Here is a 57,287-nt window from a genome sequence, read left to right on the forward strand (position 1 = left end):
TCGGCGCGCTCACCTTGCCCAGGGTAAACGATGAACTAATCGTCATATTCCTGGGCGGCGACCCGGACCATCCTCTAATCATCGGCCGCGTGCACGGGGGCAAAACGCCGCCTCCCACCTTCAGCCGCGCCAGCGTACTTCCGGGAGACAAACACCTGTCGGGAATAAAAAGCAAGGAGGCCAAGGCGTACCGCTACAACCAGTTGCGCATGGACGACACGCCGGGGCAGATCAGTGCGCAGTTGGAAAGCGAGCACGGCCACAGCCAGCTCAACCTTGGCTACCTGACGCATCCGCGGAGTAATGGCAACGCCGAGCCGCGCGGCGAGGGGGCCGAATTGCGCAGCGACCAGGCCGTGTCCATCCGCGGCGGCAATGGCGTGTTCATCAGCGCCGATGCGAGCCTTCGCGCCGCCGGCCGCCAGCTCGAGCGCGACGGGCTCAACGGCCTTGCCGAGGCGCTCACCGGCATCCAGAAGCAGCTTGCCGAACTGGCCGATGCGCACAACGCCGGCCGCACCGACGGCGAGCCATTGGCGCAGTTGGCCGGGCATTTGCGGCGGTGGGAGGATGGCAGCAACACCGATGGCGACGAACCGGCCGCTGTGGGCGGGCAACCCATCGTGGCGATCGAGGCGCCGGCAGGCTTGCTGCTCGGCAGTCAATCCAATGTTTCCATCGGCGCGCAAACCCATGTGGATGTGCTCAGCGTGGGCAACACGCAGATCTCTGCCGGACGCAAGTTGATGCTGCATGCGATGCAAAGCATCAGCCTGTTCGCCCACAAGCTCGGTGTGAAACTGATCGCAGCCAGTGGCAAGGTCGAGATTCAAGCGCATGAGGAGAATGTGGAAATCACCTCCGCCAAGCGCATCGTCCTTATTGCGTCGGAGGAGATCGTTTTTCAAGCGCCGAAGGTCACCGTGGTCACGCAAGGCGCCCAAGCGGTCTACGGCGAGGGGGCGATTTCGCACAAATGCACGGGCGGGTACACGGTCAATTCCGCCGACGTCTCGTTCGCCAGCCCCGCAGGTGGCGAAACGCCACTACTGCGCATGCCGAAGGAGGTTCCAGCCCATGAGCAGCGTGTACGCATTGTCGATCTCAACACCGGGGAACCAATGGCAAAACAACGCTTTCAAGCGACGATGGAGGACGGCCAGGTCATCGAAGGAACGACCGATGACGCGGGATTGACACAAATATTGGAGTCATCAATTCCTTTCGGCCGATTCACGATCAAGGCGATTTTCGAATGATGGCTGGCGGCGTTTCACTGTTGCATTCACACAAAGGATGAAAATGACAGACGAATACAACTTCCCGGGTTACAAGCTGCCTGTGAACCCGTACTTCGAGCAAGGTACCATCGCTTGCGGGTTTGTAACCCCCAAACAGGATCGCATTCCACAAGTGCAAAGCATTCCACCGAGGCGCGTTTTGCCGATCATCTTCATCCCCGGCATCATGGGTTCCAACTTGCGGATGAGCGCGGCGCGGCAGGCGCAGCTTGAAAAGGACAACAATATTTCGTGGAGGCCCGAGCATACGCTGGAAACGCTCGCCTCGGCCAATGATACTGCAGAGGAGCGGCAACTTCGACTCGATCCAGATGAAACGGAAGTCGATACATACGATCCGGTGCGGAACCCCACAGGCGATCCGGACGAGACGTCGGATGAGCGCAACGAGGAGGTGGAGGTCGATTTCTCGTATAAGGTCGAACCAGCCATCAATCCGCCGTTGCTTAGAAGTGACCCGCGTGGCACCAGCGGCCGCCGCACGAGCGAGCAGAAAGCGCGCGCGCGGGGCTGGGGCGAGGTGTATTTTGATAGCTACCGCGAGCTCTTGGAGATGTGCGAGGAGCGGCTCAATACAGCCTTTTACGGCGGCAAGATGGACAGTTGGTGGAAAAAAATTATCGACGTTGCTCCGGCAAAATGGGGAGCGCACGCCCAGCCGGTTCTCGCGCCGCTTGACGAGGCCACACTCCGCGCCGCTGTCAAAGGCTGCTGGTTCCCAGTTCACGCCATGGGGTACAACTGGTTAAAAGGAAATGAGGAATCGGGAACAGTCATTGCCAATCGTATTCGGGCACTTATGAAAAATTACGAGGCCCAGGGATTTCAATGTGAAAAAGTCATCCTGATTACCCATTCGATGGGGGGGCTGGTGGCACGGGCGGCGATACATCCGGCCATGGGCGGACTCAACGACAAGGTGTTGGGAATAGTTCATGGTGTCATGCCCGCGATTGGTGCGGGAGCCGCGTACAAACGCATGCGCTGTGGCTTTGAGGGCAGTGGGATTACGACCGATGTCTTGGGCAGCACGGGAGCGCATGTTACACCGGTGCTTGGAAATGCCCAAGGTGGACTCGAATTGCTACCCAGCCAGGCTTACGGCAACGACTGGTTGCGAGTGCAACATACTGGAAAAATTATCAAAAGCCTGCCGGAAAAAGGGGACCCCTACGAGGAAATATATAAGGTGAAAGGCAAGTGGTTCAACCTGCTGCAGGAGGGATGGATCAATCCGGCGCGCCAAAGGAACTCGAGCTTTGAAAATACATGTCATCTGTTGGACTTGGCAAAGAAATTTCACAGTAACATCAATGAAACATACCACGATCAAAGTTATGCACATTACGGCGCCGGTGCCGCGCACCCCGCCTGGCGGCGAGTGGTATGGGCGGTCGATGATCGGGCGCGCGTGGTTGATGTCAACCTTTTAAACCTTGTGGCCGACGACCGAAAAGGAGTCTTGACCCTTGTCGATCCGAGGTTCCCGTCGCCAGTCGGGCAACCCGGTCCCCGTTTCACAGCCACCATGTCGGTTGCGGCCGACCCCGGTGATCAAACCGTACCCTTGCACTCCGCGGAACACCAACTGAGAAGTGGCAAGTTCAAGGGGATTTTCCGGCAGCACGGGTATGAACATCAGGCCAGCTATTCAGATGAGTCGGCCCTGTTTTCCACACTCTTCAGCGTGGTGCGGATTGCCTACACGATGGGATGGTCGAAATGACGAAATACCTCGGCATTAGTTCATTCGCGCCTGCGATGACCTCGCCAGTCGTCCTGCTCATTGCTGCGCTGATTCTTTGTGCATGCGACAGCTCAGCTCAACCAACTAAAAGGCCCGACATGACAACCCTGTCCCCGCGTTTGCAAACGTTGTTCGAGAAAAAGAAAACTGTCTGCTTCGGCCGATTTGTCATGACAATCCCAGCTACCGCGACAGTCGTTTTTGGTCCTGCACAGGCAGAGTACGAGATCAACCGTTACGCGGACGCAGGCGGGGAAGTCACGCAGCGCCTAGCTGAACATCTAGCTATCGTGGAAGGCAAAAGGGAATTCCTGCACGAGGAAGATATCGCCAAATTTCCTCTGTTTGGGAAGGTTGTCGATGGAATATTGCCAGGGCAGAAAGTGGCTTTCGGCACATCCAATCGGGTTGGCTACACGATGTATTCCTTCATTCCTATCGGGAAAGATCTGTTTGTGCAGCATTCCAACAACGTGCCACCAAATGCCGACGAAATACTAATCTTTAATAGGGTGGCTAGTAATCTTCGTTTACGTTCCGAGGACGAAATTCCAGCGGAACCCGGAATCTGTATTAACGGTGGTTTCATTCCTTTGGATTTTGAATATGAGAAGGTCACGATCGGTGTGCGTCTCAAGGAATTCCCGGATGTGCACTTCTCGATCGCGGCACTGAAAAATGGAGATTTTTTGCCCGTGGAGGACCGTTTGGAGCTTAGACTCATCGGGGCGGAGGCGGCAGCGGCGCATGATGGTCTAGGTGCTGCCTATGCCCGTATCAAGATATTCCGACGTCAAGCTCGTCAAGTGGGAGCGTGGAAGGGTTTTGAGTTTGTGGCGCACAAACCCGCGTTCGGGCGTGATGCCGAGGCACACGATTTCCGATTCGAAAGTCTAGGGGCATCAAATGACCCACTGCTGCCAAGACTCGACGTCCGCTTGGATTCCGGCGTGAAAAAAAATAAGAAGGCAAGCGTCAAGCCCAGTATCACCGATGAAGAAGCGATCGAATTATGGGACAGGCTGCTGGACTCAATTCGCATACGCGAGACCGGCGGTGGCAACCCAGGCGCCGGCGAGAAGAAGAGGACGCCATTGGGAGAACGTTCCATGACTGGTGGCACATGCTCCCAGGATGGCTGGTGGCGCAGCACTGACTGCGGCGAGATTGAGGGTGGGGCGCGGCGCCACTTTGCCTTCGGCGACACGTTTCCAGATATTGTGCTCTTGTACAAGCCGAGCGTTTGGCAAAGGCTGACTGGCGAGCGACCGAGGCACAGGCTGACGACTGTATGGGAGCTTGTCGATTACGACGCAGAACCAGCGGCATCATTGCAAGTGGCGGAAAACGTTGCACCGCCGCATTTTGGCATCGCGCCGTCGCCACCGCCGCCGGATGGGGATGCGGCGAAGGACACGTCGCCCCGAATCAGCTAAATCAGCGAGGTCATATCATGGCCGCGCAGAGCCATCGCAAGCCCTCATTTTGTATGACCGTCAGCGGGACAAAGTCAGGCCCAATGCCGTTTTGAGTGGAAGTTGACTTCGGATACCATGTCGGCTACCGCTGTGAATGCCTAATTTCGTCGTTACTTTGCATTGCCCTGCGCGGCCATGCATCCAGGCCCGGAACAGGGTCAAGGGCGGGTGGCGCGAAGCGCTGCCCGGCGAAGCGAACCCTTGACGCTGTGCAGGGCCAATACGCTGGGGCATGGCCGTCGACATGGCATGCCATGGCGACGACCATGCAGACGCGTTGGACGATGTGCCTGGCCACAGCAATGACCGTAGTCTTAACTTGAGGTAGCCGCAATGAGTGTTGGTGTCGAAGCCCTGTTTACGTCCGCGCTGGGACTGAAGTCGCCGTGGGAAGTGGTCAAGGTCGACCTCGACACCGCCAAACGGAGGATCGATTTCGAGGTCGCCTGCAATGCGAAGCAGTTGTCTTGCCCTGCCTGCGGCGTCAACGGGCAAGGCATTCATGACAGGGTCAGACGCGACTGGCGGCATCTGGATTTCTTCCAGCACGAGGCGTGGCTGCACGCCGACGTGCCGCGCGTCGACTGCGGCGCTTGCGGCAAGACCACGTTGGTGGAAGCGCCGTGGGCACGCCCTGGCAGCGGCTTTACGCTGCTGTTTGAAGCGTTTGCCTTGTCGCTGTGCCAGTCCATGCCGGTTGCGCATGCTGCGGCCCTGTTGCGAGTCGATTCCAGGCAGTTGTGGCGCAGGATAGATCATTACGTCGGTGAGGCGCGCGCCCAGGAGAAAATGGACGGCGTCGCCGTGATTGGCATCGACGATTTGAGTTTCAGGCGCGGCCAGGACTATGTGACCGTGGCCCATGACTTGGAAGCGAAGCGGTTGCTGTTCATGACCGAGGGTCGAAAGCACGGCACGGTCATCGAATTCAAGGAAGATTTGATTGCGCATGGCGGCAACCCGGACGACATCAAGCACGTCTGCATGGACATGAGCGCCGCCTACACCAAGGGCGTGACCGAGATATTGCCTCAAGCCCAAATTAGCTTCGACCGGTTTGATGTGATCGCCTTGGGTAATGAGGCGATGGATGCCGTGCGGCGCGATGAAATGCGAGACCAGCCCCGAGTCGTGCGCGCGGCGATGGGAACGGACCGCAAAGCGATCAAGGGCATGTTCTGGGGCATGCGCAAAGACCATTCCGACTGGAGCGTCGATCAGATCAACACGATGTATCGGCTGCAGCGCTCGAACCTCAAGAGCGCACGCGCCTGGCGCCTGAAAGAGGGGCTGCGCTCGACTTACGCCACTGGCGTAACGAGCAATTGCCCCGTAAAAGCCGAGGCCGCCCTGATGCGCTGGATTTCGTGGGCGCGGCGCAGTCGACTTGAGCCATTCAAAAAACTCGCCACCACGCTCAAGGATCGATTGGCTGGCGTGGTACGCGGCATGCTCGATGGCCGTAGCAACGCCTATGTCGAGGCGATGAATGGCATGCTCCAGCAGGTCAAACGGGCTGCGCGTGGATTCCGAACCGTGAAGAACTTCGTCGCCATCGCCTACCTCCGCATGTCCAAGTTAAAGAATCTACCGCAGAATCCCATGCAACCAGCGGCTCCGCTGCGATCTACCATTTACCGCGCCGGTCGTCCATTTCCACACAAAACGGCATAGAGCCCAAAGTCATGCCTAACATTATCCGGTTGAACGACCCCACCATGCAGTGGTGCGGTTGCCTACACGATGGGATGGTCGAAATGACGAACTACCTTGGCATTAATGCATTCGCAGTTGCGATGACCTCGCCCGCCATCCTCCTTACCGCTGCATTGTCACTTTGTGCATGCGACAGTCCGGCTCAATCAACTAAAAGGTCCGACATGACACCTCTTTCCCCGCGATTGCAAACGCTGTTTGAAAAGACGAGAACAGTCTGCTTCGGCCGGTTCGTGATGACAATTCCTGTTACAGCGACACTCGTTTACGGCCCTGCAAATGTAGAGCACGAGATTAACCGTTATGCCGACGCAAGTGGAGAGTTGGCGCATCGCCTAGCCGAACATCTCGATATCGTGGAAGGCAAGCGGGAACTCCTGCACGAGGAAGATATTGTTAAATTTCCCTTATTTGGCAAGGTTGTCGATGGAGTGTTGCCCGGGCAGAAAGTGGCTTTCGGCTCATCAAATCGGGTCGGTTACACGATGTATTCCTTCATCCCTGTCGGAAAAGATCTGTTTGTGCAGCATTCCAACAACGTGCGACCTGACGCCGACGAAATATTGGTCTTCAATAGGGTCGCAAGTAATCTTCGTTCTCGTTCCGAGAGTGAAATTCCAGCGGAACCTGGGATCTGTATCAACGGCGGCTTCATCCCTTTAGAGGTTGAGTATGAAAAAATCACAGTCGGTGTCCGTCTCAAGGAATTCCCGGATGTGCACTTCTCTGTTGAGGTCCAAAAAAATCGCGAGCGCCTGGCCGAAACGGGGCGCTTGGAATTGATGCTCGATGAGGCTAAAGAGGAGGCGGAGCAAAGAGGACTTGGTGCAGTTTACGCTCGCATTAAGACCTTTCGACGCGGCCCGCGTCAACTAGGCGCGTGGCAGGGTTTTGAATTTGTGTCGCGCAGACCAGTGTACAAGCGCGATACCGAGGCGCACGAATTTCACTTCGAAAGTCTAGGGGCGTTGTACGACCCACTGCAGCCAAGACTCGACGTCCGCTTGGATTCAGGCGTGATAAAAAATAAGAAGGCAAGCGTCAAGCCCAGTATCACCGATGAAGAAGCGATCGAATTATGGGACAGGTTGCTGGAATCAATTCGCATACGCGGGACCAGCGGCGGCAATCCAGGCACCGGCGAGAAGGAGAGGACACCCTTGGGAAAACTCACCATCAGCGGAGGCACATGCTCACAGGATGGCCGGTGGCGCAGCAATGACAGCGGTGGGATTGAGGGCGGGGCGCGGCGCCACTTTGCCTTCTGGGCCGCGCAGGCCCATCGCCGCACGACCTCATTTGGTACGACCCACAGGGAGAAAAATCATTCCTAACATTATCCGTTTGAACGACCCCACGAGCCACGGCGGCAATGTCTCCAGTGTTTCCGGCACATATTTCACGGTCGATGGAATCGCCATCGCCCGCGTCGGGGACAAATGCACTTGCCCACTGCATGGCGATGGCACGATTACGGAGGGTGACCCGCATCACACCGTCGACGGCATCCCCGTCGCCTATGCCGGGCACAAGACGAGTTGCGGCGCGACGCTGGTTTCGACGGTCGCCAACTTCAACCGCTCATGATCTAAGCGCGCAGGCCGTCACCCAGAAAAGCAAGGATTCCAGGCGCGGTCTAATCGTACGATCGCGAATTTTGTTGAACGAGATTCGTATGGCATCCAGGGTCGACGCGCGTGAATCAAAAGGCAGTCCTCGATCATCGAGTCGGCGCCGATTGTGCTGCCCTGCGTCGACGAAAGCTCGGCGGCCCCCTTGGCGTGGATGCAAGGAACGCTTGCGGTGAGCTATTGTTCTATGGGGCCCCGCGTCCGCGAGGACGATGTTGGTTGTCTTTTTTTGGGGATCGACATCACGACTTATGGGCCGCCCCAAGCCACTGCGTGACGCACGCGTAAACATAGCCCGGCCGCGGGCCCCATCCGCGCTGTTGAACTTGGTATCATTGCTGGTTATTAAAAATCCGGAGATGATCCAATGAAGTCACGCTTGTTGATGTTGACGGCCGCGATGCTGGCCGCCGGCGGCGCGCTCGCCGCGCCGCGCGGGTTCACCGTCGAGGACCTGGTCAAAATGGAGCGCGTGGGCAGCCCCGCGCTTTCGCCCGACGCCTCCCGCGTGGTGTACACGGTGCGCTCGACCAACCTCGAGAAAAACCGCGGCAACGTCCAGTTGTGGATGCTCGACCTGCGCGCGGCCAAGCCGGCGCCGGTGCGGCTCACCCAGAGCGACGCCAGCAGCACCGATCCCGAATGGTCGCCGTCCGGCGACGCCGTCTATTTCCTGTCTGCCCGCTCGGGATCGTCGCAAGTGTGGCGCCTGCCGCTGGCCGGCGGCGAGGCCGCCAGGGTCACCGACCTGCCGGTCGATGTCGACAACTTCCGCCTGTCGCCGACGGGCGAGCGCATCGCGCTCGGCCTGGCCGTGTTCCGCGATTGCGCCGACCTCGCCTGCACCAAGGCGCGCATCGACGCCAAGGCCAAACAAAAGGCGAGCGGCGTGGTCTACGACCGCCTGTTCGTGCGCCACTGGGACACCTGGGCCGACGGCCGCAACGCGGTGCTGTACTCGGCGCCGATCGACAGCAGCGGGCGCGTCAGCGCCGCGCCGGTCAGCCTTTCCGGCGGCATCGACGGCGACGTGCCGTCCAAGCCCTTCGGCGACCGCGACGAATACCGCTTCAGCCCGGACGGCAAAAACATCGTTTTCGCCGTGCGCGTGGCCGGCAAGACCGAGGCCTGGTCGACCAACTTCGACGTCTACCAGGTGCCCGCCGCCGGCGGCGCCGCGCCGCGCAACCTGAGCGCCGACAACCTCGCGTGGGACAGCAAACCGGCCTATTCGCCGGACGGCAAGACGTTGGCCTGGCTCGCGATGGCCCGGCCCGGCTTCGAGGCCGACCGCTTCCGGCTGGTGATGATGGACGTGGCCACCGGCAGCAAGCGCACGCTGGCCGACAACTGGGACCGCTCGATCGGCGAGTTCCGCTGGAGCCCCGACGGCAAGACCGTGCTGGCGGTCGCCGACGACATCGGGCAGCACCGCCTGTTCGCCCTCAACGCCGCCAGCGGCAAGGTCACGCCGGTCAGCGGCAAAGGCTATGTCAGCGCGTTCGACATGCGCGGCGACACCATCGTGATGGCGCAGGCGCACCTTGGATCGGGCGCGCAACTGTTCAAGACCAAACTCGGCCTGGACGCCGCCGCCGCGACCCAGCTGACGCAGTTGAACGCGGCGCTGCTGCGGGACGTGCGCATGGGCGAGGCCGAGCAGTTCTCGTTCGCAGGCGCCAACGGCGCAACCGTATACGGCCATGTGATGAAGCCGTGGAACGCGGTGCCGGGCGTCAAATACCCGATCGCGTTCATCGTGCACGGCGGCCCGCAGGGCAGCTTCGGCAATTCGTGGAGCTACCGCTGGAACCCGCAAACCTACGCCGGCGCCGGCTACGCGAGCGTGTTCATCGATTTCCACGGTTCTACCGGTTACGGCCAGGCGTTCACCGATTCGATCAGCGGCGACTGGGGCGGCAAGCCGCTCGAGGACCTCAAGAAGGGCCTCGACGCGGCCGTCGCCAAATTCCCCTGGCTCGACCGTTCGCGCAGCTGCGCGCTGGGCGCGTCCTACGGCGGCTACATGATGAACTGGATCGCCGGCAACTGGTCCGACGGCTTCAAGTGCCTGGTCAACCATGACGGCGTGTTCGACACGCGCGGCATGGCCTACTCGACCGAGGAACTGTGGTTCACCGAATGGGAAAACGGCGGCACCTATCTCGAGAAACCGGCCGCGTACGAGAAGCACAATCCGGTGCTGTTCGTGAAAAACTGGAAGACGCCGATGCTCGTCATCCAGGGCGACCTGGACTTCCGGATTCCGACCGCGCAGGCGCTGGGCACCTTCACCGCGCTGCAGCGCCAAGGCGTCGAAAGCAAGTTGTTGATGTTCCCGGACGAGAACCACTGGGTGCTCAAGCCGGCCAACTCCTTGCTCTGGCATCACACGGTCAAGGGCTGGCTCGACAGCCATCTGAAACCCTAAGCGCAAGCTTTGCGAAGATCAAAAATGCCCGCCAGCCAGCGGGCATTTTTTCGTTAACGCCGCTTGTACTCGGCCAGAAACGCTAGATCGCGCGCGATTGATCTCCGCTTGGCCGAACGCGCGCGCACCTCGCTGTGGCTCAGGCACGGCCCACGCCACGCCCCCATGCTGGTGAAGGTCATCAAGGCGCGACCTCGTGCGGAATAACAATTGCCGCGAACGGCGGCTTACAACATGGAGAAAATAATGGAATGCGCAACCGAAAAAAAACGCAAGAAACGCCTGTTCGGCTGGTCGATCCCCCGCGTCGCCGGTGCCGGCCTCGCCGCGGCGGCGGTGACGGCGGGCGCGGCCGCGCCGGCGCCGGCTCCACCGGCCGGGGCCGGGCTGGACCACACCTGCGGCTGCGTGCCGACCTATCACATTGTCAACCTCGGTTCCGGCCAGCTGCCGACCATCCCACAGATCAACGCGCGCGGCCAGGTCGCCTTTTCCTTGTTTTCGCCGACGCCGCGCGCCTACTTCTACGACGGCGCCATGGTGCGCAACATCGGCGACCTCGGCGCGCCCGAGGCGTATGCCGAGGACCTCAACGAATGGGGCCAGGTGACCGGGTATGCCGCCTACGGCAACGGCCTCAACGTGCACGCCTTCGTGTGGAGCGCGGCGGCCGGCATGGTCGATTTGCGCACATTGGGCAACGCCGTGTACTCGCAGGGCAGGGCGATCAACAACCTGGGCCAGGTGGCCGGTTATTCGCAATGGATCGGACCGGCGCTCGACCCGTACCACGCGTTCCGCTGGTCGTTCGCGTCCGGCATGATGGACCTCGGCACGGTGGCCGGACTCGGGTCGGTCGGCACCGTAATCAACGATGCCGGCATGGTCGTCGGGTTCTCCAACGCGGCCAGCGGCAACGCCCACGCGTTCGCCTGGCGGCACGGGACCGGCATGGTCGACCTGGGCGCGCTCGGCGGCGACAATTCCTACGCCGAGGATGTCAACGAATCGGGACAGGTGGCGGGCTCCGCGCTCGTGTCGATGATCGATTTCAACTACCACGCCGTGTTCTGGAACAGCGCAGGCGCCATGTTCGACCTCGGCACGCTCGGCGGCCCCGGTTCGGGCGTGTGGGACATGAACAACCTCGGCCAGGTGGTCGGCGTGGCCGACACGGCCGCCGGCAAGCAGCATGCGATGTCATGGACGATGGCGGGCGGCATGCGCGACCTCGGCACCCTGGGCGGGTCGTACTCGAGCGCGATCGCTGTCAACGACAAGGGGCAGGTGGTGGGCGCGGCCAGAACCCGCAGCGATCGTTCGCGCGCATTCCTGTGGTCCGCGGGACGGCCGATGGCCGACCTGAACCGGCGGATCAAGAACGCGCCCGCCGGGCTCAGGCTCGAGATCGGGGTCGCCATCAACGACAAGGGGTGGATCGTGGCCGAATCGAACGCGGGCCTGGTGCTGCTCAAGCCAGGCCCCGGCGCGCTGGTCGCGCCCGCCATCGGACCGATCGCCGTGCGCGACAGCGTACCGCCGGGCAGGCCGGTGATGCTGTCGGCCGGCTTCAGCGACGCCGACCTGGCCGACACGCACAGCGCGGTCTGGTCGTGGGGCGATGGCAGCGCCGACGCGGCCGGCACCGTCATTGGGCGCGCGGGCGCGGGGCGCGCCGCCGGCAGCCACACCTTCGACGCGCCGGGCGTGTATTGGGTCACGCTCACGCTCACCGACAACACGGGCAGGACCAGCGCGGTCAGCCGCAAGGTCGTGGTCGCGGCGCCGTGCGGCTGCGTGGCCGCCGCCAACGGCTGGTTCATGTCGCCGGCGGGCGCGCTCAAAAGCGGACCGCCCAAGGCGGCGCTGGCGAGCTTCAGTTTCGACCCCGCCGGCACGCAAACCATGGCCAAGGGCGGGGCGCAGGCCAAACTGCGTTTCAGCGCCGGCAATATGCACTTCCAAAGCGACAGCTACCAGCAGATCGCCACCGCGGGCGGGCGCGGCCAGTACCGGGGCGGCGGCACGCTCAACGGCGTGGCGGGCTACAGTTTTGCGCTGACCATGATCGACGGCGCGGCAGCCGGCGGCGGGCACGACCGCTTCGGTTTGCGCATCACGCATGTCGATCCGGCCACCAAGGCCGAAGTCGTCGATTACGACAATGGCGCCCACGGCAGCGGTGCGCTGGCGCGCGGCATGCCCGCCGGCGTGGCCGGGTCGGCCATCAGCGGCGGCCGGATCGTGATCAGGTAGCCAGCCGAAGCTGCGGGCGCGCTGCGCATCGGCGATAATCCGGCCTGTGCCCACCGTTCCCGCAGCTTGCCCCCCATGAACTTCACACTCGACGACATTCTCGACAATTTCGACAACGGCACCTACCGGCGCGGCCGCGACTATGCGCAGCACGGCATGGTGCGCGCGCTGGCACGCAAGGATGCGCGGATCACCAGCAAAGTCAATGGCAGCGGCGGCAGCGCCTACACCCAGTCGATCGCCGTGCTCATGCGCCCCGACGGGGTCGTCTTCAATGGCGATTGCAGCTGTCCGATGGACTACAACTGCAAGCATGTCGTTGCCGCATTGCTGGTCTGGCTCGAGAAGGCGCCAGCCGGTCCGGTCGCGCGCCGCGACGATGCGCAGCTGGCCCCGGCCCTGACGATGTGGCTGCGCCAGGTGCAGGTGGCGCTCGAAGACAGCAAACTGCAACCCGTGCCCAAGAGCACGGGCAGCCACCGCCTGCTGTGCGTGTTGCTGCGCGATCTCGCTACGGGGCGGGTCGAGATCTGCCTGTGCAAGGCGCGCGTGGCCGCGGGCGGGCGCATCGTCTCGGCGACCGTGTACAACGACAGTTACGCGCTGGTGTACAGCGCGCCCGCCTTCGTCGGTCCACCCGAGCAGTTCGTGGTGCGCTTGTTCACCGCCATGAACGGCAGCAGCTTTGGCGGCGCCGTCACCGAGGTGCGCCACAAGGCGGGCGCCCTGTTGTTGCGCGCGGCCCTGGAGCTCGACTGCCTTGGCATGGCCGACAGCAAGGCCGACATCAGGACCGGGCAGATCCGCCTGCTCAAACCGGGCCCGGCGCGCCAGGGCCGGCTCGGCTGGGCCGGCAGCCCCGCGCAGCCCGATGCCTTGCGGCTGTGCTGGCGCCTGGACGACGACTCCAGCGCCGACTGCGTGCTCGCGACCGAGCCGCCGATGTATATCCAAAACGGTTTGCTGGGCGAACTCGCGCTGGACGCTTTCGAAGCCGCGGTGCCGATCCAAAAATTGCAGGCATTGGTGACGAGCTCGCCGCAGTTGCCGGCGCGCGACGTGGCGGCGTTCTCGTTTCAAATGGCGCAGCACGGCCTGGGCAGCGTGGTGCCGCTGCCGCCGCCGGTGGAACAGCGCACGCGCGGCGACATCAAACCGCGGCCGATCCTGCTGCTCGGCAGCATCGAGCGCAGCGCCGGCGACGGCGGCGGCACCGTCTGGGACGACTACGCCCTTGTGGCATTCGACTACGACGGCGAGCGCGTTGCCAACGACCCGTCGCGGCAACTGGGACGTTGGAGCGCGCGCGGCTTCGAGAACATCTTGCGCGACGAGGCGCTCGAAAGCGCGGCCCGCGCGCAGCTGGCCGCGCTCGGCTTCCGGGCGCCAAGCGCCGCCGCCGCCGCGCGCGCGCCGCAAGGCATCGTGCAACTGCCGCATGCCAACGACTGGCTGCGTTTCGCGCGCGATGACTTGCCGCTGCTTGCCGCGCGGGGCTGGGACGTGCAACAGGAGCCGTCGTTCCGTTTCGATGTTAGCGAGGTCGACGACTGGTACGCCGACGTCGAGCAGGGCGGCGACAATGGCAGCCCGTGGTTCGAGCTCGAGCTGGGGATCGTGGTCAACGGCGCCAGGCATCCGCTGCTGCCCGTGCTGTTGCAACTGATCCGCGGCGCGCCGCGCGAGTTCGACCGCGCCGTGCTCGACGCCCACGCCGACACCGACCAGTTGATCGCGCACCTGCCCGGCGGGGTGAACGTGGCCCTGCCGTGGGGCCGGATCAAGCCCATCCTGCACACCCTGGGCGAGCTTTATTTCAACGAAAAAATAGGCGACACGCTGCGCCTGCCGGAGCTCGACGCGGCCCGCCTGGCCGAGCTCGAGGCGGGCGCGCAACTGCGCTGGATGGGCGGCGAGCGCCTGCGCGAGATCGGCCACAAATTGCGCAGCTTCGGCGGCGTTCAGGCGGTAGCCGCGCCCGCCGGCCTGCAGGCGAGCCTGCGCCCGTACCAGAGCGAGGGCCTGTCCTGGATGCAATTTCTGCGCGAGTTCGGACTGGCCGGCATCCTCGCCGACGACATGGGCCTGGGCAAAACGATCCAGACGCTGGCCCACATCCTGACCGAAAAGGAGGCCGGGCGCCTGACCGCGCCGGCGCTGGTGGTCGCGCCGACCAGCCTGATGGGAAACTGGCAGGCCGAGGCGGCGCGCTTCGCGCCGGGGCTGCGCGTGCTGCTGCTGCACGGCGCCGACCGCGCCGCGCGCTTCGGCCAGATCGGCCAGAGCGACCTGGTGTTGACCACCTTCGCCCTGCTGCCGCGCGACGAGGAACAGTTGCGCGCGCAGCAGTTCCATCTGCTCATACTCGACGAGTCGCAATACATCAAGAACAGCCGCTCGAAGGCGGCGCAGACGGCGGTGCTGCTCAACGCGCGGCACCGCTTGTGCCTGACGGGCACGCCGCTGCAAAACCATCTGGGCGAACTGTGGGCCCAGTTCCATTTTTTGCTGCCCGGCCTGCTCGGCGACGAGAAGGCGTTCAACGCCGACTTCCGCAAGCCGATCGAAAAACTCGGCGACGCCGCGCGCAACGCCTTCCTGGTGCGCCGCATCAAGCCGTTCCTGTTACGCCGCACCAAGGACGCGGTCGCCACCGAGCTGCCGGCCAAGACCGAGATGGTGCGCGAGGTCGAGTTGGCGGGCGCCCAGCGCGACCTGTACGAGACGGTGCGCGTGGCGATGGACAAAAAGGTGCGCGATGCGATCGCCAGCAAGGGCGTGGCGCGCAGCCAGATCGTGATCCTCGACGCCTTGCTCAAACTGCGCCAGGTGTGCTGCGACCCGCGGCTGGTCAAGTTGGCAGGCGAGGGAGCGCGGGGCGCGCCGTCGGCCAAGCTCGCCGAACTGATGGAGATGGTCGCCGCCCTGCTCGACGAGGGCAGGAAGATCATCGTGTTCTCGCAATTTACCAGCATGCTCGCGCTGATCGAGGCCGAACTGCGCGAGCGCGCCATCAGCTACGCCTTGCTCACGGGCGAGACCAAGGACCGCTCCGGCCAGGTCGACGCGTTCCAGCGCGGCGCCGTGCCGGTGTTTTTGATCAGCCTCAAGGCGGGCGGCGTCGGCCTGAACCTGACGGCGGCCAACACCGTGATCCACTACGACCCGTGGTGGAATCCGGCGGTAGAAAACCAGGCCACCGACCGCGCCTGGCGCATCGGCCAGGACAAGCCGGTGTTCGTCTACAAGCTCATCGCCAAGGGCACGCTCGAGGAGAAGATCCAGGAGCTGCAGCGCAAGAAGGCCGAACTGGCCGACGCCGTGCTGGCCGGCGGCACCGCCCAGGACCTGGCGCTGACCCAGGCCGACCTGCAGGCGATCCTGGCGCCGCTGTAAGCGCCGCGCGCCGGTGCGCCCGGGGCCGGTCGCGGGCGAACGCGCCGCCCGCCCCGATGGTTTTCATGCGCCCGCGCCCGCTGGCTTTATGCGCCCACGCGGGCTTTTTTTCGCAGGCCCCCGCGGGCTCTTTTGCGCCGGACGGCCTTGTTTCAGCCCTCGCCACGGCCGTAGGGATCGCGCCGGTAGCCGCCGATCAGGCTGCGCCGCACGTTGCCATCGAAGTTGCCGCCGGCATTTTCGTTGGCCGCCGTTCGCATATTGCGCGCGAGGCGGCCGCCCTGCTGGCGCAGGTGCCAGCCGCGCACGATCTCGCCGGCCGTCTCGCGCCCGCCAAGGCCGAACGACAGGCCGAGCGCGATGGCGATCGCGCCCACAAAACCCATGAAGAAAATGTTGACCAGGCTGGCGGCGATGCCGATCTGGTTGATCGCGACCACCACCGCGAACACCCACACCGCCGACTTGGCGACCCGGGCCAGCAGTTCGGGGTTGCCGAGTTCGCCCTTGGCGGCGGCCCCGCGCACCACGGTGCTCAGCGCGTTGGCGGCGATGCCGCCGATGACCAGCACCACCAGCGCGACGATCAGGTTGGGCAGCCACAGCAGCAACTGGCGCAGCACGTCGGACACGGCCGGCAGGCCGAGCGCGTCGAAGGCGATCATGAGCGTGAGCAGGCGCACGAACCATTTGGCGATCAGGGCGATGGTGCCCGAGGCGTCGGTGCGCATGCCGGTTTTTTCGATGAAGCCGGCCAGCCCGGCGCGCGCGGCGAAACCGTCGAAGTGCACCTTGCGCAACACGGCCGCGAGCGCCTTTTCGGTCAGCGAGGCGAGGATCCAGCCGATGACGAGAATGACGACAAACCCGAGGATTCGTGGCACCGCCAGAAAGAACAGGGAAAACGCGGAAGAGAGCGATGCCATGAGCGCATCACCCCAGTTGGTCACTTGGTTCGGCATGTGTTACTCCTTGGGTCGGGCCAGACAATTGAAAGGGCGCACCACAGCGGGCAACTGCCGCAGCAATGCAGTGTTTGTTCGACCACCAGCGTTCTGCTGAGTTCAGTCGGCGCTTACGGGCGCCGGACGGACCAAATGCGGGATCGAAAAATCGCGCTTGATTTCATGCTACAGGTGCGGCATGCTACTCTTGTAGCATGTTTGCGGCAGGACCATTCGATAACGATTTTTAGGAAACGCGATGTCTTATTTATTCAAGCGGCAGATGGCCGCACTGTTGTTGGCACTGGCCGGCGCCGGCGTTTTGACGAGCGCGGCGGCGGCCGAGTTCGACGGCATGCTCGATGTCGGCGCCGGCAAGCTGCATGTAGTCCAGGGCGGCAGCGGCCCCTACACGGTGGTGTTCGAGGCCGGCTTCGGCAGCGACCTCGGCGTCTGGCGCAAGGTCGCGCCGCAGGTCGCCAAGAACGCCCGGGTGGTCATGTATTCGCGCGCCGGCACCGGCAACTCGCCGGCCCGCACGGCCCCGCTCGGACCCGGGCAAAGCAGCGCCGAGCTGGCGCGCCTGCTGGCGCAGGCCAAGGCGGCGCCTCCCTACATCCTGGTTGGCCATTCGTATGGCGGTTTCGTGATCCGGCAATTCGCCGCCGCGCATCCGGAGCAGGTGGCCGGCATGGTGTTCGTCGATCCCGCCGACGAGGGGCTCGAACTGGCGCTCAAGCGGGTCGACGCGGCGCGCGTGGCGCGGGACCAGCGCGCCATGGCGGGCTTCGTGCCGCCGCGGTACGCGGCCGACCTGAAGCTGGTGCAACAGATCCTCGACGAGGGCAAGTTGCCGGCCATGGCGGCCCTGCCCGATGTCGCCGCCGTGCTGCTGACGTCGGTCAAAGCGCGCGACGGCGCCGAGTTCTTCCAGGAGACCCCGGCCGCCGTCAGGATCAAGCGCGAACGGCACCAGGCGTTTTTCAGCCAGTTCAGCAACGGCGCCCACGTGGTCACCGCCAACAGCGGCCACAATATCCACCTGCAGCAGCCGGAGCTCGTGATCGGCGCGATCGGGCAGGTGATCGACGCCGCGGCGCAGGCGGCCGAACGGCGCGCCCAGCAACTGGCCAGGCAGGCGCTGATGGCCGAACTGGAGAAGGCGGCCGCACTGCTGGGCGCGCGGCAGGGGGCGGGCGCCGGGGCGCTGGTCGTGGCCGCGCTGAAACAAAGCCGGCTGGGCGAGAGCGACATCAACACGCTCGGTTTCGACGTCATAAACAAGGGTAAGCAGCCGGTGTTGGCCGAATTGATTTTGAAATACAATGCACAGGCGTTCGCGCAGTCGGCGAACGCGGCCGACAGCCATGGCGAGGCGCTGCTGGGGCTGCGGCGCGCGGCCGAGGCCAGACAGCAGTTCGAGCGCGCGTTGGCGCTGGCCAGGGCGGGCGGCGCCGGTGAACGGGCCCTGGCCGCTTATCAAAGCAATCTGGACAAGGCAGAAAAGGCGCTCAGGCAACCATGAAAAAAACCCCCGACCCGGCCGCACCGGCCAGCCTCGACGACCTGCCGCTGCGCGAGCGCCAGGTCGTCGAACAGGTCTACACCCTGCACGAGGCGACCGCGACCCAGATCCAGGAGGGGCTCGAGGTGGCGCTGACCAATTCGGCGATCCGCGCCATGCTCGCGCGGCTCGAGGAAAAAGGCGTGCTCCAGCACCGGGTCGACGGCCAGCGCTACCTCTACAGCGCCGTCGTCCCCAAGCAGGCGGTGCGCGACTCCGCGCTCAAGCGGCTGGTGGGCACCTTCTTCGACAACTCGGCGGCCAGCGCCGCCACCGCCTTGCTGGGCATGTCAGACCAGCTCAGCAACAAAGACCTCGACGCACTCGAGGCGATGATCGCCAAGGCCAGGGCGGAAGGGCGTTAGTGGCTGGCACCGACCTGGTCCTGCTGCTGCTCAAGCACAGCCTGATGGTCGTGCTGGTGTTGCTCGCGCTGCGTTCGCTGTCCCGCGCCTCGGCCGCGCGGCGCGTGTTCGCGGCCCGTTGCGGCCTGTTCGCCCTGCTCCTGACGCCGCTGTTGTGGTTGCTGCTGCCGGCCTTGCCGCTCGGCCTGCCGTACGCGTGGACGGCGCTGCTCGATCCGCCGCTGGCCTTGCCCGAGCTCGCATGGCTGGCCAGGCTGCCCGACGGCGCGGCCGCGTTCGCGGCGCCGTCGCGCGCGGCCGATCTGGGACGCGCGTTGTTGTGCGTGTACGCGGCCGGCGTGTTGCTGTGTCTGCTCAATCTGGCGCGCAAGCTGCGCGGCCTCCAGCGGATCGCCGGCGCCTCCGAGGCGCTCGAGGCGGCGGCGTGGCGCGCGCCGCTGGCGCGGCTGCGCGGTGCGCTCGGCATCCGGCGCCCGGTGCGGCTGCTGGTGTCCGACCGGGTCGCCTCGCCGCTGAGCTGGGGCCTGTGGCGCCCCGTGATCGTGCTCGACCGCCACAGCGCCGGCAACGCCGAGCCCGACGCCATTCTGGCGCACGAGTTGGCCCACATCGCCGCCCACGACTGGGCCGCCCTGTTGTGCGCGCGGGTGCTCGTGGCGCTGTACTGGTGGCACCCGCTGATGCATCTGTTGCTGAGAACCTTCGAGCACGACATCGAGTGCGCCGCCGACGACGCGGTGCTGGGCACGGGCGTGCCGCCGTCGCGCTACGCGCAAACCCTGGTGTCGGTGTCGCGCAATGCGTTCTCGCCGCCGCGCGGCGCCTCGCTGGCCACGCCGATCGCCGGACGCGGCGCCTTGCTGGTCGCGCGCATCGGCGCCCTGCTCGAACAGCAGCGTCCGCGCGGGCGCGTGAGCGCGCGCCAATGGCTCGCCGGCGCCGCCATGACGCTCGCGCTGGTCGGCGTGCTGGGCAGCCTGGTGCTGCGCGGCGAACACGTGATCTGGCCCGACCGCCTGCTCGCCGGCACGCAAGGCGCCGCCGGCCGCGGCGCCGAACAATTGCTGGGCGAACTGGGTAACCCCAATTTCACGCAATTGGCGGCCGCGATGCGGGCGCAGGATTTCACGCGGCGCCATGCGGCGCAGGCGGAGTCGTTCCGCCAGCGCGCCGCGATTCCGCCGCTCATGCTGGCGCTGCAGGACCGGCGGCCCGTGGTGCGCCAACTGGCGCTGTGGGGCTTGAGCGAGATGCGTTTCGGCGAGACCGCGCCGGCGGTCGCCGCGCTGCTGGCCGACCCGTCGCCGCTGGTGCGGGCCGAGGCGGCCGGGGCCCTTGGCGACATCGGGGAAACGCGCTGGCTCCCGGCGCTGCTGGCGCTGCTGCGCGACCCCGACCCGCGCGTGCGCGCCCGCGTCGCGCACGCGCTGGGCGACCTGGGCGAGCCGGACAGCATCGCCGCGCTGGAGTCGGCGCGGGACGATCCCGATGCCGCCGTCGTCGGGCAGGTCGACTGGGCGCTGCGCGAATTGCGCTGAAGGTCGGGGCCGGCAATCGGGGTGCGTTGAACGGAATGGGGCTGGGCGGGGTCAAACCCGTACGTCGTTAACCTTGCCACCGGAGACGCACCATGAGCGACCCAATTCAACCAGCGGTGCCAGGCGCGCAGCCGCGCCCAACACCGGCGCCCGATTCTGACGCCATCAAACAACGCCAGCGCGCCACCTGGGCCAGTGGCGATTACGCCGTCATCGGCGTCACGCTCCAGATCGTCGCCGAGTCGCTGGCCGAGGCGGCCGATGTGCGCGCCAACGAACGCGTGCTCGATGTCGCCGCCGGCAACGGCAACGCCACCCTCGCCGCGGCGCGCCGCAACGCCCGCGTCACCGCCACCGACTACGTGCCGGCCCTGCTCGACAAGGCGCGCGGGCGGCTCGAGGCCGACGGCCTGAGCGCCACCTTGCGCGAGGCCGATGCCGAGGACCTGCCGTTTGCCGACGGCGAGTTCGACGTGGCGCTGTCGACCTTCGGCGTGATGTTCGCGCCCGACCACCGGCGCGCCGCGGGGGAGATGTTGCGCGTTGTGCGCGGCGGCGGGCGCATCGGCCTGGCCAACTGGACCCCGGACGGATTCATCGGACACCTGTTTAAGACGGTCGGCGGCCATGTTCCCCCGCCCGCCGGCTTGCAGCCGCCGGTGGCATGGGGCACCGAGGAACATCTGCGCGACCTGTTCGGCGTCCATGCGCAGCACATCAGTATCGAACGCAAGATGTTCAAATTCCGCTACGCCTCGCCGGCCCACTGGCTCGAGGTGTTCCGCAACTATTACGGTCCCCTCAACCGGGCCTTCGCCGCGCTCGACGCCAACGCCGGGCTGGCGCTCGAGAAAGACATTCTGGCGCTGTTCGACCGCTTCAACGAGGGCGGGCCGGGCTCGCTGGTCGTGCCCTCCGAATACCTCGAGGCCGTCGTGTTCAAACGCGCGGTGCTGATGTAATCTGGCCCGGTGGCCCGGTGGCCCGGTGGCCCGGTGGCCCGGTGGCCTGCCGGCCCGGCCGCCTCAGGCGCCGCTGTCGACGGGCAGGTGGGCGTCGGTCCAGCCCGTGATGCCGGCCGACATCACGCGCACGTCGCTGTAGCCGAGGCTCTTGGCGCGCTTTGCCGCATTGGGCGCTTTGCGGCAAAGCGGGTTCGAGCAATAAAACACCAGGCCGGCGTCGAAGTCCTGCGGCAGCGCCGCGGCGTCGAAGTCGACCCCCAGATTGATGGCGCCGGGAACGCGCGCCCTTTCCCACGACTGCGTGTTGTTGACGTCGACGATCGTCAGCGGGCCTTTGCGCATGCGCTCATGCAGGTCTTTGGGGGAGATCGATTTCAGTCCCATCAGCATTGCGAACATGGTGTTCCTTTATGTGGTTTGGCAACAGAAAAAGCGTGGATCAGGTGCGCGAGCCGCTCGCGCCGACGCCGAGGCAACGCAGCACGGCGAGCAGCAAGCCCGTGCCGAGCAGGCCGGCCCCGACCAGGCTGGCCATGCCGATCGGGGCGAACAGCGAAGCGCCCATGTAGCCGAGGCCGCCGAGCACGAGGCTCCAGCCGGCGAAGCGGCGCGCGGCCTGGTCGGCCGCCGGCGAGCTTGCCGCACGGGCGCGCGCCGTGAGTATTTTCGGGATCGCGTTGGAGTAGGCCACCACCACCGCGCCGAGCAGCGCGCCGAGCAGCCGCTGCGACCATTCCGCGCTGATATAGTCCGGCGCAAGCCACGCGAGCGCGGCCGAGGCGCCGAGGATGAAGGCTGCCGCCAGGATCGAACGGCCCAACGAGAATGTCGCACTCATGATTTTTCCTTATGTGATTTATCAGCGGGTTGGCCGCCTCCGGCTCGCGTGACCGCCAGGCCGAAGGTTTGGGCGAAACTGAGCAAAGCGTCCTCGAGCACCGACAACTTGATGCGGTAGGTGATCGTGCGCCCCTGCTTTTCGGGTTCGATCAGGCCGGCCGCGACGAGCACCGCGAAGTGCGCCGACATGGTTGGCTTGGACACGTCGAACATGTCGGCGAGTTCTCCCGCGCCGATCGGCCCCTGCTGTAGATGCTGGAGGACCATGCGACGGGTGGGATCTGACAGGGCTTTGAAAATTGTGCTCATGTGTCGATTATTAGCTAATCATCGAACTATTGCAAGCGTTTTCGTTTTTCCCATTCCGGCAGCCCAGGCCGACGCCGGCGTGCGGCTTTTTCCAACAAACAATATTTCTGTTTTGAATGGCCATATTTTCAAGTAAAATTTTCTGCGAGATAAATTTTGCGCCCTTTGGAAACAAGGTCAATCCATTCGAAACGAGGAAAAAATGCTGTCAAGAATAATTGTTGCCTGCGCGCTGGCGCTGAGCTTCAGCGCATGCACCACCGCGCCAACCCGGATCGCGCTCGATTCGGCCGCAAAACAAGAACTGCTCGAGGTGACCACCTGGAACCAGTTGCCGCAGGACGAAATGATCGTGCGGGCGGAGGCGAGCGGCGTCGGCGCCGCGACCGGCGGCGGCCTGATCGGCGCCATCATCGATTCGAAGGTCGGCGAGTCGCGCCAAAACAAAATGCAGGCCGACATCGCGCCGTTCTATGCAGCGGTCGATGATTTCGATTTCCGCACGCTCTACACGCAGGCCCTCACGGCAGCGCTCGCCAGCGGAACACCGGTCAAGTTCGGTGCTGTCGAAACGCCGACGGTGTTGCCGACACCGGCCGAAAGCGAAGCGCGCATAAAAGCGCTCGCCGCCGGCACGGGCATCATGGTGTTGCAGACCGCCTACACGTTTTCGCCCGATTTCAAGCACCTCCAGGTCACGACCCATGCCGCAATCTCGCGCGCAAAGAGCGAGCAGAAAGCGTTTTTGAACTCCTATGTGTACGTCTCCGCGGCGACCGGCGCGGGCGGCGTCGAGTCGATCAAGGCTTGGGCCGATGCCAACGGTGCGCAGTACCGCGCCGCCTCGAATGAGGCCGTGCAGCAGATCATGCAGATGCTCAAGCTCGATTTGATGGCCAACGCCACCGATCCGGCCGACCTGCCGAAAGCGGCGGCCCCCGTCGTCCCCGGCGTGTACCTCGGCGCCGGACCCTTGCCGGTGCTCGCCTCCCAAAACGGGCGGGTCATTCTGCGCTCGTTGAGCGGCAACCTTGTCTCCGTAGCACAATAGAAACCGGAAAACCACACCATGAAACCATCGATTTATTTTTGTGCGCCCCTGCTGTGCTGCCTGCTGACGGCCCACGCCGCGCCGGTTGAAAAGACGCCCTTGAGCTACGACGCGCAAGCGACCGAGATAGTCCGGATCACGCCCCTGCAGGGCGCCTGCGCCATCAATTTCATGAGCATCAGCGACCGGCGTTTCACCAAAGACGGCATCGGCGCCGACATGCCCATCCCGTCCGGCCCGCCGGAGCCCTGGATCAGCGCCAGCCTCGACACACTCAAGGCTTACGGCTTTCCGGTGACCCACAGCGCCAGTCCCGTGCCAGGCGCCGTCAATCTCGACGTGCGCCTGACCCGCGCCTACACCTGGATCACCCACATGCGCATCAACGGCATGGTGGCGATCGAGGCGGAATCGAAGCAAGCCGACGGCGTCAAAACCGAGAAGTTCCGCTCGGCCGGCAGCAAGACCAATATGTGGGGCGCGAAAAGCGAATACGTGACGGCCCTGAACTACGCGGTCAATTCGGTGGTCGACCAGATGGCGCCGGCGCTCCTGCGCCATTGCCAGAGCGCCAAAACGGCCGCGCGCTGAGCGAGCCCGGGCGTTCAACGCCGCCCTTGTGCAGCGTGCCCGCCGTCCCGGGGCGCCGGGCGCAACGGCGGCGCTTTCCATCTTGGGCCGGCAGCGATATCTTTGCTATGCTATCGACTTTGCGCTGGCCGGCGCCGCTGTCCGTGCCGCGGACCCTCATTTCGGAGCAGCACACATGGCCTCATTGCAAGATCAGTTCTTGAAAGCCGGACTCATCGACAAGAACAAGGCCAAGCTGGCCGCCCAGGACAAGAACAAGCAGAAAAAGGTCGAGCGCCGCACGGGCGCCGAGACGGTCGACGAGGCGCGCCTGGCCGCGCTCGAGACGCAGCGCAAAAACGCCGAGCGGGCGCGCGAACTCAACGCCCAGCGCGACGCCGCCGCCAAGCAAAAGGCGATCATGGCGCAGATCGCGCAGATGGTGCAGAAGAATCGCCAGAGCAAGGGCAACGGCGACATCGCGTACAACTTCACGCACGGCACCAAGATCGAACGCATGTACGTGTCGGCCGCGGTGCAGGCGCACCTGGTTGCCGGGCGCCTCGTCATCGTTTGCCAGGGCGGCGGCATCGAACTGGTGCCGCGCGTGATCGCCGACAAGATCGCCGAGCGCGACGCCTCGTTGGTGGTGCGGGTCAACAAGGCCAGCGCCGAGGTCGACGCCGACGATCCTTATGCCGCCTTCCAGATTCCCGACGATCTGATGTGGTAGGCACGCTGGAGCCGTTTAGCGCGGCGTCCCGAACACCTGGGTCCAGTAGATGCGCGGTCGTTCGAGCGCCGCGTCGAAGCCGTAGGCCGAGCCCATCTCGGTGAACTCGCGGTGCATGATGCTGGCGCAGTGCCCGGGGCTCGACAACCAGCCCGCGACCACTTCGGCCGGCGACTCCTGGCCGAGCGCGATGTTTTCGGCGATGCGCCGCCAGAGATAGCCCGCCTGCGCGGCGCGCTCCGACACCTCGCGCCCGTCCTTGCCCTTGTGCCCGAAATAGCGCTGCCTGGCCATGTCGAGGCTGTGGGCGCGGGCCGCTTCGGCCAGCGCGGGGTTCCACGACAGCGCAGGCGCGGCGGCGAAGTGCTGCTCCCCGCACAGCCTGCCGCTGGCGCGCGCCAGGTTGACGGCGGCCAAAACGCTCTCGCCTGCCGCGCGCAGGTCAGGCAGCCGGCTCGCCACCGGCGGCGGGGCCGGCTGGGCCAGCACGATCAGCCAGTTGTCGCCGCTCAGGCTGGCGCCGATGGCGGAATATTGCGTGCTCAACAGTGTCTTGCAATACCTGCGCACGAGCTCCCCCATCACGTAGTGGGTGTCCCGTGCGCCCGAGATCGAAATTGCTTGCGCAATGGCATCTCGATAACCGGCGCGCTCGAGCGCATGGTTCAACAAGGTGTCCGATGTGACCCGTACCCGGCCCAGGGCCGGATGCGGCGCCAGCGGGGCGACAGGCGCCGCGCGCGCGCCATTGCAACTGCCGGGCGCCGCGCGGTACTCGTTGATGAGGTCGACAAGCTTGTCGCGGCTTTGCGCGTGTGCCGGGGCGCACAGCGCGAGGCCGGCCAAAGCCAGCCAAGGCGCGAACGCCGTCCGTGTGCGAGTGATCATATTTTTCAAACGGGCTGTCCGCGGGTTTGGGTGTGCCCAAGCATACACCCTCGTGTTGCGCACGGTAGGTCGCCACTTGGAACTGAACGCCGGATGAAAAAAAGCCCGCCGAAGCGGGCTTTTTTTGACAGCGGCGCGAACCCTTAGAACTGGTTCATCGTGTTGTCTTTGCCGGAAGCTTTCAGGGCCGCTTCGCCGCTGAAGTATTCCTTGTGGTCGTCGCCGATGTCGGAGCCCGACATGTTCTGATGCTTGACGCAAGCGACACCCTGGCGGATCTCCTTGCGCTGGACGCCCGCGACATAGCCGAGCATGCCCTGGTCGCCGAAGTAGTCTTTCGCGAGGTTGTCGGTCGACAGCGCGGCGGTATGGTAGGTCGGCAGCGTGATGAGGTGATGGAAGATTCCAGCTTCGCGGGCGGCGTCGGCTTGGAAGGTGCGGATCTTCTCGTCCGCCGCGATCGCCAATTCGGTGGCGTCGTATTCGACGCTCATGAGCTTGCTGCGATCGTAGGCCGACACGTCCTTGCCTTCGCCCTTCATGCTGTCGAACATCTGCTGGCGGAAGTTCAGGGTCCAGTTGAACGACGGGCTGTTGTTGTAGACCAGCTTGGCGTTCGGAATGACCTTGCGGATCTCGTTGACCATGCCGCCGATTTGCGCGATATGCGGCTTTTCGGTTTCGATCCAGAGCAGGTCGGCGCCGTTTTGCAGCGAGGTGATGCAATCGAGCACGCAACGCTCCTCGCCCGTGCCGGCGCGGAAGTGGAACAGATTGCTTGGCAGGCGCTTGGGACGCAGAAGCTTGCCGTCGCGTTTGATGACGACGTCGCCGTTGCTCATCGACTCGGTCGAGACTTCCTCGACGTCGAGGAAGGAGTTGTATTGGTCGCCGAGGTCGCCCGGCTCGCGCGTTACCGCGATTTGCTTGGTCAGGCCGGCGCCGAGCGAGTCGGTGCGGGCAACGATGAGGCCGTTGTCAACGCCGAGCTCGAGGAAGGCGTAGCGCACCGCGCGGATTTTGGCGAGGAAGTCTTCGTGGGGCACGGTGACCTTGCCGTCCTGGTGGCCGCACTGCTTTTCGTCGGAGACCTGGTTCTCGATCTGGATGCAGCACGCGCCCGCCTCGATCATCTGCTTGGCCATCAGGTAGGTCGCCTCGGCGTTGCCGAAGCCTGCGTCGATGTCGGCGATGATCGGCACCACGTGGGTGATGTGGTTGTCGATCTGGTCCTGGATGGCTTGCTTGGCGGCGCCCTCGGCAGCGTCGAGCTGGCGGAACAGGCCGCCAAGCTCGCGCGCATCGGCTTGGCGCAGAAAGGTGTACAGCTCGCGGATCAGGTCGGCGACGGCGGTTTTCTCGTGCATCGACTGGTCGGGCAGCGGACCGAATTCGGAGCGCAGCGCGGCGATCATCCAGCCCGACAGGTAGAGGTAGCGGCGGTCGGTCGAGTTGAAGTGCTTTTTGATGGAGATCATCTTTTGTTGGCCGATGAAACCGTGCCAGCAGCCGAGCGATTGGGTGTACTTAGACGAGTCGAGGTCATAGTTGGCCATGTCGTCGCGCATGATCTTGGCCGTGTAGTTGGCGATGTCGAGACCGGTTTTGAAGCGGTTCTGCGCGCGCATGCGGGCGGCCGACTCAGGATTGATCGCGTTCCAAGCGCTACCTTCTTTTTCTTTCAAGCCGGCGATGGCGTTGATATCGTCTTGATACTGTGACATGTGAATCTCCTGGATGTGGGCAAGGTTGAAAGTCGTTTTAAGTATCGCTGCGTTGGTTCGACCACGTGCTAACAAGGCGGCGAGGAAGCGAAGTGCATGTAGTAATGATAGACGTTTTCCGCACGGGCATCGAGTCTTATATAAGACATATAACTAAAATTAATTCGTTTAAATTCAATGGCATGTAAAGTATTTTTTGTAATGTGGAATCGACTTTCGAAAAATGGAATGCTCGAGGCGCGCGTTCCCCGCTGTCTATTTCATATTGTGGAATGTCTTTTCATCCCGTGCGGAAATGTCATGGGTAGCATGCATTCCAGTTGGAAATATTGCGTAAAACGAAAAGTGCGGTTCATGTCAGCATCCTCGCGCAGTCCGGCCGGCCCGGAGCGGCGTTCGTGGCGGCGCAACGGGCGCGCCCTGTGGTCGCCATGTCGGCGGCAGTGGTCGCGTGAGGATTTTCAATTTCAATGTCTTGGCATATCATTGTCAAGTTTTCATGTCGACATAAAATCGAGGTCGGTTGTGCGATCAGTTATTCCTGCTGTTTTACTGTCACTCGCTCTCCTGTTGCCGTGCCTGGCGCAGGGCACCGATCGATTCGAGAGAATCTCGCCGGAGCAGGCCGGCTATTCGAGCGAAAAGCTGGAAAAATTAAGGGAGGCATTGCATTCCTCCGGCTCGCAATCGATGGTCCTCCTGCACGACGGAAAGGTCTTCTTTGAGTGGGGCGACATACGCAAGAAGATCCTGGTTCATTCGATACGCAAGGCCTTGCTCAGCTCCTTGTACGGAATCTACGTCGAGCGCGGCGCGATCGACCTGCAACAGACCCTGGCCCAGCTCGACATCGACGACGCGCCGCAAGCATTGAACGCGCAGGAGCGCTCGGCGCTTTTGCTGGACCTGCTCAAGTCGCGTTCCGGCGTCTATCACGCGGCGGCGGCGGAGGCTGAAAGCATGATCGGCGCCATGCCGAAGCGCGGACAGTTCGCGGCCGGCGCCCACTATTACTACAATAACTGGGACTTCAATGTCGCGGGCCATGTGTTTGAACGGGCCAGCGGCATGCGCATTTACGACGCCTTCGACAAACACATAGCACAGCCTTTTGGTTTCTGTCGATAGCATGTGAAGAATGACCGGCTTCCATTTGCCGCTGATGATGTCAATGGCCACCACCATTGGACAGCCGAGCGGATTCTCGATGTGCCAGGATTTCATCATAGAGTTACCTTCGTCCGCGTTGCTTGGCCTCGTCGGCGCCGGGATGGAGAAATTCTACATGGGGCATGGGGGCCCCTTGCCGGCGAAGGAGGTGTGCCGGCATCCGCACCAGCTTTCTCGAACCGAGGCGAAATCGGCTGCGCTTGCGACTGAGCCGGCAGCCCGAAGGCCGCAATGACAGCAAGTGCCAGGCCCGCTCGCTGGTGCCGACAAGCAAATGAAAACGCCGCCCACGGGCGGCGTCGGTTGCGCAAAATCCGGCGGGATTACTTCATCGCGCCTGCCACTGCCGGGGACGCTCCGGCCGGCTGTGCCTGCAAGGCGTTGTCGACCATTTCGCTCATCGTGATCTGCATCAAAACGGGATAGTCATAGGCGGCGCCCGACGCCATATCGACCCCGGCGCCAATCACGCCGCCGAAAAGAAGATTGCCCGCGAGCATGCCCTTGGTGCTGGACTTGATGGTTGCCACACCGGTCGGCAGGCCTGATTTTTCGCACTTGACGCTCATGTCGCCGAAGGCGCGACGCACGGTGACGGAACCCGGGGTGGTCACGAAGTACACGCCCTTTTCGTTCTCGAGCTTGCAGCTTGCACCGGCTACCTTGTTCCCTTCCGACAGCGTCTCGACGGACACAACCTGGTTGGTGCCGCTGACGATCGATGCACAACCGCTGAGGGTTGTGACTGCGGCGCACAGCGCCGCCAGGGAGATTGCGCGGGCGCGGAGGGGCATTTTTGTCATTTCATTCCTAGGTGGGTGCCGTTTGTCGGCTAATAATTATTAGTTGCCGAAACATTATATTTACGCAACTAACTTTCCGCAATGAATTTCGGATTTTGTAACCCGGCGGAACAACAGCCATCCCGCAAACAAAAACGCCACCCGAAGGTGGCGTTAATTTGTCCTGGGCGGCCCGGGGCGCAATCCCCCGGGTCGGGAGCGGCCGCTCTACAAATCCGACAATGCCGGCCCCCCCGGTTTGCCGAGCCAGGTGGTCTCGAAGCGCTTGCGCGCGGCGCCGAGCGCGGCCTCGTCGCCGCGCTGGCGGTAGACTTCGATCAGTCCGCTAAGCGCCCAACCGTTGCTAGGGGTGCGCGCCAGCGATGCGCGCAGCGCGTCCTCGGCCTCGTCGAGGCGGCCGGCGCGCAGCAGCGTCGCCCCCAGCGACTGGCGCACCGGGTAGTACCAGTACGGCGGCTCGGTGTACGGCAGCTTGTCTTGGATCGCGACGGCCTGTTGGTAGTATTTGATCGCACTCGGCCAGTCGCGCCGGGCATCGGCGAGGCGGCCGTTGGCGACCGCGCGCGCGGTTTGGACGATTTCGCGCGCCGGCACGCCCGTGTCGGTGGTGGGCTTGAAGTCGGCGTTGCGCTCGATGGCCGCGATCGCGTCGATTTCTTTGCGGCTGTCGGCGAGCGCCCCCTTGCGCGCGTGGCCGACCGCGCGCGCATAGTGCCACATGGCCTTGACCAGCACCAGATCGGGCCCGGGGTCGGGCAGCGCGAGCAGCGTGTCGGGACTGCTGAACTGCACATGCGAGAAATACGGCGCTGACTTAACAGGCTGCATCACGCTGAACTGCTTGACCAGCGCCGCACTGAGCGAGTTGTCGAGCTTGGCCGAGGTGAGCGCGGTCTTGCCGTCGCCCCCCATGAGCGCCGACACTATGACGAAGTGGATGTTGTGGGGATAGTAGGCGCCCTTGTACACGGGGTCGCTGTCGGAGGTCTTGAAGTATTTCTCGTCGACGGCGATCGCGTCGAGGTTGCTTTCGAGCGCGTCGCGGTACAGGCCGACACGGTAATAGATGTGCGATGGCATGTGGACGATGTGCCCGGCCCCGGGAATCTGCCTGGCCAGCTGGCGCGCGTAGGGCAGGACCTTGTCGGGATGGGTCGACGCCTCGACCGCGTGGATGTAATAGTGGATCGCGCCGGGATGGGTGGGATTGCGTTCGAGGATGCGCTCGAGCGCATCGACCAACTCCGCGGTGCGGTTCTTGGGCTTGCCGCCGCCGGCCTCCCAGTAGTCCCACGGCGACAGGTTCATCAGCGCGTCGGCGAACAGTACCTGGACCGTGTCGTCGGTGGGGAAATTGCGCGCCGCCTCGGTCATGGCGGCCGCGTAGGCCTGGTCGAGCGGCGCGCGCTCGGCCGGCGCCGGGGCGGCATAGCGCCGCGAGAAGGCCTTGATCAGGGCTTGTTCGGCCGGCTTTGCGGCGCCCGACAGCTTGACGGCGCGCGCCGCCGCCGCGACGGCGGGCACGACGGCGTCGGGGAACATCGGGTTGTTGATGTTCGGTCCCAGCACGAACGCCTCGCCCCAGAAGCACATGGCGCAGTTGGGATCGAACTGCTGCGCGGCGCGGAAGGCGCGGGCCGCTTCGGCATGGTTGAAGCCGATGGTCAGGCGCATGCCCTGGTTAAAATAGGCCTGCGCCTTGTCGCTCGCGGTCGAGATGCGATAATGCAGCGTGCCGAGGTCGGTGTAAGGGGGCGGGGTGCCGCCGGCGGCCTTGCCGGGCAATTGCTTGGACGGCTGGAATGGCGTGGTTTCGGCCTGCGCGAGGATCATGCGTTGGAGCAGGGGCGGGCGGCCGGGCCTGGTCGACGTGCACGCGGCGCCGTCGGCAAAAGCAAAAAACGGGTCGATCGGCTTGGCTGGCGCCGCGCTTGTTTGCGGCAGATTTGCCAGCACCAAAACGCCTACGCCCCCAATGGCCGCGATCGTCGCGGCAATGCGCGTGGTTTTCATGGCTTCCCCACTGCGGCGCCCGACAGCGCCAAAATGTAATAAATTAGACGCGGCGCGCAAATTCGAGTTCCTGAAAACGCGCCTCGCGGGTGCGGTGACGATAGTCGGTTGCGGCGCCAAATATAGCATGTTGACAACTAACGACGAACTCAAAAAATGACCGGAATGACAAACGCGGACGGCCCCAGGCTCAGACTGATCCTGGGCGACCAGCTCAATGCGCAACACCGCTGGTTCGGCGAGGTCGACGATGCGACGATCTATGTACTGATGGAGGTGCGTCAGGAAACCGACTACGTGCTGCATCACGCACAAAAGATCCTGGCGATTTTCGCGGCGATGCGCGCGCTGGCGCGGCAGTTGCGCGCGGCGGGCCACAAGCTGCACTACCTCGCCATCGACGACGCCCGCAACCTGCAATCGATCCCCGCCAATATCGACGCGCTGGCCGCGCAGTATCGCGCCACCGCCGTCGAATACCAGGAACCGGATGAATGGCGTCTGGACCAGCAGTTGTACCTGCATGGACGCCGCTCGCCGATCCCGTGGTTGATGGTTGACAGCGACCATTTTTATACGACCCGCAATGGCGCTGCGGATATCTTTATGGGACGCAAACAATGGTTGATGGAATTTTTTTACCGCCGGATGCGGGTCGAACATCAGGTGTTGATGGACGATTCCACAAAGCCGCTCGGGGGACAGTGGAACTTTGATCACGACAACCGCAAGCCGTGGCGCGGCGTCCCCGCCGAACCGGCCGATGCGCGGGCCTTGCACGACCATTCCGCCTTGTGGAAAACGATTGTTGGCGCGGGCGTCAAGAGCTTCGGCAATCCAAAGGCCGACCGGTTCGCATGGGCCCTTGACCGCGAAGAAGCCCTGCATCAACTCGATGCGTTCATCGACAATGCGCTGCCGCAGTTTGGCGATTTTCAAGACGCGATGAGCGCCAAGGCGTGGCGCCTGTTCCATTCCTTGTTGTCGTTCGCCTTGAACGTGAAAATGTTGAACCCGCGCGAGGTCGTCGCCAGGGCCGAGGCGGCGTACCAGGCGGGCCGCGCGCCACTGGCCGCGGTCGAAGGTTTCATCCGCCAAATACTGGGGTGGCGCGAATATGTGCGCGGTGTGTACTGGGCCAACATGCCCGGCTACGCCGAGAAGAATTTTTTCGGGCACACGCGCGCGCTCCCCGGGTGGTTTTGGGATGGCAAAACCAGGATGAATTGCCTTTCGCATGCGATCACCCAATCGTTGGAGCAGGCACATGCGCACCACATCCAACGCTTGATGGTTATCGGCAATTTCGCGCTGCTCGCGGGATTGGACCCGGCACAGGTGCACCGCTGGTACCTTGGCGTCTACATCGACGCGTTCGAGTGGGTGGAGCTTCCCAACACCGTCGGCATGAGCCAGTTCGCCGACGGCGGCTTGCTGGCCACCAAACCGTATGTCTCGAGCGCCGCCTACATCGATCGCATGGGTGACTATTGCAAAGGCTGCCACTACGATAAAAAGCTCCGTGTCGGCGAACGCGCCTGCCCCTTCAACGCGCTGTATTGGGATTTTTTTCAGCGCAATGCGGCCACGCTCGAGCGGAACCCGCGCATCGGCATGGTGTACCGCCAACTGGCCAAGATGGATGAAGCGGAGATCGCCGATTTCCAGCGGCAGGCGCGAAGCGTGACGGGGAATCTGGATTCCTTGTGACGCAATGCAGCGAGGTGGCCGCCAGAAACGGCGACGCCAACCGGTGGGGGTTGGCGTCGCGCACCAGGCATTGGCCGGAAACTTCCGGCCGGCTCTCGCTCAACCCCCGGCGAGCGCGCGCAGGGAGATGCCGGTGATGTACGCGCCGTAGGTGCCGAGCGCATACCCCAGCACGGCGAGCAACACGCCGACCGGCGCCAGCGCCGGGTGGAAGGCGCTGGCGACGACCGGCGCCGATGCCGCGGCGCCAATGTTCGCCTGCGAGCCGACCGCCATCATGAACAGCGGTGCGCGGATCAGTTTGGCCATCAGGATCATCAAGCCGCCGTGGACGGCGATCCATATCAGGCCCAGCAGGAACAGCCACGGACGGTCGAGCAGGGCGCTCAGGTCCATCTGCATGCCGATCGTCGCCACCAGCACGTAGAGCATCACCGTGCCGAGGCGCGAGGCGCCGGCGCCCTCGTAGGTGCGGGCCTTTGTAAAGCTGAGCAGCAGGCCGATGGTCGTGGCGATCACGACGATCCAGAAGAACATCGAGGTCAGGCTGTAGTCCTGCAGGCGCCATTCGGCCGGCAGGGTGGCGATCCAGCCTACCAGCAGTTGCGCCATGAAATGGGCCAGTCCGGTCGCGCCGAAGCCGATCGCCAGGATCATCATGATGTCGGTCAGGGTCGGGATGCGCGCGTGTTGCGCCTGGTATTTCTCGATGCTGTCTTTCAAGCGGTTGAGCGCGGTCAGATCGGCGCCGGTCCAACGGTCGAACGCGGCGGAGCGGCTGGCCAGGAACAGCAAAAACGCCATCCACAGGCTCCCCACCAGGACATCGACGGCGACGAACTGGCCGAACATCGTCGCGTCCACGTTGAACACCTCGCGCATGGCGGCCTGGTTGGCGCCGCCGCCGATCCATGCGCCGGCCACGGTGGTCATGCCGCGCCAGGTGTCGCCGGCCACGGTCTCGGGATGGATCACGCGCATCGCCTCGAACGCCACGAGGGCGCCGATCATGACGCCGACGGTTCCGGTCAGGAACATGATGATCGCCTTCGGACCGAGCCGGACGATGGCCTTGAAGTCGATCGCCACGCACAGCAGCACGAGGGAGGTGGGCAGGAGGTAGTCGCGCGCCACCGGGTACAGTTTCGAGGTCGTGCCATCGATCACGCCGAGTGTGTTGAGCAGCGAGGGGAGCAGGTAGCACAGCAGCAGCGCGGGCACGTAGTTGTAGAATTTTTTCCAACCACCATCCTCGCGGGAGGACGTCCACATCACGCCGCCGAGTATGACGGCGAGCATGCCGAAAATGACGGCATCGTTGGTGATCATGGGAACAGATACAGGCGGCATAGGGCGGGCTCCAGGGTTTTCTTGTCAGGACCGGGGAATGGCGTGCATTGTGCAGCCCGGCAATCTCGGAGCGGCGAGTATCGCCGGGCTTGCGGGCGCCGTCAATGATGAGAAGTGCGGCGGTATTGACATCCGGCCTGCCGCGGCCGGGTGGGGCGGGCGTGGGACGCTTCGGCGCTGGGAATGGCTTGAACCGGAATTGAACTGGATTATGGCCGATATTAGTAATTTCCGATCGCATCCCGCGATATAATCGAGCCTACAACGGCACAACACGGTTCATATCATGGTTCAACAATCCCCCGGGGCTGCCGACGGCGACCTTGCCCAATATCGCAGCGGCGTCGCCGCCAGGCTCGCCGGTTTGCCGGTGGAGACGCTGCGGGTGTGGGAGCGCCGTTACGGCATCTCCGACACCGGCCGCAGCGCCCATGGGCAGCGCTTGTATTCGGACGCCCAGGTGCGGCGGCTCCGGCTGATCAAGCAACTGGTCGACCAGGGTCATCCGATCGGCGCGCTGGCCCAGTTGCCGCTTGAGCAACTGGGCGCGCTGGCGGTGGTGCCGGCGGCGCGCGCGCCAGTGGGGCCGCTGCGGGTGGCGCTGGTGGGCCAGGCGCTCGCGCTGCGCCTGGGCGGCGGGCGCGAAATGCTCGCGCTCGACATCGTGGCCCATTGCCACGATCTGGGCGGCGCGGCGACGGCATTGTCGGGCGCCGGCGCCGAGGTGCTGCTGATGGAAATCTCTGAACCGGACGACAGTGTCGTGCCGGCGGTCGCCGCGCTGCGCCAACAGCTCGGCCTCGCCGCCGTGGTGCTTTACCGCTTCTGTTCCGGCGCCACGATCCGCCAACTGCGCGCGCACGGCTGCCTCGTCGCGCGCGCGCCGGCCGATACCGCCGAGATCGTCCTGCTCTGCCAGATGGCGCTCTCCGCCGTGCCGGCCCCACAGCCGCGGATGCAGGCGGCGCAGCCGCGCTTGGGGGCGCCGGCCCCGCCCCGCTTCGACGACCGGGCCTTGGCGCTGCTGGCCGCCGCCGGCAGCAGCGTCGCTTGCGAATGCCCGCGCCACCTGTCCGAGATATTGCTGATGCTGGGCAGCTTCGAGCGCTACAGCGAGCAGTGCGCCGCGCGCACCGTCGACGACGCGTTGCTGCACGAGCAACTAGGCCACGCCGCCGGCGCCGCCCGCATGTTGATCGAAACCGCGCTCGAGCGCGTTGCGCGGGCGGAGGGCCTGCCCTTGCCCGCCGGGATGTGAACCCGCCGGGATGTGAACCTTAAGCAGAGACCAGGAAAGCCATGCCAAACGAGGACATCGCCGACGCCAAGCCCGCCCCCGCCCCCGCCCCCGCCCCAGTCCACTACGGAGCGGTCGGGCCGGCCGGCGCCACCGCCCCCGCGCGCAAGAACGCGCGCGCGCAAACGCGCCGCCTGCAAGCGGCCAAGCTGCTGCGCAGCAAATGGACCGCCACCGTCCCGCTCAACAAGGAAAAGCATTTCATCGTCACCGCCCTGGTATCGCCGGACGTCCCGGGCGGGCTGGTCGACGCCGTCACGATCGAGGCGGTGCTGACGGGGCGCAGCTTCACCCTGCGTTGGCGCGAACTGAACGACGCGGCGCAATGGCTGCAGGGCTGGCGCTGACGGGCGCTGGGGGGCGCGGTTGGGCGTTTGGGCGTGGCCGCAGGGCCGGGCGGCCGCTACCAGGGCAGTTCGTCGCCGTTGTACGATCTGAACGAGCCGCTCGCGGCCGGCGTGAGCGCGTCGAGCACGCGCAGCATGTCGGCGGCGGCGTCATGCGCGGGGCGGCCGATGGTCTCTCCCCGAAACGGGCGCGACAGGGGCGAGTTGACGGTGCCCGGATGCAGCGCGACCAGCACGCTGTTCTTTTGGCTGCGCGAGACCTCGATCGCCGCCGTCCTGACCAGCATATTGAGGGCGGCCTTCGAGGCGCGGTAGCTGTACCAGCCGCCGAGCCGGTTGTCGCCGATGCTGCCCACTTTCGCCGACAGCATGGCCATGATGGCGCGTTCGCCGTCGAGCAGCGGCGCGAAGTGGCGCAGCAGCAGCGCGGGGCCGAAGGTGTTGGCCTCGAAGGTGGCCCGCATCTGCGTGGCATTGAGGTCGGCGAGGCGTTTCTCCGGCATGAATGCATCGGTGTGCAGCAGGCCGGCGGCGTTGATGATCAGGTGGTAGCGCGGGCCGTGCGAGAGTTGCCGCGCGGCCTCGGCGACGCTGTCTTCGTCGGCGAAGTCGAGCCGCGGCGACGACTGGCGATGCAGGCCACGCACCGACGCGCAGCGCGGCGACGCTGTCAACAAATCGACCAGGGCGGCGCCGATCGTGCCGGACGCTCCTGTCACAAGTGCGTGGAATTGGTCGGGAAGGCTGTCCATCATGCTGTGCGGCTCCGTTTTCATTGTTTCTGCATCGTTTCGGCATCGCTCAAAAAAACGCCAACATGCGTTGGCGTATCAAAGGGGGACGTGGGCGGGCGTGCCCGGTTTACATCTTCGGCATCAGCACGGTGTCGATGACGTGGATGACGCCATTGTCGGCGCCGATGTCGGTGTTGGTGACGTGGGCATTGTCGACCATCACCTTGCCGTTCTTGGCCTTGACTTTCACCGCGCTGCCTTCGACCGTCGTGACCATGCCTGGCTTGACGTCGGCTGCCATGACCTTGCCCGCCACGACGTGGTAAGTGAGGACCTTGGTCAGCGCGGCCTTATCCTTGAGCAGGGCGTCGAGCTTGGCCTTGGGGATCTTGGCGAACGCGGCGTCGGTCGGCGCAAAGACCGTGAACGGCCCCGGGCCCTTGAGCGTGTCGACCAGGCCCGCCGCCGCCACCGCCGTGACCAGGGTGTTGAACGTGCCCGCCGATTTTGCCGTCTCGACGATGTCGGCCGCACTTGCCGCGCCAAACGCCATCGTCATTGCTGCTGCCATGAGAAATTTCTTCATTGTGAGCTCCTGTAGTTGAATCATCGCGAAATGCGGGGTTTTTGACGGCTGTCACCGTGTGACCCGGTATCAAGCGCCTTTGCTTGAACCGTTGTTGAACCGTTTGATACTGATATTATCGAACAAATCTTGGTGTGTCCAACGTGATTCGGTACAAATATCGTCAAAAGCGGGTCATTATCGGTTCACTTGATGTGCGCCATGCCTGGACTTCCGCCGCCGCCCACGGCCGTTTTCGGGGAGCCGCGGGCCCAAACCCGGTATCATTCCTCCAGGGCGCCATCCGGAGACCGGAGCGCCGCGTCAGCCGCCGTGCAATAAGGCACTGCGGACAGGAGATTGGATTTTGTATGGTGATTGTGACCCACAGCGGCAAGTTCCACGCCGACGACGCGTGGGCCGTGGCGGTGCTCAAGATATTGTTTCCCCAGGCCGAGGTTGCGCGCACGCGCGAGCCGGCACGGGTCGAGGCGGCCGACTTCGCGGTGGACGTCGGCGGTGTTTGGGACCCTGCCACGGGGCGCTTCGACCACCACCAGAAGGGTTTCTCGGGCGCGCGGCCAAGCGGCGTGCCCTACGCCAGCGCCGGCCTGGTGTGGCGGGAATACGGGGCGCGCTGCGTCGGCACGCTCGCCGCGGCGCATACGGGGCACCAGCTGGCGGACGATAAGGCGGTGGAAATGGCGCATGCCATCGACGCCGATATCGTGCAGTACCTCGACTTGTCCGATGTGGGCGCGGCCAAGAACGCGCCGGGCGGCTATGGCCTGTCCGCCGTGGTGTCCGGGTTCAATCCCAACTGGCTCGACGAGCAAAATCTGGGCTACGGCGACGCCGCCGATGCACACAGGCTCAGTCAATTCACCCGCGCCATGGAACTACTCACCGACATCATGATCAACGCGGTCAAATACCGTGTCGGCGCCATGCTCTCGGTCGAACTGGTAAGGCGGGCGGAGGTGCTCGAAGAGGGCAGGGTGCTGTTTCTGGAAAACGGCGCGGTGCCCTGGACCCAGGTGGTGCGCAAGGAAATGCCCAAAGTGCTGTTCGTCATCAGCCACAATATCGCCGAGCAGCGCCACATGATCCACACGATCCCGGTCAGCCCTGACAGTTTCACCGCGCGCGCCGATCTGCCCGAGGCATGGGCCGGCTTGCGTGACGCGCAACTGGCGGCCGTGACCGGGGTCGACGACGCCGGCTTTTGCCACAATGGCCGGTTCATCGCGTCGGCCAAGTCCTATGCCGGCATACGCGCCATGGCGTCGCTGGCGCTGCAGGCCTTTGAAAAATAACGTGCCCGCGATTTACTTCGCGTTGAAAAACTCCGCGTGAATCAGGCTCAGGGCCAGGCGCCGGTCTTGGCGGTCGACCAGCATATAGGCCGCCACTTCGCTCGCGCCCGCCGCGCTCATGGTGACGCGCACGCCGCCGGCGAGCGCCGCCGACAAGGCCCGGCTGGCGATCGCGCTGCCCACGTTCGAGGCGTCGAGAACGCCGTCTCCGACCACCGCCACGATGGCGACCGCGTCGTTGCGGCTGACCTCGACGACGCCGGCCATGTGGTGGGTCGCCAGCGCCTCGTAGGCGGCGTCGAGATGCTCGCGCGAGAGCAGCACGTTGATCGCCGTTTGCGCCGTCAGGACGCTCTTGATGTTGATGCCGTTACGATCCAACGTGGAGGTGACCTCGGCCAGGATGCCGGGCTTGAAGCCCACACCCGGGCCGTGCAGCTTGAGGATGGCCACATCGTCGGTTGACGAGACGCTCTTGACGACATCGTGGGTGACGGTGCGCTCGCCGTCGATGACGGTGAACGCGTGCAGGCCAAGGTCGGGACGCGTGATGTTGAGGATGCGGATCGGGATCGCCTGGTCGAACAGCGGCTCGACCGTGCGCGGATGGAGAATCTTGGCGCCAAAATAGGACAGCTCGGCCGCCTCCAGGTAGTGCAGCCGGGCGATCGAATGGGGCGCCTCGACCGCGCCTGGGTCGGCGCTCAGGAAGCCGTCCACATCCTTCCAGACGTCGAGCGATTCGGCGCCGATGCAGCGCGCGATCGACGCGGCCGAGTAGTCGGAGCCGCCGCGCCCGAACAGGGTCGTCTTGCCGTCCCGGCTCACGCCGTAGAAGCCGGGCACGACCACGATGCCGTCGCCGGCCAGGGCCGCCGACACCTGCGCCGCGCTGGCCTCGAAATCGCAGGCGGCGTTGCCGAACACGCCGTCGGTGAACAAGCCGATATCCTCGGGCAGGGCCTCGCGCGCGGCGATGCCGCGGCTTTGCAGCACCGCCGTCAGCAACAGGCTCGAGAGGCGCTCGCCATAGCTGAGGATGACATCGTTGACGAAGTCGGGGACGTCGCCGATGTAGTGGATGCCGGTCAGGAAACGCTCGAGCTGGTCGAGGCGGGCGTTGAGGGCCGCCTCGGTGCTGGCGCGCTGCCGCAGGTCGGCGATGTTGGCGTCCAGGATCTCCTTCTTCAGGGCGCGCAAGGTCAGCGTGTAGTCGCGGCTCTCGGCCAGCGCGGACAGCTTGCCGGCGCCCTCCTTGGCGGCCTGGACGCAGGCGACGAGCGCGTTGGTGATGCCGAAAAACGCCGACACCACCAGCACCAGCGGGCGCTGGTAGGTTTGCACGACATTGACCACGCGGTCGATGTCTTCGGGGCGGCGCAGGTTGGAGCCACCAAATTTGACGACGATTTTCTTCATTTGCTGATCCTGGACAAGCACTGCAATTATTGGGCCTTGGAAGTATGGGCGCGGGCCCGGTCCTTGTCAAAGTTCTCCTGGGACGCGCGGAAGCTGACCACTGCGCGGTTCGTCTATGCCGTCCCGCGGGGCCGCGCTTCGGACCTTTCCCGTCTTCAACTGGAAAAGGCCGTCATGGACGTTCCGGTCGTGCTCGCGTCGCTGCTGCTCATGCTGGCGGTGTACCCCGGCGCGGCGATAGCGTGATCCTGTTCGTCCCGCTTTGCGCGCCGCTCGGCGCGCGCCTGGCCGATCCGGGCGCCGCGCCGCCGATGTTCAGCGGCGTGTTCATGGAACAACTGGTGGCCTTCGTCAGGCTGTATTACGCTTCAAGCGAGCAGTGATTTGTACAAGTTGAAGCAGCTGACAATACTGATCAGTGTGCCAACGAGGAGCAGCAAGGCGCGTGTTGCCAGCCGTTTTGTGACCAACGCGGCGAAAGGCGCGGCAAACAAGCCGCCAATGACGAGGCCAAGCACCAGTACCCAAACCCCGGTCCCGATCATCAGCGCGAAAGCGGTCGCGCCGGCCAGCGCCAGGTAAAACTCAGCGAAGTTAACCGAGCCGATTGTCGTGCGTGGATCGCAACCGGAGCCGACCAGTGAAGTCGTGACCACAGGCCCCCATCCGCCGCCGCCCGCAGAATCGACAAAGCCGCCGAACAAGGCGAGCTTGCCGACATGGCGGGGCTGGTCCTTGCGTGGAGAGATCTTGCGCCATGCTTTGCTCAGGATGTACAGACCCATGATGAGCAGGTAGGCCGATATGAAAGGCTTCAATGCCTTACCGTCGATTTGCGTCACCAGCACCGCGCCAAGAATCGCCCCGATCATGCCTGGCACCAGCAAGCGCAAGAACAGCCTTTTGTCCACATTTCCCAGTTTTGCATGCGCCACCCCCGATACCCCGGTGGTGAAGATCTCAGCGATGTGGACGCTGGCGCTGGCCATTGCGGGTGTGGCGCCCACGCTCAGCAGGAAGGTCGTCGAGGTAATCCCATAGGCCATGCCGAGCGCTCCGTCGACGGCCTGGGCGAAGAAGCCGACCGCCACTGCGGCCCAGAACATCCTGTCGGAAAGGGTTTGCTTGACAAGCGAAAGCACGGTGCCGGAATCGTTCCCTTGGAGGAAGCGGGCCAGGACAAATATCACCAGCGTTAGCATGACCAGTGAGGTGAAGCCCATGGCCAGGCGAATGGCCAGCGGCAGTGGCGGGTTGGGATCTTGCGCTGCAAGCTGCGCACCTGGCTGCGCCGATATGCGCCCCAATTTCCGATACAGCTTCATGGTCTTCCCTTTTTCAGCGCTCTTGAATATGAATCCCGAACAGTAGCCGCATTTGATTAATACGGGAACGACACTTTTTCCCTTGTCTTATGACTTTCGTGTATAAACCGGCCGTTTTCGAATGCGGGGCGCGTGGCGGCGAGCGGCTGACCGAATCGACCATCAAGGAGAGCCTGGCGCATGGATTGAGCGGCGGGCGGTTACACGTAGTCTTTGATGAAATCGCCGTATGCGCGCCGATCGATTGCGCGCGGCGAAGTGGCGGCGATCGCCGCTGCGTATGGGGGGGCGCCGGTCGCCGTCAAAACCGGACGCGAACCACGGCACAGGGTTGTCGCGCGCAGCCAACGAACTAAAAGGGTGGCGAGAAAATCAGCAGGTTCCCGAATTGAGTGGCTGAAAGCGCGGTGTTTCAGTTCATAATTACATTTTTATCAACACAGGGAGTTCGGAATGTTTATGACCGCCATTCATGGGAGGCCCGCGAGGTCCTTCGCCGTCCTTGCATTGGTTCTGATTGGGATGTGGCTCGCGGCGCTCTATCTTGGGCTTCGACCCGAAGTGAAGGCTTATAGCAATCAGCCGGTATCGGACGCCCTGAGCGGGATCAACGCGCTGTTCGCTGGGATCGCCGTTGCCGGCGTGATCTTAACCCTGTTTCTACAGATGCATGAAGCGAAAATAATGGGGGAGGAACTAGAGAAAACCGCACAGGCCAACTTGGAAATGGTCAGGGCGAATGTGAGGATGGCGACGCGGGCGGATGAGCGCGCGGTGTTGGACTTGTTCCAGACCTACTGCAGCGAATACTTCCAGGTCGTGAAGGATTCCTCGATGAGCGTATTGATCCCCTGTGTCGCGAGCAAAGATTATTGCGATTTCGTCGTCAGCCGCTTGTTCGTGGCCGACCAGTTGCTGTTCCCCCCGGGATGCTGGGAGAAGGTGTCGCGTGTGAGCCGCTCCAGAAGCCTGGACGAGTTCGTCCTCCAGGAGCAGCGCGACCGGTACAAGTTGGACGAGTTGATCAATTTCTTCACGCTGCTGGTGGGGCTGAGCAATTCACGCGAAGCGATCGCGCGCTGCGATTTTTCGTATTCCTGGTGGCGCCCCTTGTTATGGATGATCGCCATTCAGCAGGAAAAACGCTACGCGGCCAGTGAAACGGTCAGAAAATACGCGACACCGCTTTACCTAAAGGCGGTGGTTCAGGGATTGGACGAGATATACGGAATGGCCCCGTTTTCTACCGATGGCCAATTGTGGGATTTTTTCGTCAATCATCCAAAATTGGCGAGCCATGGCATGGACGAGAGGTACAGGGAGCTTGCGATTGGCCGGGAAACAATAACGTGAACGGTTGACCGCTTGCAGACGAGGTGCCAGGCGGGGCGAAAAACGCGCCGTGTGGCGTGCCACGCAAGCGATTTTCAACCAAGCATGGCGCGCGTGTGCAAGATGGGAAACGTTCAGCGATGTGTGTCGCGGGCCCCGAAGTGGGGCGCCGAAGGCCGCCCAGAGTCCCATGAGCAATATTCGGTTAGCATGGTGCCACTATGCCTATTCCAATCCACTCGATGAAACGCTTCCTCGTCCTTTCCACCGTCGCCGCTTTGGCCTTCGGGGCGCTGGCGTGGGTGCTCGTGCAGAAAACCCGCGGGCCGGCCCTGGCCGGTTACCAGGTGGCGGCGCGGCCACTGGTGCAAACCGTCGTCGCCACCGGCCGCGTGGCGGCCGTGTCGCGCGCGCAGGTCGGCAGCGCGGTGACCGGGGTGGTGCTCGCGCGCCGCGTGCGCGAGGGCGACCTGGTGCGGCCCGGCGACGTGCTGGCGGTGTTGCGCGCCGACGAACTGGCGGCCGCCGTTCGCGAGGCGCAGGCCGCCCTGGCCCAGTTGCAGCAGTCGACACGTCCGCAGGCGCAGGCCAGCCTGCGCGCGGCGCAGGTGCGGTTGGAGCAGGCCAGCCGCGAAGCCAAGCGTCGCCGCGACCTGTTCGCGCAACGGATGATCACGCGCGAGACGATGGAGCAGGCGGTGCAAGCCGAGACGCTCGCCCGCAGCGCAGTCGAGCAGGCGCAGCTGACCGCCCGTTCGCTCGTGGCCGGCAACCCCGGCGAGGCGGCGGCGCGCGCCCGGGTGGCCAGCGCCGAAGCGCAGTTGGCCAAGACCACGATCCGCGCCGAGGTCGCCGGCACCGTGCTCACCCGCAACGCCGAACCGGGCGACCTGGTGCAGCCCGGCCGCGTGTTGTTCGAAATCGCCCGCAGCGGCGACACCGAGATCCTGGTGCCGCTCGATGAAAAAAACCTCGAGGTGCTCGCCATCGGCCAGGCGGCCATGTGGGTCGCCGACGCCTATCCGCTGCGTCCGTTCCCGGCCAGGGTGGGCTTCATCGCCCCCAGCATCGATCCGCAGCGCGGCACGGTGGACGTTCGCCTCACCGTGGCCCCGGTGCCCGGATTTTTGCGCCAGGGCATGACCGTCTCGGTGAACGTGGAAACGGGCCGCCGCGGCAGCGCCATCGTCGTGCCGAACGACGCGCTGGCGGCCACCGACGGCAGCCAAGCCGCCTTGTGGCTGGTCGAGGACGGCCGCGCCACGCGGCGCCAGGTGCGGCTCGGCTTGCGTGGCCTCACCCAGACGGAAGTGACGGCCGGTTTGCGGGTCGGCGACTGGATCCTGGCCGACGCCGAGGCCGCGCTGGCACAAGGCGGCCGGGTGCGGGTGGTGGCCACCGGGCTGGGCGCCGACCCCGCAACGCGCAAAGAACTGCCGGTCAAGCTGGACTGATGCCGATGTGGATCGAGTGGACCATCGCCACCAGGTTCCTGCGTGAGGGCAAGGCGCAGAGCACCCTGATCCTGGTCGGCATCGCCGTGGGGGTCGCGGTGATCGTCTTCCTCACCGCGCTGATCACTGGACTGCAGGGCAACATCATCAACCGCACCCTGGGCACCCAGGCCCACATCAAGGTGCAGCCCACGCAAGAGAGCAACCGGATCCTGCCGGTCGCCGCGGGAAGCGCGCACCTGCTGCTCGAGAGCAAGCGCGCCCAGCGCCTTCGCTCGATCAACAACTGGCAGCAGGTGCGCGATGTGCTCGACACGCTGCCGCAGGTGACGGCCGTGTCGCCCTTGATCTCCGGGCCGGCGTTCGCGCGGCGCGGCGAGGCGCTGCAGTCGGTGGCGCTGGTGGGCATCGACGCGCCGCGTTACCTGCGCATCATCCCGGTCAAGGATGACATGGTCGCCGGCGTGTTCCGCATCGGCGCCGGCGACACCGTGATCGGCAAGCAGCTCGCGACCGACCTCGGCATGCGCGTGGGCGACAAGCTGCGCCTCGACGGCGGCCAGGGGCGCGAGAGCGTGGTCAACGTCGCCGGCATCTTCGAGCTCGGGGTGCGCGAGCTCGATGCGCGCTATGTGTACCTGGACATGAAGCAGGCGCAGTCGCTGCTCAACCTGCCTGGCGCGGCGACGATCATCGACGTCACGGTCGACGACATCTTCGCCGCGCAGACGATCGCCGCGCGCATCGCCCGCCTGACCGGCTTGAAGGCGGAAAGCTGGATGGAAACCAATGCCCAGCTGATGAACGCCTTGCGCTCGCAGAGCCTCTCGACGCAGATGATCAGCGCTTTCGTGGCCTTGAGCGTGGCGCTCGGCATTGCCAGCGTGCTGTCGGTGAGCGTGGTCCAGCGCACCCGCGAGATCGGGATCCTGCGCGCCATGGGCACCACGCGGCAACAGATGCTGGGCGTGTTCCTGGTCCAGGGCGCGCTGTTCGGCCTGGCCGGTTCGCTGCTCGGCGCCGCAGCCGGCTATGGCCTGGTGGGCGCGTTCAACACCTTCGGGCCAAAACTGTTCTACATCCCGGTCGATCCATGGCTGCCGCTGGCGGCGACGGCGCTGGCAACGGTGACCGGCATCCTGTCGGCGGCCGTGCCGGCGCGGCGCGCCGCCTCGCTCGACCCGGTGGAGGCGATCCGCCATGTCTGAGCACGACGCCAGCGAGGAGATACTGCGCCTGCAAGGCCTGCGCAAAAGCTACAACGTCGGCAAGCCCACCGAGGTGGAGGTGCTGCACGGGCTCGACCTGCGGCTGCAACGGCGCGACTTCGCCGCGCTGGTGGGCGCGTCCGGCTCGGGCAAGAGCACGCTGCTCAACGTCATCGGCCTGCTGGACCGGCCGACGGCGGGCGAATTGTTCCTGCTCGGCGAGCCCACCCGGGACATGGACGACGCCAGGCGCACCGCGCTGCGCGGCAGCGCGATCGGCTTCGTGTTCCAGTTCCACCATCTGATCCAGGCCTTCACCGCGCTCGAGAACGTGCTCATGCCGCTGATGGTGGCGACCGGCAAACCAAGCCGCGAGCAGACTGAACTGGCCCGCAACCTGTTGGCCCAGGTCGGCCTCGAGGGGCTCGACCAGCGCAAGCCCGACCAGCTCTCCGGCGGCCAGCAGCAGCGGGTGGCGGTGGCGCGCGCGCTGGTGACCCACCCGGCGCTGCTGCTGGCCGACGAGCCCACCGGCAACCTCGACACCAAGTCGGCCGCCGAAGTGTTCCAGCTGTTCCGCAAATTCAACCGGGAGTTTGGCTGCGCGGTGTTGCTGGTCACGCACGATCCGCGCATGTCCGAGCAGTGCGACCGCACGATCAAGCTGGTGGACGGCAATATCGAGAGCGATGATGGACTTGGCTAGTGGGGAAAAGCCCGACACAACTTGGTGGCGCTTGGCAGCCTGTCCGTGCCGGAAAAAGTGGCGGGAACAAGGAATTGTGAATCCACAAAACAAGAACGCCAACCGGTGATGGTTGGTGTTGCGTCGGCTATGTTCCTGGAGGCCCGGGGCGGGATCGAACCACCGGCACAAGGTTTTTCAATCCTCGCGTCAACCAGGTGCCCTCGCTCAATTGAATGTAAGGCGAACTTGCATTACACTTCACGAACCAGATTTTAACGGGGGGGCATGCACAATGGCGATATTGACTGTTACCGCACGAGGGCAGGTGACGCTTCGAAAAGAGGTGCTGCAGCACTTGGGTATCAAGCCCGGCGACAAGATCGAAATCGACTTGCTGCCGGATGCAAGGGGCGTGCTGCGAGCCGCTCAGCCAAGCGGGAAAATAGGCGGTTTCGTTGGCTTGCTCGCAGGTCGGACGAAGAAAGTCGCGACCTTGGAGGAAATCAACGAGGCGTCTGCGCGAGCCTGGGCCGGAAAACCGTGAAGGTAACGGTCGATACGAACGTCCTCGTTCGCGCTGTCGTGCAAGATAATCCCGCGCAGGCGCAACTCGCTGCCAAAGTCTTGCTGGATGCGACATTGATCGCAGTGGCTTTGCCTTGCTTGTGTGAATTTGTATGGGTATTGCGCAAAGTTTACGGCTTCCCGGCTGCGGATGCGGCGCTGGCGATTCGCGCGCTACTGGACACCGCAAACGTAGAAATGAATCGACCCGCTGTTGAGGCCGGACTGACTGTGCTTGAGGCGGGTGGAGATTTCGCGGACGGCGTCATTGCGTATGAGGGAAATTGGCTTGGTGGCGAGACCTTTGTTTCCTTTGATAAAAAGGCGGTCGCGCTCCTCGCCGCGCAAGGTCAATCCGCGCGTAAGTTGTAAGTTGTAAGTTGTAAGTTGTAAGTTGTAAGTTGTAAGTTGTAAGTTTGACAGGGTGGCGGAACGTTGCGCGTTATTCCGCTTAAGAACGAACAAATGCCCGCAAGGACTCGGCCGTGCAGTGCTTTGTTTCTTGTCTTCGATTCCGCCCCATCTATTATTTGACGAACTTGCAATTCAGGACACTAGCCGAAACCAAGTCTTTTGATGTTATTGGTGGTCATGGGCGCGTGGCCCTCCGGTAGCAGCGCCAGACGTTCGTCACCAAGACGAAACCGCTGCGATACGCCTCTGTATAATCCTCAAAGGCGTGTCGCCGCGCGCCGCTGGCCGCGGCCGCACAGCCAACCTTAAAACGCCTCGACTCATGATTGATTTGGCATTCAACTCCGAAGATGTGCTCCTTGCGGTCGGACCCGCCTTGTACGAGGCGGGCATGGAAATCGTGGCGTCGAACCTGGTGCGCGTACTTGACCATGGCGTCGCTAACGTCGACGCCACTGTTGACGATGCACACGGCAAACGTCATGTGCAGTCGGTGCGCATGCCCGGCAAGGACGGCGCGCTCAATATCGACGACGCTTGCACTTGCGGGCGTGCGCCATGCGAGCATGTTGCGGCCGTGCTCATCGAATTGCTGCGCCTGGCCCAACTCAATTGGGGAACCAGCAGGCGCAAAAAGAGCGCCGGTCCGGACCTGCCGGTCCGTCGCATCGCCCCGGCGGCCCGGGCCACGCGACCGAAACGCCCCGAAAAAATTAGCCAGCCCGCGGCGGTGGCTGTGCCGCCGCGCCTGTTCTTCGCACTGCTGGCCGACCCGTCGTCCGGAGCGCCCGTGCTCGCCGCGTGTTACGTGCGCATGGCAGCGAAGGGCGGACAACTTAGCCTGATCCGGGTCGACGATGTTGCCGCCCTGCTCAGCACGCCGCCCTTTCCGCTCGAAGCGGGCGACCGCCGCATGATCGACCAGTACCTATCCCTGCGAGGCGCCGGTGGCGGCCCGGTCACGCTCAGCGGCTCGAAAGGCGCCGCGCTGCTCGAGGCACTGCTGGAGGCGGGCAAACTGGTGGATAAAGGCGCGCTGCGGGCATTGTCAAGTACCGGACCGGAGCGCGTGCTCAAAGGGCCGCCCCGTACCGGTGAGCTGGCGTGGCGCGCCGATATCAATTCTCTGACCCTGGCATGGCGTTTTGCGCAGGCGCCCGGTGCCCGGGATCCGGACGCGTCCCACTATATAGAACAGGTCCTGCCCACCGATCCGCCGTGGTATGTGCATCAGGATGCGTGCGGCGTGCTCATGGTCGCCGGCGGCGCGCACGGGGCGGCGGCGTTGTCGGCGCTGGTGCATGAGCGGATTACCATCGGCGGGGGCGATGCGGGCCCGGTGCTGCGCCAATTGTGCCGCGACGGTCGCGCGCATGCGCTGCCAGTCCCCGACGCCGCGCAGCTAAGCTTGTTGAAAGGGCCGCCGGTCAGCACCGAATTGCTGCTCGGTTGCGCCGCCCGGCCTGCATCGCCCCACGCGGCGCAGGGGACGAGCATGGATTTTTACGACTACGCAATGCTTGTCGTGACCCGCGGCGCCCAGCAGATGAGCGCATCGAGCGAGCAATCGCCGGTGCCGCCAGAGAACGCGCCGGCCTGGATTGAAGAACTCTTGAGTTGCAACGCGCCGGTGAGCCAGGCGCTCGCGCGCCTCGGACAGGCCGGCTTTGCAGCGCCCGACGACGCGCTCGCGAACAGCATGAGCGTGCGGGGCGCCTTGGTGTTGCCCAGCAGTGCACACTGGCTTGCTTTCGCGCACACCATCCTGCCCGAGTTGCAACAGTGCGGCTGGAAGGTGCGGAAGATGGGCAGCTACCGTTATGACGTACTCGCCGTCGATGATTGGTACAGCAGCTTCGAGGCGGGCAGCGGGCAGGCGTGGTTTGATCTGGAGATCGGCATCATCGTTGGCGGGCAGCGCATCGCCTTGCTGCCCATTCTGGTCAAGCTAATCCAACGTTCGCCCGGCGCGTTCACGCCGGCGTTTCTCGCGCGCCAGGCGGACGACGAATTAATGATGCTCGCCGTGCCCGATGGCCCGCGTGTGGCCCTGCCGTGGGGGAGAATCAAGCTGATCCTGGGGGTGCTGGACGAGTTGTATTTCAGCGCCTGCAGCGGCGCCGTCCTGCGCCTGTCGCCGCTGGACGCGGCGCGCGTGGCGCAGTTGGCCGGACACGCGGGCATGCGATGGCACGGGGGCGAGCGGCTCAGCGCGCTCGAGCGTGAAATGCACGCCTTCGACGGCGTCACGCCGGTCGCGCCACCGGCCACGCTACAGGCCAGTTTGCGCCACTACCAGCGCGAAGGGCTGTCATGGATGCAATTCCTACGCCAATACAATCTGGCGGGCATTCTGGCCGACGACATGGGACTGGGCAAGACGGTGCAGACGCTGGCACACATTCTTGTGGAAAAGGAGGCGGGGCGTCTGACACTGCCGGCCCTGGTGGTTGCGCCGACCAGCCTGATGGGAAACTGGCAGGACGAGGCGGCGCGCTTCGCGCCCGGGCTCAAGGTGTTGTTGCTGCACGGCGCGCAACGCCACGGACAGCTTGGCGCGCTGGCCGGCTACGATCTGGTGCTGACCACCTACGCGCTAATGTCGCGCGACGAAGATGCGCTGCGGCGCCAGCGCTTCCACCTGTTGATCCTGGACGAAGCGCAATATATTAAAAATCCCCGTTCCCGCGCCGCGCAGACGGCGTGCCTGTTGAACGCGAACCACCGGCTTTGCCTGACCGGCACGCCCCTGCAAAACCACCTGGGCGAGCTGTGGTCGCAGTTCCACTTCCTGCTCCCCGGCCTGCTTGGGCGCGAGCCCGAGTTCAACCGTGATTTCCGCCAGCCGATCGAACAGCTCGGCGACACCGCGCGCAACGCCTATCTGGTGCGGCGCATCAAGCCGTTTCTGCTGCGCCGGACCAAGGATGTCGTCGCCAAGGAATTGCCGCCAAAGACGACCATGATGCGCTTCGTCGAACTGAGCGGCATGCAACGCGATCTGTATGAGACGGTGCGTGTCGCGATGGACAAGAAGGTCAGGGACGCCATCGCCGAACGCGGCGCCGCGCGCAGCCACATCGTCGTGCTTGAGGCGCTGTTGAAATTGCGCCAGGTATGCTGCGACCCCCGCCTGCTCGGACCGGAGCGGTTTGACGCCGACGCCGCCAATTCGGCCAAGCTGGCCGAACTGCTCACGATGCTCGACGCGCTGCTGGCGGAAGGGCGCAAGGTTCTCGTATTCTCCCAATTCACCAGCATGCTGGCGCTGATCGAAACCGAATTGGCGGCGCGCGACATCGCCTACGTCGTGCTGACGGGACATACCAGGGACCGGGCCGACGTAGTGCGCCAATTCCAGCACGGCGCGGCGTCGGTGTTTTTGATCAGTCTGAAAGCCGGAGGGGTGGGCCTGAACCTGACCGCGGCCGACACTGTCATCCATTACGATCCATGGTGGAATCCCGCCGCGGAGGATCAGGCAAGCGACCGGGCATGGCGCATCGGACAGGACAAGCCCGTATTTGTCTACAAGCTCATCGTCCGGGATACGCTGGAGGAAAAGATCCAGTTGCTTCAGGAAAAAAAGGCATCAATGGCGGCGGCCGTGCTGGACGGCGAATTCGAGGCCGATGGCCAGCTCAGCGCCGACGACCTGCGGGACATCTTTGCCCCTCTGTCCGCGCCAGTGGCAGCTGCGCCCGAGTCGTCGGGGCGATTGCCTGCGCCCGGGTAGGGCTTGCCGGCGGCGCCGTCGATGAATCCGCCGATGGAGGGCGGCCCGCTCACGGTTGTTGCCCGGCCAACGGCCGACAAAGAACTTGCTTAAGCTGCTTGGGCGGCTTTGCTCGGCCCGGCGCCGACGCCGACAGCACCAGCAGCACCACCACCGTCATATCCGCCATTGGCGGACATGACTCCCCGCGCAAGCGGGGACCCATACTGAACCAGCAAATATTTGACGTTCGAACCTTTAGGCCAATGCACTAAACGGTTCGATCCCAAAACAAAACACCACCATACATTCCCGGGGCGGTCAGATGGGTCAATATTTCGGGGTCAACTCTAACCACAAGCGGGGGGGGAATTGGCGTTGGCACTGTTCGACGCACGGGACGGAGGTCCGGGCACATGCGATGGGTCTTGCAGTACGATTGCATGAAGACATAGAGGGAAATATGTTGAAGGAAGTCGGAGCCAGTGGCCGAATATCACCGGGAAAGAAATATGCGGGGAAGCTGTTCGACGTCATCCTTCATCCTGATGACAGGATCGAACTGATACCAGTGAGGGTAGTTGCGGCGGCGTGTCCTCTGGCACCGCAAATTGTTCAGGCGCCTGATGGATGGGTGCCGCCCGGCGGTTACGATGGATGCACGAAGTGGGCCCTGGACAACCGCGAAGCTCTCGAGCACTATGCGCGCGAGATCGAGGATCAGGGAACCGCTGCGGAGCAACTACAGCGTTTTTTGGACGGGCACCCGGAAATAATGTCTGGCGATCATTTCGAAATTTGATGTCTTCGTCAATCCGAACGAGGCCGCCAAACCTCGGTTGTTTCGGCTCTGGCGTCCGCCTATTTTCCAGCTGGCTTGTCGCGAGATGTCGGCGTCAGGTGTTCGATGACACCATTTCGGCTGATGACGATGGAAGTGCCAGTCGACTTCGCCAGGTCGTGGGCGCGCTGCGAGGCACGTTCCATGGCTTTCTGAGAAAGTCGCAGGTCACGGTCGTGGGCCAGATCGATAGGAAGTTTATTCATACGCGGGGGCGCTTCTTCTTCCATGCTCAACACTCCATCTGAGTGCGTATCGCTTGCATGCCGATCAAGGCCGGCAATGGGCCGGACAAACATCATTTCTGTTTCACAAACAAAAACGCCAAGCTTGAAGGCTTGGCGCAATGGTTACGATGTTCTTGGTGGCCCGGGGCGGAATCGAACCACCGACACAAGGATTTTCAATCCTCTGCTCTACCGACTGAGCTACCAGGCCAAGAGGCATGATTATAGACACTCAAACTGAACATTGCAAGAAGACCTTGGCAACTTTCGCGCAAATATGCGTACAAAGCCCCCAAAGCGCGGTCCCGCGCAGCCGCTATAATGCTTTGCATGAATAGTCCAACTTCCTCCCTGCATAGCCAGAGCGATGTGTGCATCGTCGGCAACGGCGCGATCGCCAAGACTTCCGCGCTCGGGTTCGCCCAGGCCGGCCACAGCGTCACCCTGCTGGCGCCGGCCGCCGCGCCGGCCCCCGCCGATGCCGCCGCCGGCGCCGCGGAGCAGCCCTGGGACGTGCGCGTCTACGCGCTCAACCACACCGCCCACACCCTGCTCTCGACACTCAAGGTATGGGGCGCGCTCGACGCCGAGCGCGTCGCCGCCGTCGATTCGATGGTCGTCAACGGCGACGGCGCCCAGCCCGGCGACCTGGCCTTCGACGCCTTTGGCGCCCACGTCGGCGCGCTCGCCTGGATCGTCGAGGACCGCAACCTGAACCAGGCGCTCGACGCCGCGCTCAAATTCGCGCCCAACGTCCATATAGTGCAAGGCCGCGCCACCGGCATCGCCAGCGACGACGCCGGCGTCACCGTGCAGCTCGAAGGCGGCGCCAGCATCTCGAGCGCGCTGCTGGTCGGCGCCGACGGCGGCCAGTCGTGGGTGCGCGGGCAGTGCGAAATCGGGATCGACTACCGCTCCTACCACCAGCGCGCCGTGGTCACCAATTTCTCCTGCGAGAAGCCGCACCACGGCGTGGCCCACCAGTGGTTCACCGGCGCCGAGGGTGTGGTGGCGCTGCTGCCGCTGCCGGGCCAGCGCGTCTCGCTGGTGTGGTCGGCGCCCGACGCGCTGGCCGACACGCTCATGCAAGAGACGCTGAGCGAACTGGCCGTGCGCCTCGGCGTGCTGTGCGAGGAAAAACTCGGCGCGCTGCGCCCGCTCACGCCCGAGATGGTCAAGGATGTGCCGCTGGTGCTGATCCGTCCGCACGCGATGACCGCGCCGCGCGTGGCGCTGGTGGGCGACGCCGCCCACGTGGTACATCCGCTGGCCGGCCACGGCATGAACCTCGGCTTTGCCGACGTCGCCGAACTGCTCGCCACGGTCGCCGCGCGCGAAGCGCAGCGCGGCATCGGCGACGCGCGCGTGCTGGCCCGCTACGCCAGGGCCCGCAAGGAGGATGTGTTCCTCATGCAGTTGGCCACCGACGGCCTGGCGCGCCTGTTCGGCACCGAACTCGAGCCCCTGCGCGTTGCGCGCAATTTGGGATTAAACTTGCTGGATAAATTGCCCATGATCAAGCGCCGCCTGATGGCGCACGCGATGGGAAAGTAATTTAGGCCGCTAGGCGACAGGGGGAATGTTCCCCATAACAAGGATTAACTGGAGAACCCATGGTAAAAACAAAAATCGTATTGACGCTGTTCGCGGGCCTGCTGGCCACCGGTGCGAACGCGCAGACGACCGAAGACAACATCCGCAAGGCGATCGAGCCGCGGCTGCGGCCCGGCACCAAGATCGTGTCGATCAAGCCGACGCCTTACGGCGGCCTGTACGAATTGCGGGTTCCCGGCGAGATCATCTACACCGACAAAAAAGGCGAGTACCTTTTCATCGGCCAGGTGATGGAAGCCGCGTCGGGCAAGAACCTGACCGAGGAGCGCCTCGCGGAGATCAACAAGATCAAGTTCTCGGACCTGCCAACCTCGATGGCCCTGAAAATGGTCAAGGGCAACGGCAAGCGCGTGATGGCCATTTTTGAGGATCCCAACTGCGGCTACTGCAAGAAATTCCGCAAGGAGACGCTCACCGTCCTCGAAAACGTCACCGTCTACACCTATATGCTCAACATCCTGTCGCCCGATTCGGCCGTCAAGTCGAAAAACATCTGGTGTTCGGCCGACCGCAACAAGGCCTGGGACGAGTGGATGCTGAACAACAAGCTGCCGCCGACCGCCCCCGCCGCCTGCATCGCGCCCAACGAGCAGATTTCCGAGCTCGGCCGCAAGTACCGCATCGATGGCACGCCGGCCATCATCTTCACCGACGGCAGCCGCATCGCCGGCGCGGTCGACGCCAAGGCCATCGAAGCCAAGTTCGCAACCATCAAATAAGCTTCGCAGGGAGAGCCGCGGTTGGCCCCGGCTTTCCCGCCGACTCCAGAAACCACATGAAGAAAACCGCGCCTAAAAAGCTGTCCTCCCAGCAGTCCGCCCAACAGTCCGCCCGGGTCCAATACAGCATCGTGCCAAAGGATCTGGCCGGCCACCTGTTCGAGGTGACCCTGCGCGTGGCGACCCCGGCGCCCGAGGGCCAGGTGCTGGCGCTGCCGGCCTGGATCCCGGGCAGCTACATGATCCGCGAGTTTTCGCGCAACGTGGTGCGCATCTCGGCAGAGTCGGGCGGCAAACCCATCGCCCTGGCCAAGATCGACAAGCACACCTGGCAGGCCGCGCCCGCCAAGGGCGTTCTCACGGTGCGCTACGAAGTCTATGCCTGGGATTTGTCGGTGCGCGCGGCGCACCTGGACCAGACCCACGGGTTCTTCAACGGCACCAGCGTCTTTTTGCGCGTGCTGGGGCAGGAGGAAACGCCGCACCAGGTCGACATCGAGCGGCCGTCCGACGCCGCGGCCAAGAGCTGGCGCGTCGCCACCTCGCTGCCCGAGCTGGGCGCCAAGCGTTACGGTTTTGGCAGCTACCTCGCGGCCGACTACGATGAATTGATCGACCATCCGGTCGAGATGGGCGACTTCGCCCTGGCCAGTTTCAAGGCGCACGGCATCGCGCACGACATCGTCATCTCCGGACGCGTGCCCAATCTGGACATGGCGCGCTTGCAGGCCGATTTGAAGGCGATCTGCGAAACCCAGATCGCGTTCTTCGAGCCCAAGACCAAGCGCGCGCCGATGGACCGCTATGTGTTCCTCACGCTGGCCGTGGGCGACGGTTACGGCGGGCTCGAACACCGCGCCTCGACCGCGCTAATCTGCGCCCGCGCCGACCTGCCCAGCACCGCCGCACCCAAAACGCCCGAGGTCGGCGAAGGCTACCTCAAGTTCCTCGGTCTGTGCAGCCATGAGTATTTCCACACCTGGAATGTGAAGCGCATCAAGCCGGCCGCCTTCGCGCCCTACGACCTGCAGGCCGAGACCTACACGCCGCTGCTTTGGCTGTTCGAGGGCTTCACCAGTTATTACGACGACCTGATGCTGATCCGCAGCGGCATCATCAACGAAGAGGCTTACCTGAAGCTGGTCGGGAAAACCATCGGCAGCGTGTTGCGCGGTAGCGGGCGCGGCAAGCAGAGCGTGGCCGATTCGAGCTTCGACGCCTGGGGCAAATACTACCGACAGGACGAAAACGCGCCGAACGCGATCATCAGCTACTACACAAAAGGTTCGCTGATCGCGCTCGCGTTCGACCTCACGATCCGCGCCAAGACGGCCGGCGCGAAGTCGCTCGACGACGTCATGCGCGCGCTGTGGCAGCGCTATGGGCGCGACTTTTATCCGACCGTGGGGCGCGGCGTGACCGAGGCCGAGGTCGAGGCCCTGTTCGACGAGGTGAGCGGACTCAAACTCAAACCGCTGTTCGACCGTTTCGTGCGCGGCACCGAGGACCTGCCGTTGGCCAAGCTGTACGCGCCGTTCGGCGTCAAACTGGCCGACGCGCGCAAGAGCGCCAAGCCGTCGTTCGATGTCGGCATCGGGCGCGACGGGGCGGACTGCAAGCTGTCGCAGGTGCACGAAGGCGGCGCCGCGCATTGCGCGGGCATGTCGGCCGGCGATGTGCTGGTGGCGCTCGATGGTCTGCGCGTCTCTGGCAGTCCTGGGAGCCTGGACGGTTTGCTGGCGCGCTACCGCGTCGGAGACACGGTGGCTGTGCACGCGTTCCGGCGCGATGAGCTGATGACCTTCAGCGTCACGCTGCAGGGCGACCGGGTGCCGGGCATCACCTTGTCGCTGACGGGCGACGCCAAAAAATCGGCGAAGCCAGTGCGCCCCAGCGCGTGAGAAGAAGTAGCGTCGCTGACTTCGGCCCGCGAAAGCGGGGTGAGGCGGGCGGCGAGCCTAATTTTCGCATACCCCGCGAAAAAAAACTCTGACCCCGGTTTCGCTCGCAGCGCCAAAATGCGGTCGACCTGACCTCGATTGCAGGCCGACAGGCTGCTAGCGTTTGAACAGGCGTTCCAGTTCGACGCCTGGTTCGGGCGCGCGCATGAACACCTCGCCGACCAAAAACGCGTTGACGTTGGCGTCGCGCATGCGCCGGACGTCGTCGGGCACCATGATGCCCGACTCGGTCACCACCAGTTTTTCGGCCGGGATGCGTGGCAGCAGGTCGATCGTGGTCTGCAGCGAGGTTTCGAAGGTGCGCAGGTTGCGGTTGTTGATGCCCACCAGCGGCGTGCGCAGTTTGAGTGCGGCGCTCAGTTCGTCGCCGTCGTGCACCTCCACCAGCACGTCCATGCCCAGTTCGTGCGCGCAGGCCTCGAGTTCGGCCATCAGGCCGTGGTCGAGCGCGGAGACGATCAGCAAGATCGCGTCGGCGCCCATCGCGCGCGCCTCGTAGACCTGGTACAGGTCGATCATGAAGTCCTTGCGCAGCACCGGGATCGCGCAGGCCGCGCGCGCCGCCTTCAGGTAGGCCGCCTCGCCCTGGAAAAAATTCACGTCGGTGAGCACCGAGAGGCAGGCGGCGCCATGGGCCGCATAGCTGGCGGCGATGTCGGCGGGACGGAAATCGGCGCGCAGCACACCCTTGGACGGCGAGGCCTTTTTGACTTCGGCGATCACGCCCGCGTTGCCGGCGGCGATCTGCCGGCGCAGGCTCGCCTCGAAGCCGCGCACATCGCGGCGCGCTTCGGCGTCGGCCTCGACGTCGCGGCGCAGGCTGGCGAGATCGCGGTGCTTTTTGGCGGCGGCCACCTCGTCGGCTTTCACCGCGAGGATCTGGTTCAGGATGTCGGACATGGGTGGGGTCAGTGTTGTTTCGACAGGGCGAGTTTGACGCCGAGCCAGATGAACAGGCCGCCGGTGACCCTGTTAAGACAGGGCGACACCAGCGGGCTTAATTTGAGGCGGGCGCTCGCGGACGCCGAAAACAGCGCCAGTGCGGAGCACCACA

At 64.3% G+C, this 57,287-nt stretch carries 50 protein-coding genes and 1 tRNA gene (1 of these 51 running past the window's edge); 34 read left to right on the top strand and 17 right to left on the bottom strand.

Annotation, left to right across the window (positions count from 1 at the left end; translation table 11 throughout):
• The 9 genes from C7C56_RS08135 to C7C56_RS08175 form a co-directional block, all read left to right on the top strand.
• Positions 1 to 1,259 (top strand): DUF2345 domain-containing protein (locus tag C7C56_RS08135; RefSeq protein WP_146204343.1); only part of this gene is annotated, 1,259 nt, incomplete at its 5' end.
• A gap of 43 nt (positions 1,260 to 1,302) precedes the next feature.
• Positions 1,303 to 3,027, top strand: a complete 1,725-nt coding sequence (locus tag C7C56_RS08140; RefSeq protein WP_109246562.1) for an esterase/lipase family protein — start codon at positions 1,303 to 1,305, stop codon at positions 3,025 to 3,027.
• Positions 3,024 to 4,484 carry a T6SS immunity protein Tli4 family protein gene (locus tag C7C56_RS08145; protein ID WP_146204344.1) on the top strand — a complete coding sequence of 487 codons (1,461 nt, stop codon included), beginning with the start codon at positions 3,024 to 3,026 and terminating at the stop codon, positions 4,482 to 4,484. Before C7C56_RS08140 ends, C7C56_RS08145 begins: the two co-directional genes overlap by 4 nt.
• 375 nt (positions 4,485 to 4,859) lie before the next feature.
• Positions 4,860 to 6,200, top strand: a complete 1,341-nt coding sequence (locus C7C56_RS08150) for an ISL3 family transposase (protein ID WP_106756942.1) — start codon at positions 4,860 to 4,862, stop codon at positions 6,198 to 6,200.
• Positions 6,201 to 6,283: 83 nt separating this feature from the next.
• A complete protein-coding gene (locus C7C56_RS28025; RefSeq protein WP_146204345.1) occupies positions 6,284 to 7,576 on the top strand; it encodes a T6SS immunity protein Tli4 family protein in 1,293 nt (430 codons plus the stop codon).
• Positions 7,569 to 7,829 (top strand): PAAR domain-containing protein, encoded by a 261-nt coding sequence (locus tag C7C56_RS08160; RefSeq protein WP_106756994.1) that lies wholly within the window; start codon positions 7,569 to 7,571, stop codon positions 7,827 to 7,829. The genes C7C56_RS28025 and C7C56_RS08160 overlap by 8 nt, the downstream gene beginning before the upstream one ends.
• Before the next feature lie 411 nt (positions 7,830 to 8,240).
• A complete protein-coding gene (locus tag C7C56_RS08165; RefSeq protein ID WP_106756944.1) occupies positions 8,241 to 10,304 on the top strand; it encodes a S9 family peptidase in 2,064 nt (687 codons plus the stop codon).
• Between the two features lie 246 nt (positions 10,305 to 10,550).
• Positions 10,551 to 12,560: a PKD domain-containing protein gene (locus tag C7C56_RS08170; protein ID WP_181373066.1), complete on the top strand. Its 2,010-nt coding sequence runs from the start codon at positions 10,551 to 10,553 to the stop codon at positions 12,558 to 12,560.
• A gap of 75 nt (positions 12,561 to 12,635) precedes the next feature.
• Complete coding sequence (locus C7C56_RS08175; protein ID WP_106756946.1) at positions 12,636 to 15,956, top strand: DEAD/DEAH box helicase; 3,321 nt, start codon at positions 12,636 to 12,638, stop codon at positions 15,954 to 15,956.
• A 152-nt stretch (positions 15,957 to 16,108) separates the two neighbouring features.
• Here the strand turns inward: C7C56_RS08175 and C7C56_RS08180 are convergent, their stop codons facing one another.
• On the bottom strand, positions 16,109 to 16,918 hold the full coding sequence (locus tag C7C56_RS08180) for a mechanosensitive ion channel family protein (RefSeq protein ID WP_106756947.1): 810 nt from the start codon (positions 16,916 to 16,918) through the stop codon (positions 16,109 to 16,111).
• Positions 16,919 to 17,159: 241 nt separating this feature from the next.
• On the opposite strand from C7C56_RS08180, the gene C7C56_RS08185 reads away from it, so the two are divergent.
• The 4 genes from C7C56_RS08185 to C7C56_RS08200 all read left to right on the top strand — a co-directional run bounded on the left by C7C56_RS08185 (position 17,160) and on the right by C7C56_RS08200 (position 21,329).
• Positions 17,160 to 18,425 carry an alpha/beta fold hydrolase gene (locus C7C56_RS08185; RefSeq protein ID WP_106756948.1) on the top strand — a complete coding sequence of 422 codons (1,266 nt, stop codon included), beginning with the start codon at positions 17,160 to 17,162 and terminating at the stop codon, positions 18,423 to 18,425.
• Entirely contained in the window at positions 18,422 to 18,829 is a 408-nt protein-coding gene (locus C7C56_RS08190) for a BlaI/MecI/CopY family transcriptional regulator (RefSeq protein ID WP_106756949.1), read from the top strand. The genes C7C56_RS08185 and C7C56_RS08190 overlap by 4 nt, the downstream gene beginning before the upstream one ends.
• Positions 18,829 to 20,367, top strand: coding sequence for a M56 family metallopeptidase (locus tag C7C56_RS08195; protein ID WP_106756950.1), 1,539 nt, complete (start codon positions 18,829 to 18,831; stop codon positions 20,365 to 20,367). The genes C7C56_RS08190 and C7C56_RS08195 overlap by 1 nt, the downstream gene beginning before the upstream one ends.
• Positions 20,368 to 20,459: 92 nt before the next feature.
• Positions 20,460 to 21,329: a class I SAM-dependent methyltransferase gene (locus C7C56_RS08200; RefSeq protein WP_106756951.1), complete on the top strand. Its 870-nt coding sequence runs from the start codon at positions 20,460 to 20,462 to the stop codon at positions 21,327 to 21,329.
• A gap of 63 nt (positions 21,330 to 21,392) precedes the next feature.
• On the opposite strand, the gene C7C56_RS08205 is transcribed toward C7C56_RS08200, so the two are convergent.
• From C7C56_RS08205 to C7C56_RS08215, 3 genes are read right to left on the bottom strand one after another with little or no spacing between them, the layout of a single operon-like run.
• Positions 21,393 to 21,731: a rhodanese-like domain-containing protein gene (locus C7C56_RS08205; RefSeq protein ID WP_106756952.1), complete on the bottom strand. Its 339-nt coding sequence runs from the start codon at positions 21,729 to 21,731 to the stop codon at positions 21,393 to 21,395.
• 40 nt (positions 21,732 to 21,771) lie between these two features.
• Entirely contained in the window at positions 21,772 to 22,170 is a 399-nt protein-coding gene (locus tag C7C56_RS08210) for a hypothetical protein (protein ID WP_146204346.1), read from the bottom strand.
• Complete coding sequence (locus tag C7C56_RS08215; protein ID WP_106756954.1) at positions 22,167 to 22,481, bottom strand: metalloregulator ArsR/SmtB family transcription factor; 315 nt, start codon at positions 22,479 to 22,481, stop codon at positions 22,167 to 22,169. The genes C7C56_RS08210 and C7C56_RS08215 overlap by 4 nt, the downstream gene beginning before the upstream one ends.
• Before the next feature lie 202 nt (positions 22,482 to 22,683).
• Here C7C56_RS08215 and C7C56_RS08220 point away from each other — a divergent pair, with 202 nt between their 5' ends.
• From C7C56_RS08220 to C7C56_RS08230, 3 genes are all read left to right on the top strand, one after another.
• On the top strand, positions 22,684 to 23,532 hold the full coding sequence (locus C7C56_RS08220) for a hypothetical protein (RefSeq protein ID WP_106756955.1): 849 nt from the start codon (positions 22,684 to 22,686) through the stop codon (positions 23,530 to 23,532).
• 18 nt (positions 23,533 to 23,550) lie between these two features.
• Positions 23,551 to 24,123, top strand: a complete 573-nt coding sequence (locus tag C7C56_RS08225) for a YajG family lipoprotein (RefSeq protein WP_106756956.1) — start codon at positions 23,551 to 23,553, stop codon at positions 24,121 to 24,123.
• Between the two features lie 175 nt (positions 24,124 to 24,298).
• Positions 24,299 to 24,835, top strand: a complete 537-nt coding sequence (locus C7C56_RS08230) for a DUF2058 domain-containing protein (RefSeq protein ID WP_106756957.1) — start codon at positions 24,299 to 24,301, stop codon at positions 24,833 to 24,835.
• 15 nt (positions 24,836 to 24,850) lie between these two features.
• On the opposite strand, the gene C7C56_RS08235 is transcribed toward C7C56_RS08230, so the two are convergent.
• Entirely contained in the window at positions 24,851 to 25,723 is an 873-nt protein-coding gene (locus tag C7C56_RS08235) for a CAP domain-containing protein (RefSeq protein ID WP_106756958.1), read from the bottom strand.
• Positions 25,724 to 25,866: 143 nt separating this feature from the next.
• The gene (locus C7C56_RS08240; protein ID WP_106756959.1) at positions 25,867 to 27,447 is read right to left on the bottom strand and encodes an isocitrate lyase; all 1,581 of its coding nucleotides are present in this window, start codon (positions 27,445 to 27,447) and stop codon (positions 25,867 to 25,869) included.
• A gap of 300 nt (positions 27,448 to 27,747) precedes the next feature.
• Here C7C56_RS08240 and C7C56_RS08245 point away from each other — a divergent pair, with 300 nt between their 5' ends.
• Positions 27,748 to 28,575, top strand: coding sequence for a serine hydrolase (locus tag C7C56_RS08245; protein WP_181373067.1), 828 nt, complete (start codon positions 27,748 to 27,750; stop codon positions 28,573 to 28,575).
• Between the two features lie 365 nt (positions 28,576 to 28,940).
• Here C7C56_RS08245 and C7C56_RS08255 read toward each other — a convergent pair whose 3' ends face one another.
• Together C7C56_RS08255 and C7C56_RS08260 are read right to left on the bottom strand one after the other, a co-directional pair.
• Positions 28,941 to 29,420 carry a hypothetical protein gene (locus C7C56_RS08255; protein WP_106756961.1) on the bottom strand — a complete coding sequence of 160 codons (480 nt, stop codon included), beginning with the start codon at positions 29,418 to 29,420 and terminating at the stop codon, positions 28,941 to 28,943.
• 207 nt (positions 29,421 to 29,627) lie between these two features.
• On the bottom strand, positions 29,628 to 31,433 hold the full coding sequence (locus C7C56_RS08260; RefSeq protein WP_229458414.1) for a tetratricopeptide repeat protein: 1,806 nt from the start codon (positions 31,431 to 31,433) through the stop codon (positions 29,628 to 29,630).
• A 156-nt stretch (positions 31,434 to 31,589) separates the two neighbouring features.
• Between C7C56_RS08260 and C7C56_RS08265 the strand changes: the two genes are divergently transcribed.
• Entirely contained in the window at positions 31,590 to 33,143 is a 1,554-nt protein-coding gene (locus C7C56_RS08265) for a cryptochrome/photolyase family protein (protein ID WP_370660187.1), read from the top strand.
• Between the two features lie 99 nt (positions 33,144 to 33,242).
• Here the strand turns inward: C7C56_RS08265 and C7C56_RS08270 are convergent, their stop codons facing one another.
• Entirely contained in the window at positions 33,243 to 34,493 is a 1,251-nt protein-coding gene (locus tag C7C56_RS08270; protein WP_106756963.1) for a DUF819 family protein, read from the bottom strand.
• 286 nt (positions 34,494 to 34,779) lie between these two features.
• On the opposite strand from C7C56_RS08270, the gene C7C56_RS08280 reads away from it, so the two are divergent.
• Together C7C56_RS08280 and C7C56_RS08285 are read left to right on the top strand one after the other, a co-directional pair.
• Positions 34,780 to 35,751, top strand: a complete 972-nt coding sequence (locus C7C56_RS08280) for a MerR family transcriptional regulator (RefSeq protein ID WP_106756965.1) — start codon at positions 34,780 to 34,782, stop codon at positions 35,749 to 35,751.
• A gap of 41 nt (positions 35,752 to 35,792) precedes the next feature.
• Positions 35,793 to 36,137: a TIGR02450 family Trp-rich protein gene (locus C7C56_RS08285; protein WP_106756966.1), complete on the top strand. Its 345-nt coding sequence runs from the start codon at positions 35,793 to 35,795 to the stop codon at positions 36,135 to 36,137.
• A 56-nt stretch (positions 36,138 to 36,193) separates the two neighbouring features.
• Here C7C56_RS08285 and C7C56_RS08290 read toward each other — a convergent pair whose 3' ends face one another.
• On the bottom strand, positions 36,194 to 36,913 hold the full coding sequence (locus tag C7C56_RS08290) for an SDR family NAD(P)-dependent oxidoreductase (RefSeq protein WP_229458416.1): 720 nt from the start codon (positions 36,911 to 36,913) through the stop codon (positions 36,194 to 36,196).
• Positions 36,914 to 36,998: 85 nt separating this feature from the next.
• Positions 36,999 to 37,457: a fasciclin domain-containing protein gene (locus C7C56_RS08295; RefSeq protein WP_106756967.1), complete on the bottom strand. Its 459-nt coding sequence runs from the start codon at positions 37,455 to 37,457 to the stop codon at positions 36,999 to 37,001.
• Between the two features lie 350 nt (positions 37,458 to 37,807).
• Here C7C56_RS08295 and C7C56_RS08300 point away from each other — a divergent pair, with 350 nt between their 5' ends.
• Positions 37,808 to 38,752, top strand: a complete 945-nt coding sequence (locus C7C56_RS08300; RefSeq protein ID WP_106756968.1) for an MYG1 family protein — start codon at positions 37,808 to 37,810, stop codon at positions 38,750 to 38,752.
• 12 nt (positions 38,753 to 38,764) lie between these two features.
• On the opposite strand, the gene C7C56_RS08305 is transcribed toward C7C56_RS08300, so the two are convergent.
• On the bottom strand, positions 38,765 to 40,171 hold the full coding sequence (locus C7C56_RS08305) for an aspartate kinase (RefSeq protein WP_106756969.1): 1,407 nt from the start codon (positions 40,169 to 40,171) through the stop codon (positions 38,765 to 38,767).
• Between C7C56_RS08305 and C7C56_RS08310 the strand changes: the two genes are divergently transcribed.
• Entirely contained in the window at positions 40,172 to 40,417 is a 246-nt protein-coding gene (locus tag C7C56_RS08310; protein WP_106756970.1) for a hypothetical protein, read from the top strand. It begins immediately after the preceding gene.
• Entirely contained in the window at positions 40,414 to 40,554 is a 141-nt protein-coding gene (locus C7C56_RS28660; RefSeq protein WP_181373068.1) for a hypothetical protein, read from the top strand. The genes C7C56_RS08310 and C7C56_RS28660 overlap by 4 nt, the downstream gene beginning before the upstream one ends.
• Here C7C56_RS28660 and C7C56_RS08315 read toward each other — a convergent pair.
• Entirely contained in the window at positions 40,540 to 41,496 is a 957-nt protein-coding gene (locus C7C56_RS08315) for a sulfite exporter TauE/SafE family protein (RefSeq protein WP_106756971.1), read from the bottom strand. The two genes, C7C56_RS28660 and C7C56_RS08315, sit on opposite strands and share 15 nt — an antisense overlap.
• A 459-nt stretch (positions 41,497 to 41,955) precedes the next feature.
• Here C7C56_RS08315 and C7C56_RS08320 point away from each other — a divergent pair, with 459 nt between their 5' ends.
• The 8 genes from C7C56_RS08320 (at position 41,956) to C7C56_RS08360 (ending at position 51,673) form a co-directional block, all read left to right on the top strand.
• Positions 41,956 to 42,849 (top strand): hypothetical protein, encoded by an 894-nt coding sequence (locus C7C56_RS08320; protein ID WP_146204347.1) that lies wholly within the window; start codon positions 41,956 to 41,958, stop codon positions 42,847 to 42,849.
• Positions 42,850 to 43,049: 200 nt separating this feature from the next.
• Complete coding sequence (locus C7C56_RS08325) at positions 43,050 to 44,282, top strand: efflux RND transporter periplasmic adaptor subunit (RefSeq protein ID WP_106756973.1); 1,233 nt, start codon at positions 43,050 to 43,052, stop codon at positions 44,280 to 44,282.
• Positions 44,282 to 45,490, top strand: coding sequence for an ABC transporter permease (locus C7C56_RS08330; protein ID WP_229458418.1), 1,209 nt, complete (start codon positions 44,282 to 44,284; stop codon positions 45,488 to 45,490). Before C7C56_RS08325 ends, C7C56_RS08330 begins: the two co-directional genes overlap by 1 nt.
• The gene (locus C7C56_RS08335) at positions 45,483 to 46,196 is read left to right on the top strand and encodes an ABC transporter ATP-binding protein (protein ID WP_106756974.1); all 714 of its coding nucleotides are present in this window, start codon (positions 45,483 to 45,485) and stop codon (positions 46,194 to 46,196) included. Before C7C56_RS08330 ends, C7C56_RS08335 begins: the two co-directional genes overlap by 8 nt.
• A gap of 274 nt (positions 46,197 to 46,470) precedes the next feature.
• Positions 46,471 to 46,722 carry an AbrB/MazE/SpoVT family DNA-binding domain-containing protein gene (locus C7C56_RS08340; RefSeq protein ID WP_106756975.1) on the top strand — a complete coding sequence of 84 codons (252 nt, stop codon included), beginning with the start codon at positions 46,471 to 46,473 and terminating at the stop codon, positions 46,720 to 46,722.
• Entirely contained in the window at positions 46,719 to 47,114 is a 396-nt protein-coding gene (locus tag C7C56_RS08345; RefSeq protein ID WP_106756976.1) for a type II toxin-antitoxin system VapC family toxin, read from the top strand. Before C7C56_RS08340 ends, C7C56_RS08345 begins: the two co-directional genes overlap by 4 nt.
• A 364-nt stretch (positions 47,115 to 47,478) precedes the next feature.
• Entirely contained in the window at positions 47,479 to 50,892 is a 3,414-nt protein-coding gene (locus C7C56_RS08355; RefSeq protein WP_229458420.1) for a DEAD/DEAH box helicase, read from the top strand.
• 418 nt (positions 50,893 to 51,310) lie between these two features.
• Complete coding sequence (locus tag C7C56_RS08360; RefSeq protein ID WP_146204348.1) at positions 51,311 to 51,673, top strand: type II toxin-antitoxin system CcdA family antitoxin; 363 nt, start codon at positions 51,311 to 51,313, stop codon at positions 51,671 to 51,673.
• Positions 51,674 to 51,732: 59 nt separating this feature from the next.
• Here the strand turns inward: C7C56_RS08360 and C7C56_RS28030 are convergent, their stop codons facing one another.
• The gene (locus C7C56_RS28030; protein ID WP_146204349.1) at positions 51,733 to 52,059 is read right to left on the bottom strand and encodes a hypothetical protein; all 327 of its coding nucleotides are present in this window, start codon (positions 52,057 to 52,059) and stop codon (positions 51,733 to 51,735) included.
• A 15-nt stretch (positions 52,060 to 52,074) separates the two neighbouring features.
• Positions 52,075 to 52,150, bottom strand: a tRNA-Phe gene (locus C7C56_RS08370).
• 119 nt (positions 52,151 to 52,269) lie between these two features.
• On the opposite strand from C7C56_RS08370, the gene C7C56_RS08375 reads away from it, so the two are divergent.
• The 3 genes from C7C56_RS08375 to C7C56_RS08385 are packed head-to-tail and all read left to right on the top strand — an operon-like array spanning position 52,270 to position 56,173.
• Entirely contained in the window at positions 52,270 to 53,493 is a 1,224-nt protein-coding gene (locus C7C56_RS08375; protein WP_370660188.1) for an FAD-dependent monooxygenase, read from the top strand.
• Between the two features lie 59 nt (positions 53,494 to 53,552).
• Positions 53,553 to 54,272, top strand: coding sequence for a DsbC family protein (locus C7C56_RS08380; protein ID WP_106756980.1), 720 nt, complete (start codon positions 53,553 to 53,555; stop codon positions 54,270 to 54,272).
• Between the two features lie 56 nt (positions 54,273 to 54,328).
• Positions 54,329 to 56,173: a M61 family metallopeptidase gene (locus C7C56_RS08385; protein ID WP_106756981.1), complete on the top strand. Its 1,845-nt coding sequence runs from the start codon at positions 54,329 to 54,331 to the stop codon at positions 56,171 to 56,173.
• Between the two features lie 156 nt (positions 56,174 to 56,329).
• Here the strand turns inward: C7C56_RS08385 and trpC are convergent, their stop codons facing one another.
• Both trpC and C7C56_RS08395 read right to left on the bottom strand, forming a co-directional pair.
• A complete protein-coding gene (trpC, locus tag C7C56_RS08390) occupies positions 56,330 to 57,133 on the bottom strand; it encodes an indole-3-glycerol phosphate synthase TrpC (RefSeq protein WP_106756982.1) in 804 nt (267 codons plus the stop codon).
• Between the two features lie 8 nt (positions 57,134 to 57,141).
• Positions 57,142 to 57,287, bottom strand: partial view of a hypothetical protein gene (locus C7C56_RS08395; protein WP_181373069.1) — the 3' portion only. 13 nt of this gene lie beyond the right edge of the window; 146 of the gene's 159 nt are visible here — the last part of the coding sequence; the start codon falls outside the window, past its right edge; the stop codon is at positions 57,142 to 57,144.

It is taken from the genome of Massilia glaciei, assembly GCF_003011895.2.
Taxonomy (GTDB): Bacteria; Pseudomonadota; Gammaproteobacteria; order Burkholderiales; family Burkholderiaceae_D; genus Telluria_A; species Telluria_A glaciei.

Bases quoted from the DNA above. Each gene is read 5' to 3' on its own strand.
- C7C56_RS08140 (WP_109246562.1), top strand. From the start codon at position 1,303: ATGACAGACGAATACAACTTCCCGGGTTACAAGCTGCCTGTGAACCCG.
- C7C56_RS08145 (WP_146204344.1), top strand. From the start codon at position 3,024: ATGACGAAATACCTCGGCATTAGTTCATTCGCGCCTGCGATGACCTCG.
- C7C56_RS08150 (WP_106756942.1), top strand. From the start codon at position 4,860: ATGAGTGTTGGTGTCGAAGCCCTGTTTACGTCCGCGCTGGGACTGAAG.
- C7C56_RS28025 (WP_146204345.1), top strand. From the start codon at position 6,284: ATGACGAACTACCTTGGCATTAATGCATTCGCAGTTGCGATGACCTCG.
- C7C56_RS08165 (WP_106756944.1), top strand. From the start codon at position 8,241: ATGAAGTCACGCTTGTTGATGTTGACGGCCGCGATGCTGGCCGCCGGC.
- C7C56_RS08170 (WP_181373066.1), top strand. From the start codon at position 10,551: ATGGAATGCGCAACCGAAAAAAAACGCAAGAAACGCCTGTTCGGCTGG.
- C7C56_RS08175 (WP_106756946.1), top strand. From the start codon at position 12,636: ATGAACTTCACACTCGACGACATTCTCGACAATTTCGACAACGGCACC.
- C7C56_RS08180 (WP_106756947.1), bottom strand. From the start codon at position 16,918: ATGCCGAACCAAGTGACCAACTGGGGTGATGCGCTCATGGCATCGCTC.
- C7C56_RS08185 (WP_106756948.1), top strand. From the start codon at position 17,160: ATGTCTTATTTATTCAAGCGGCAGATGGCCGCACTGTTGTTGGCACTG.
- C7C56_RS08190 (WP_106756949.1), top strand. From the start codon at position 18,422: ATGAAAAAAACCCCCGACCCGGCCGCACCGGCCAGCCTCGACGACCTG.
- C7C56_RS08200 (WP_106756951.1), top strand. From the start codon at position 20,460: ATGAGCGACCCAATTCAACCAGCGGTGCCAGGCGCGCAGCCGCGCCCA.
- C7C56_RS08205 (WP_106756952.1), bottom strand. From the start codon at position 21,731: ATGTTCGCAATGCTGATGGGACTGAAATCGATCTCCCCCAAAGACCTG.
- C7C56_RS08210 (WP_146204346.1), bottom strand. From the start codon at position 22,170: ATGAGTGCGACATTCTCGTTGGGCCGTTCGATCCTGGCGGCAGCCTTC.
- C7C56_RS08215 (WP_106756954.1), bottom strand. From the start codon at position 22,481: ATGAGCACAATTTTCAAAGCCCTGTCAGATCCCACCCGTCGCATGGTC.
- C7C56_RS08220 (WP_106756955.1), top strand. From the start codon at position 22,684: ATGCTGTCAAGAATAATTGTTGCCTGCGCGCTGGCGCTGAGCTTCAGC.
- C7C56_RS08225 (WP_106756956.1), top strand. From the start codon at position 23,551: ATGAAACCATCGATTTATTTTTGTGCGCCCCTGCTGTGCTGCCTGCTG.
- C7C56_RS08230 (WP_106756957.1), top strand. From the start codon at position 24,299: ATGGCCTCATTGCAAGATCAGTTCTTGAAAGCCGGACTCATCGACAAG.
- C7C56_RS08235 (WP_106756958.1), bottom strand. From the start codon at position 25,723: ATGATCACTCGCACACGGACGGCGTTCGCGCCTTGGCTGGCTTTGGCC.
- C7C56_RS08240 (WP_106756959.1), bottom strand. From the start codon at position 27,447: ATGTCACAGTATCAAGACGATATCAACGCCATCGCCGGCTTGAAAGAA.
- C7C56_RS08245 (WP_181373067.1), top strand. From the start codon at position 27,748: ATGGGTAGCATGCATTCCAGTTGGAAATATTGCGTAAAACGAAAAGTG.
- C7C56_RS08255 (WP_106756961.1), bottom strand. From the start codon at position 29,420: ATGACAAAAATGCCCCTCCGCGCCCGCGCAATCTCCCTGGCGGCGCTG.
- C7C56_RS08260 (WP_229458414.1), bottom strand. From the start codon at position 31,433: ATGAAAACCACGCGCATTGCCGCGACGATCGCGGCCATTGGGGGCGTA.
- C7C56_RS08265 (WP_370660187.1), top strand. From the start codon at position 31,590: ATGACCGGAATGACAAACGCGGACGGCCCCAGGCTCAGACTGATCCTG.
- C7C56_RS08270 (WP_106756963.1), bottom strand. From the start codon at position 34,493: ATGCCGCCTGTATCTGTTCCCATGATCACCAACGATGCCGTCATTTTC.
- C7C56_RS08280 (WP_106756965.1), top strand. From the start codon at position 34,780: ATGGTTCAACAATCCCCCGGGGCTGCCGACGGCGACCTTGCCCAATAT.
- C7C56_RS08285 (WP_106756966.1), top strand. From the start codon at position 35,793: ATGCCAAACGAGGACATCGCCGACGCCAAGCCCGCCCCCGCCCCCGCC.
- C7C56_RS08290 (WP_229458416.1), bottom strand. From the start codon at position 36,913: ATGAAAACGGAGCCGCACAGCATGATGGACAGCCTTCCCGACCAATTC.
- C7C56_RS08295 (WP_106756967.1), bottom strand. From the start codon at position 37,457: ATGAAGAAATTTCTCATGGCAGCAGCAATGACGATGGCGTTTGGCGCG.
- C7C56_RS08300 (WP_106756968.1), top strand. From the start codon at position 37,808: ATGGTGATTGTGACCCACAGCGGCAAGTTCCACGCCGACGACGCGTGG.
- C7C56_RS08305 (WP_106756969.1), bottom strand. From the start codon at position 40,171: ATGAAGAAAATCGTCGTCAAATTTGGTGGCTCCAACCTGCGCCGCCCC.
- C7C56_RS08315 (WP_106756971.1), bottom strand. From the start codon at position 41,496: ATGAAGCTGTATCGGAAATTGGGGCGCATATCGGCGCAGCCAGGTGCG.
- C7C56_RS08320 (WP_146204347.1), top strand. From the start codon at position 41,956: ATGACCGCCATTCATGGGAGGCCCGCGAGGTCCTTCGCCGTCCTTGCA.
- C7C56_RS08325 (WP_106756973.1), top strand. From the start codon at position 43,050: ATGCCTATTCCAATCCACTCGATGAAACGCTTCCTCGTCCTTTCCACC.
- C7C56_RS08330 (WP_229458418.1), top strand. From the start codon at position 44,282: ATGCCGATGTGGATCGAGTGGACCATCGCCACCAGGTTCCTGCGTGAG.
- C7C56_RS08335 (WP_106756974.1), top strand. From the start codon at position 45,483: ATGTCTGAGCACGACGCCAGCGAGGAGATACTGCGCCTGCAAGGCCTG.
- C7C56_RS08340 (WP_106756975.1), top strand. From the start codon at position 46,471: ATGGCGATATTGACTGTTACCGCACGAGGGCAGGTGACGCTTCGAAAA.
- C7C56_RS08355 (WP_229458420.1), top strand. From the start codon at position 47,479: ATGATTGATTTGGCATTCAACTCCGAAGATGTGCTCCTTGCGGTCGGA.
- C7C56_RS08375 (WP_370660188.1), top strand. From the start codon at position 52,270: ATGAATAGTCCAACTTCCTCCCTGCATAGCCAGAGCGATGTGTGCATC.
- C7C56_RS08380 (WP_106756980.1), top strand. From the start codon at position 53,553: ATGGTAAAAACAAAAATCGTATTGACGCTGTTCGCGGGCCTGCTGGCC.
- C7C56_RS08385 (WP_106756981.1), top strand. From the start codon at position 54,329: ATGAAGAAAACCGCGCCTAAAAAGCTGTCCTCCCAGCAGTCCGCCCAA.
- trpC (WP_106756982.1), bottom strand. From the start codon at position 57,133: ATGTCCGACATCCTGAACCAGATCCTCGCGGTGAAAGCCGACGAGGTG.